At 60.8% G+C, this 57,671-nt stretch carries 51 protein-coding genes and 1 tRNA gene (1 of these 52 running past the window's edge); 31 read left to right on the plus strand and 21 right to left on the minus strand.

The genetic code is table 11. The annotated features are described in order from the left end of the window. Positions 1-296 precede the first annotated feature (296 nt). Positions 297-962, minus strand: a complete 666-nt coding sequence (gene phoU / locus ACTHXA_RS09195) for a phosphate signaling complex protein PhoU (protein ID WP_441671603.1) — start codon at positions 960-962, stop codon at positions 297-299. A 182-nt stretch (positions 963-1,144) separates the two neighbouring features. On the opposite strand from phoU, the gene ACTHXA_RS09200 reads away from it, so the two are divergent. Beyond that, on the plus strand, positions 1,145-2,347 hold the full coding sequence (locus tag ACTHXA_RS09200; RefSeq protein WP_441671605.1) for a sensor histidine kinase: 1,203 nt from the start codon (positions 1,145-1,147) through the stop codon (positions 2,345-2,347). A 50-nt stretch (positions 2,348-2,397) separates the two neighbouring features. Next, on the plus strand, positions 2,398-3,081 hold the full coding sequence (locus tag ACTHXA_RS09205; RefSeq protein ID WP_441671607.1) for a response regulator: 684 nt from the start codon (positions 2,398-2,400) through the stop codon (positions 3,079-3,081). 122 nt (positions 3,082-3,203) lie between these two features. On the opposite strand, the gene ACTHXA_RS09210 is transcribed toward ACTHXA_RS09205, so the two are convergent. Next, the gene (locus ACTHXA_RS09210; RefSeq protein WP_441671609.1) at positions 3,204-3,788 is read right to left on the minus strand and encodes a hypothetical protein; all 585 of its coding nucleotides are present in this window, start codon (positions 3,786-3,788) and stop codon (positions 3,204-3,206) included. Between the two features lie 194 nt (positions 3,789-3,982). Here ACTHXA_RS09210 and ACTHXA_RS09215 point away from each other — a divergent pair, with 194 nt between their 5' ends. The 4 genes from ACTHXA_RS09215 (at position 3,983) to rlmB (ending at position 8,324) form a co-directional block, all read left to right on the plus strand. Continuing rightward, the gene (locus tag ACTHXA_RS09215; RefSeq protein WP_441671611.1) at positions 3,983-4,465 is read left to right on the plus strand and encodes a CarD family transcriptional regulator; all 483 of its coding nucleotides are present in this window, start codon (positions 3,983-3,985) and stop codon (positions 4,463-4,465) included. 110 nt (positions 4,466-4,575) lie between these two features. Next, on the plus strand, positions 4,576-5,922 hold the full coding sequence (gene ispF, locus ACTHXA_RS09220) for a 2-C-methyl-D-erythritol 2,4-cyclodiphosphate synthase (protein WP_441671613.1): 1,347 nt from the start codon (positions 4,576-4,578) through the stop codon (positions 5,920-5,922). A 24-nt stretch (positions 5,923-5,946) separates the two neighbouring features. Then, the gene (cysS, locus tag ACTHXA_RS09225; protein ID WP_441671615.1) at positions 5,947-7,350 is read left to right on the plus strand and encodes a cysteine--tRNA ligase; all 1,404 of its coding nucleotides are present in this window, start codon (positions 5,947-5,949) and stop codon (positions 7,348-7,350) included. Beyond that, on the plus strand, positions 7,350-8,324 hold the full coding sequence (gene rlmB / locus ACTHXA_RS09230; protein WP_441671617.1) for a 23S rRNA (guanosine(2251)-2'-O)-methyltransferase RlmB: 975 nt from the start codon (positions 7,350-7,352) through the stop codon (positions 8,322-8,324). The genes cysS and rlmB overlap by 1 nt, the downstream gene beginning before the upstream one ends. On the opposite strand, the gene ACTHXA_RS09235 is transcribed toward rlmB, so the two are convergent. Beyond that, complete coding sequence (locus ACTHXA_RS09235) at positions 8,321-9,403, minus strand: ABC transporter ATP-binding protein (protein WP_441671619.1); 1,083 nt, start codon at positions 9,401-9,403, stop codon at positions 8,321-8,323. The two genes, rlmB and ACTHXA_RS09235, sit on opposite strands and share 4 nt — an antisense overlap. A gap of 223 nt (positions 9,404-9,626) precedes the next feature. Between ACTHXA_RS09235 and ACTHXA_RS09240 the strand changes: the two genes are divergently transcribed. Beyond that, positions 9,627-12,455, plus strand: a complete 2,829-nt coding sequence (locus tag ACTHXA_RS09240; protein WP_441671621.1) for a LuxR C-terminal-related transcriptional regulator — start codon at positions 9,627-9,629, stop codon at positions 12,453-12,455. A 10-nt stretch (positions 12,456-12,465) separates the two neighbouring features. Here ACTHXA_RS09240 and ACTHXA_RS09245 read toward each other — a convergent pair whose 3' ends face one another. Then, positions 12,466-14,394 (minus strand): LuxR C-terminal-related transcriptional regulator, encoded by a 1,929-nt coding sequence (locus tag ACTHXA_RS09245; protein ID WP_441671623.1) that lies wholly within the window; start codon positions 14,392-14,394, stop codon positions 12,466-12,468. Then, positions 14,391-15,545 carry an Hsp70 family protein gene (locus ACTHXA_RS09250; RefSeq protein ID WP_441671625.1) on the minus strand — a complete coding sequence of 385 codons (1,155 nt, stop codon included), beginning with the start codon at positions 15,543-15,545 and terminating at the stop codon, positions 14,391-14,393. The genes ACTHXA_RS09245 and ACTHXA_RS09250 overlap by 4 nt, the downstream gene beginning before the upstream one ends. Positions 15,546-15,929: 384 nt before the next feature. Here ACTHXA_RS09250 and ACTHXA_RS09255 point away from each other — a divergent pair, with 384 nt between their 5' ends. The 3 genes from ACTHXA_RS09255 (at position 15,930) to ACTHXA_RS09265 (ending at position 21,149) form a co-directional block, all read left to right on the plus strand. Then, on the plus strand, positions 15,930-17,633 hold the full coding sequence (locus ACTHXA_RS09255; protein WP_441671627.1) for an IniB N-terminal domain-containing protein: 1,704 nt from the start codon (positions 15,930-15,932) through the stop codon (positions 17,631-17,633). A 170-nt stretch (positions 17,634-17,803) separates the two neighbouring features. Beyond that, entirely contained in the window at positions 17,804-19,651 is a 1,848-nt protein-coding gene (locus ACTHXA_RS09260) for a dynamin family protein (RefSeq protein ID WP_441671629.1), read from the plus strand. Next, positions 19,644-21,149 (plus strand): dynamin family protein, encoded by a 1,506-nt coding sequence (locus ACTHXA_RS09265; protein WP_441671631.1) that lies wholly within the window; start codon positions 19,644-19,646, stop codon positions 21,147-21,149. Before ACTHXA_RS09260 ends, ACTHXA_RS09265 begins: the two co-directional genes overlap by 8 nt. Here the strand turns inward: ACTHXA_RS09265 and ACTHXA_RS09270 are convergent. Both ACTHXA_RS09270 and ACTHXA_RS09275 read right to left on the minus strand, forming a co-directional pair. Next, on the minus strand, positions 21,133-21,909 hold the full coding sequence (locus ACTHXA_RS09270; protein WP_441671633.1) for a hypothetical protein: 777 nt from the start codon (positions 21,907-21,909) through the stop codon (positions 21,133-21,135). The two genes, ACTHXA_RS09265 and ACTHXA_RS09270, sit on opposite strands and share 17 nt — an antisense overlap. Next, positions 21,902-22,678, minus strand: a complete 777-nt coding sequence (locus ACTHXA_RS09275; protein ID WP_441671635.1) for a DsbA family protein — start codon at positions 22,676-22,678, stop codon at positions 21,902-21,904. The genes ACTHXA_RS09270 and ACTHXA_RS09275 overlap by 8 nt, the downstream gene beginning before the upstream one ends. A 176-nt stretch (positions 22,679-22,854) precedes the next feature. Here ACTHXA_RS09275 and ACTHXA_RS09280 point away from each other — a divergent pair. Together ACTHXA_RS09280 and ACTHXA_RS09285 are read left to right on the plus strand one after the other, a co-directional pair. Further along, a tRNA-Thr gene (locus tag ACTHXA_RS09280) sits at positions 22,855-22,930 on the plus strand. A gap of 39 nt (positions 22,931-22,969) precedes the next feature. Next, positions 22,970-24,361: a threonine/serine ThrE exporter family protein gene (locus ACTHXA_RS09285; protein WP_441671637.1), complete on the plus strand. Its 1,392-nt coding sequence runs from the start codon at positions 22,970-22,972 to the stop codon at positions 24,359-24,361. Between the two features lie 19 nt (positions 24,362-24,380). Here ACTHXA_RS09285 and ACTHXA_RS09290 read toward each other — a convergent pair whose 3' ends face one another. Genes ACTHXA_RS09290 through ACTHXA_RS09300 form a run of 3 tightly spaced genes read right to left on the minus strand, consistent with a single transcriptional unit; the run spans position 24,381 to position 27,075 of the window. Then, the gene (locus tag ACTHXA_RS09290; RefSeq protein ID WP_441671639.1) at positions 24,381-25,949 is read right to left on the minus strand and encodes a PH domain-containing protein; all 1,569 of its coding nucleotides are present in this window, start codon (positions 25,947-25,949) and stop codon (positions 24,381-24,383) included. Next, positions 25,946-26,452: a PH domain-containing protein gene (locus ACTHXA_RS09295; protein WP_441671641.1), complete on the minus strand. Its 507-nt coding sequence runs from the start codon at positions 26,450-26,452 to the stop codon at positions 25,946-25,948. The genes ACTHXA_RS09290 and ACTHXA_RS09295 overlap by 4 nt, the downstream gene beginning before the upstream one ends. Continuing rightward, positions 26,449-27,075 carry a TetR/AcrR family transcriptional regulator gene (locus ACTHXA_RS09300; protein ID WP_441671643.1) on the minus strand — a complete coding sequence of 209 codons (627 nt, stop codon included), beginning with the start codon at positions 27,073-27,075 and terminating at the stop codon, positions 26,449-26,451. Before ACTHXA_RS09300 ends, ACTHXA_RS09295 begins: the two co-directional genes overlap by 4 nt. A gap of 195 nt (positions 27,076-27,270) precedes the next feature. Here ACTHXA_RS09300 and pabB point away from each other — a divergent pair, with 195 nt between their 5' ends. The 7 genes from pabB to ACTHXA_RS09335 all read left to right on the plus strand — a co-directional run bounded on the left by pabB (position 27,271) and on the right by ACTHXA_RS09335 (position 35,245). After that, entirely contained in the window at positions 27,271-29,337 is a 2,067-nt protein-coding gene (gene pabB, locus ACTHXA_RS09305) for an aminodeoxychorismate synthase component I (RefSeq protein WP_441671645.1), read from the plus strand. Further along, on the plus strand, positions 29,327-30,148 hold the full coding sequence (locus ACTHXA_RS09310) for an aminotransferase class IV (protein WP_441671647.1): 822 nt from the start codon (positions 29,327-29,329) through the stop codon (positions 30,146-30,148). Before pabB ends, ACTHXA_RS09310 begins: the two co-directional genes overlap by 11 nt. 52 nt (positions 30,149-30,200) lie before the next feature. After that, positions 30,201-31,115 carry an ABC transporter ATP-binding protein gene (locus ACTHXA_RS09315; protein WP_441671649.1) on the plus strand — a complete coding sequence of 305 codons (915 nt, stop codon included), beginning with the start codon at positions 30,201-30,203 and terminating at the stop codon, positions 31,113-31,115. Then, entirely contained in the window at positions 31,112-32,785 is a 1,674-nt protein-coding gene (locus tag ACTHXA_RS09320; protein WP_441671651.1) for an ABC transporter permease, read from the plus strand. The genes ACTHXA_RS09315 and ACTHXA_RS09320 overlap by 4 nt, the downstream gene beginning before the upstream one ends. A 90-nt stretch (positions 32,786-32,875) precedes the next feature. Then, a complete protein-coding gene (locus ACTHXA_RS09325) occupies positions 32,876-34,240 on the plus strand; it encodes an O-acetylhomoserine aminocarboxypropyltransferase/cysteine synthase family protein (RefSeq protein ID WP_441671653.1) in 1,365 nt (454 codons plus the stop codon). Between the two features lie 136 nt (positions 34,241-34,376). Further along, positions 34,377-34,718 carry a cupin gene (locus ACTHXA_RS09330; RefSeq protein ID WP_441671655.1) on the plus strand — a complete coding sequence of 114 codons (342 nt, stop codon included), beginning with the start codon at positions 34,377-34,379 and terminating at the stop codon, positions 34,716-34,718. 17 nt (positions 34,719-34,735) lie between these two features. Beyond that, positions 34,736-35,245: a hypothetical protein gene (locus ACTHXA_RS09335; RefSeq protein ID WP_441671657.1), complete on the plus strand. Its 510-nt coding sequence runs from the start codon at positions 34,736-34,738 to the stop codon at positions 35,243-35,245. Positions 35,246-35,260: 15 nt separating this feature from the next. Here ACTHXA_RS09335 and msrB read toward each other — a convergent pair whose 3' ends face one another. Beyond that, complete coding sequence (gene msrB, locus ACTHXA_RS09340) at positions 35,261-35,665, minus strand: peptide-methionine (R)-S-oxide reductase MsrB (protein WP_441671659.1); 405 nt, start codon at positions 35,663-35,665, stop codon at positions 35,261-35,263. Positions 35,666-35,833: 168 nt separating this feature from the next. Here msrB and ACTHXA_RS09345 point away from each other — a divergent pair, with 168 nt between their 5' ends. The 4 genes from ACTHXA_RS09345 to groL all read left to right on the plus strand — a co-directional run bounded on the left by ACTHXA_RS09345 (position 35,834) and on the right by groL (position 38,867). Further along, the gene (locus ACTHXA_RS09345; RefSeq protein WP_441671661.1) at positions 35,834-36,100 is read left to right on the plus strand and encodes a DUF3263 domain-containing protein; all 267 of its coding nucleotides are present in this window, start codon (positions 35,834-35,836) and stop codon (positions 36,098-36,100) included. A gap of 85 nt (positions 36,101-36,185) precedes the next feature. Then, complete coding sequence (locus ACTHXA_RS09350; RefSeq protein ID WP_441671663.1) at positions 36,186-36,761, plus strand: LytR C-terminal domain-containing protein; 576 nt, start codon at positions 36,186-36,188, stop codon at positions 36,759-36,761. 134 nt (positions 36,762-36,895) lie between these two features. Further along, on the plus strand, positions 36,896-37,114 hold the full coding sequence (locus ACTHXA_RS09355; protein ID WP_441671665.1) for a cold-shock protein: 219 nt from the start codon (positions 36,896-36,898) through the stop codon (positions 37,112-37,114). Positions 37,115-37,247: 133 nt separating this feature from the next. Next, entirely contained in the window at positions 37,248-38,867 is a 1,620-nt protein-coding gene (groL, locus tag ACTHXA_RS09360) for a chaperonin GroEL (protein ID WP_441671667.1), read from the plus strand. 99 nt (positions 38,868-38,966) lie between these two features. On the opposite strand, the gene ACTHXA_RS09365 is transcribed toward groL, so the two are convergent. Both ACTHXA_RS09365 and ACTHXA_RS09370 read right to left on the minus strand, forming a co-directional pair. Further along, positions 38,967-40,118 (minus strand): acyl-CoA dehydrogenase family protein, encoded by a 1,152-nt coding sequence (locus ACTHXA_RS09365; RefSeq protein WP_441671669.1) that lies wholly within the window; start codon positions 40,116-40,118, stop codon positions 38,967-38,969. A 59-nt stretch (positions 40,119-40,177) separates the two neighbouring features. Then, a complete protein-coding gene (locus tag ACTHXA_RS09370; protein ID WP_441671671.1) occupies positions 40,178-41,047 on the minus strand; it encodes an FAS1-like dehydratase domain-containing protein in 870 nt (289 codons plus the stop codon). A gap of 242 nt (positions 41,048-41,289) precedes the next feature. Between ACTHXA_RS09370 and ACTHXA_RS09375 the strand changes: the two genes are divergently transcribed. Genes ACTHXA_RS09375 through ACTHXA_RS09385 form a run of 3 tightly spaced genes read left to right on the plus strand, consistent with a single transcriptional unit; the run spans position 41,290 to position 45,016 of the window. Then, positions 41,290-42,066: an electron transfer flavoprotein subunit beta/FixA family protein gene (locus ACTHXA_RS09375; protein WP_441671673.1), complete on the plus strand. Its 777-nt coding sequence runs from the start codon at positions 41,290-41,292 to the stop codon at positions 42,064-42,066. A 14-nt stretch (positions 42,067-42,080) separates the two neighbouring features. Next, the gene (locus ACTHXA_RS09380; protein ID WP_441671675.1) at positions 42,081-43,049 is read left to right on the plus strand and encodes an electron transfer flavoprotein subunit alpha/FixB family protein; all 969 of its coding nucleotides are present in this window, start codon (positions 42,081-42,083) and stop codon (positions 43,047-43,049) included. 2 nt (positions 43,050-43,051) lie between these two features. Further along, on the plus strand, positions 43,052-45,016 hold the full coding sequence (locus tag ACTHXA_RS09385; protein WP_441671677.1) for a cytochrome b/b6 domain-containing protein: 1,965 nt from the start codon (positions 43,052-43,054) through the stop codon (positions 45,014-45,016). Between the two features lie 76 nt (positions 45,017-45,092). On the opposite strand, the gene ACTHXA_RS09390 is transcribed toward ACTHXA_RS09385, so the two are convergent. The 6 genes from ACTHXA_RS09390 to ACTHXA_RS09415 all read right to left on the minus strand — a co-directional run bounded on the left by ACTHXA_RS09390 (position 45,093) and on the right by ACTHXA_RS09415 (position 51,895). Continuing rightward, complete coding sequence (locus ACTHXA_RS09390; protein WP_441671678.1) at positions 45,093-45,383, minus strand: WXG100 family type VII secretion target; 291 nt, start codon at positions 45,381-45,383, stop codon at positions 45,093-45,095. A 94-nt stretch (positions 45,384-45,477) separates the two neighbouring features. Continuing rightward, positions 45,478-47,298 carry a sensor histidine kinase gene (locus ACTHXA_RS09395; RefSeq protein ID WP_441671680.1) on the minus strand — a complete coding sequence of 607 codons (1,821 nt, stop codon included), beginning with the start codon at positions 47,296-47,298 and terminating at the stop codon, positions 45,478-45,480. Positions 47,299-47,304: 6 nt separating this feature from the next. Continuing rightward, a complete protein-coding gene (locus tag ACTHXA_RS09400) occupies positions 47,305-48,003 on the minus strand; it encodes a response regulator transcription factor (RefSeq protein WP_441671682.1) in 699 nt (232 codons plus the stop codon). Positions 48,004-48,144: 141 nt separating this feature from the next. Continuing rightward, on the minus strand, positions 48,145-49,785 hold the full coding sequence (locus ACTHXA_RS09405; RefSeq protein WP_441671684.1) for a DNA repair helicase XPB: 1,641 nt from the start codon (positions 49,783-49,785) through the stop codon (positions 48,145-48,147). Between the two features lie 80 nt (positions 49,786-49,865). Next, on the minus strand, positions 49,866-51,587 hold the full coding sequence (locus ACTHXA_RS09410; RefSeq protein ID WP_441671686.1) for a helicase-associated domain-containing protein: 1,722 nt from the start codon (positions 51,585-51,587) through the stop codon (positions 49,866-49,868). Positions 51,588-51,625: 38 nt separating this feature from the next. Then, positions 51,626-51,895, minus strand: a complete 270-nt coding sequence (locus ACTHXA_RS09415; protein ID WP_441671688.1) for a hypothetical protein — start codon at positions 51,893-51,895, stop codon at positions 51,626-51,628. A 210-nt stretch (positions 51,896-52,105) separates the two neighbouring features. Between ACTHXA_RS09415 and ACTHXA_RS09420 the strand changes: the two genes are divergently transcribed. After that, positions 52,106-52,489, plus strand: a complete 384-nt coding sequence (locus tag ACTHXA_RS09420) for a cold-shock protein (RefSeq protein WP_441671690.1) — start codon at positions 52,106-52,108, stop codon at positions 52,487-52,489. Beyond that, positions 52,482-52,982: a DUF3027 domain-containing protein gene (locus ACTHXA_RS09425; protein ID WP_441671692.1), complete on the plus strand. Its 501-nt coding sequence runs from the start codon at positions 52,482-52,484 to the stop codon at positions 52,980-52,982. Before ACTHXA_RS09420 ends, ACTHXA_RS09425 begins: the two co-directional genes overlap by 8 nt. On the opposite strand, the gene serC is transcribed toward ACTHXA_RS09425, so the two are convergent. Next, positions 52,979-54,091, minus strand: a complete 1,113-nt coding sequence (serC, locus tag ACTHXA_RS09430) for a phosphoserine transaminase (RefSeq protein ID WP_441671694.1) — start codon at positions 54,089-54,091, stop codon at positions 52,979-52,981. The genes ACTHXA_RS09425 and serC overlap by 4 nt on opposite strands. 118 nt (positions 54,092-54,209) lie before the next feature. Between serC and ACTHXA_RS09435 the strand changes: the two genes are divergently transcribed. The 3 genes from ACTHXA_RS09435 to ACTHXA_RS09445 all read left to right on the plus strand — a co-directional run bounded on the left by ACTHXA_RS09435 (position 54,210) and on the right by ACTHXA_RS09445 (position 57,589). Then, entirely contained in the window at positions 54,210-54,893 is a 684-nt protein-coding gene (locus ACTHXA_RS09435) for a metal-dependent transcriptional regulator (protein ID WP_441671696.1), read from the plus strand. A gap of 580 nt (positions 54,894-55,473) precedes the next feature. After that, positions 55,474-56,592 carry a C40 family peptidase gene (locus ACTHXA_RS09440; protein WP_441671698.1) on the plus strand — a complete coding sequence of 373 codons (1,119 nt, stop codon included), beginning with the start codon at positions 55,474-55,476 and terminating at the stop codon, positions 56,590-56,592. A gap of 493 nt (positions 56,593-57,085) precedes the next feature. After that, positions 57,086-57,589, plus strand: a complete 504-nt coding sequence (locus ACTHXA_RS09445; RefSeq protein ID WP_441671700.1) for an HNH endonuclease — start codon at positions 57,086-57,088, stop codon at positions 57,587-57,589. 9 nt (positions 57,590-57,598) lie between these two features. Here the strand turns inward: ACTHXA_RS09445 and ACTHXA_RS09450 are convergent, their stop codons facing one another. Further along, on the minus strand, positions 57,599-57,671 hold the 3' portion of the coding sequence (locus ACTHXA_RS09450) for a DUF222 domain-containing protein (protein ID WP_441671702.1). The gene runs 1,652 nt beyond the window's last position; only the last 73 of its 1,725 coding nucleotides appear in the window; the start codon falls outside the window, past its right edge; it ends in the stop codon at positions 57,599-57,601.

Here is a 57,671-nt window from a genome sequence, read left to right on the forward strand (position 1 = left end):
AACGTGGCGTGGCCGATGAAGCTGTTCAGTGCGGAATTGTCGATGCTCATGGTGCTTGTCCTCCTGTCCTGGATGGATACTGCGCTTGTGGCCGGATGTGCCGACCGTATTCGATTCCTTCTCCGCCGGCGTTGTTTGCCCCGGCACCCCCCCGGGGGAAAACCCGCCGGCCGGGGGGAGATGGGGGTGGCGCCCCCCCCGGCCCCGCCTCCGACCCCCCTACCCCCCCACACATACTCGCCCCCCCCCCCCTCCGGGGGGGCCCCCGCTTCCTTATTGGCGGATGATGCTCGGGACTATTCAGCCTCGGCAGGAACCTCGGGGGCACCCTCTTGCATGTAGCGCATCTGGCGCGCGATGCTCACGGCGTGGTCGGAGAAACGCTCGAAGTAGCGGTTCGCGAGCGTTGCGTCGACGATCTGCGAAACGCTCACGTCGCCGGCGTTCTCGTGGCGAGTGAGGTACTCGAGTACGTGGCGGTGGGAGTTGTCCACGGCGTCGTCAGCGGCAATAATCTCGTCGATCAGAGCAGCGTCTTCCGTTTCGAAGAGGCGGACAACGCGCTCTGCCTGAGCGACATCGAGCTTGCCGACGTTTGCGAATTCTTCGAGGAGGTCGGTGGGTGCAGACTGTTCCGGGTAGCGCATGCGTGCGAGCTGCGCGACGTGTGCGGCGAGGTCTCCCATTCGTTCGAGAGCTGCGGTCATGCGCATGGTGGCGACGATGAATCGAAGGTCGCGCGCGACCGGTGACTGCATGAGCAGAATCTCAACACCGAGATCGTCGACGTGAAGGGTGGACTCGTCAATCTTGAGGTCGTCGCTGATCACCTGGTCAGCGAGCGAGACGTCGGAGGAAGAGAAAGCAGTGGTAGCCCGGGTGATCGCAGACAGGACGTCTTTCGAGATGGCTACGAGTCCGGACTGGACCTCGGCAAGTTCTTGCTGGAATACTTCGCGCATTGGCTTCCTTTAGTTTGGCTGGGTGGAACTTAACAGCTTCCAAGCACCATAGCGGTGAATAACCGAAATGTTTCAATGGCTGAACCTACGCTTTGGAGTTGTCCGCACGGTGTCTAGGCGGTAACCAGTCGTTAATCTTCGGAGCGTTCGGGCGCGCCTCGGCACTGCCCTAAAGTTGAACTATGAGCACCGCGACGGCGATTTATCTCAGCGTTTTACTCGGCGTCGTAGTCGGTATTGTGATCTCGACAGTGGTCGTGGTGATTCTGCGCGCGAGGTCGCGGGCGGCGGCGATCGCGCAACCGGTGATCTCTTCAGACGTCGAGGAAGTCTTGGCCGCACTGCCGCAAACGGCGATCGTCACCGACCCCTCACACAATGTGATTCGCGCAAGTTTTGGGGCGACGAGTGCGGGGCTTGTCACTCGTGACGGGAGACTCGCGCCACAGCTTGTGCCGATAGCGGCTCGTGCGTGGACGACGGGGCACGCGGTGGAGACCACAAAAACGGTGCCGCGGGGGCCGTTTGGCTCCGCCGGGCTGCAATATCGGGTCCGGTCATCGCTACTCGCACCGCGGTTCATCCTCACGCTGGCGCAGGATATGACCGAAGCGATTCGGGTCGAGGATGTTCGTCGAGATTTCGTGGCCAATGTGTCGCACGAGCTCAAAACCCCGATTGGTGCGGTGACGCTCCTCGCCGAAGCAGTGCAGGAAGCCGCCGATGACACCGAACAGGTGCGGTATTTCGCCGGTCGGATGCTGATTGAGAGTGACCGTCTCGCGCGACTCACTCGCGAACTCATTGACCTCAGTCGATTGCAAGCAATGGACACCCTCGAAAATGCGGAAGTGGTGGACATGGCGGAAATCGTGGAGCAGGCAGTGGACCTCACCCGCGTCCCCGCGAATGCGAAGCAGATCAGAGTTCGGATGAAGCCGGTCGAAGGCTCTGACGTGTGGGGCGATAGTTCCTTCCTGCTGATGTGCGTGCAGAACCTCATCACCAACGCGATCACCTATTCGCCGACCACCTCCAGCATCGGTATTGGGATGCGCCGAGTCGATGATGTGATCGAGATTTCAGTCGCAGACCAGGGGATTGGGATCAGCGAAGCGGATCAGAAACGGATCTTTGAACGCTTTTATCGCGTGGATGCGGCACGCTCACGAAATACCGGTGGGACCGGATTGGGCCTGAGCATCGTGCGTCACATCGTCGAGAACCACGGTGGTGAGATTCGAGTGTGGTCAAAACTTGGTGAAGGCTCGACCTTTACGCTGCGCATCCCCGCGGCGGATGCTCGCCGACCGCAGAATGAGCACACGGAGGCTCGGGTGACCTCAACCATCCGGCTACCAATACTTCCTGCTGATTCGGAGTGAAACGGGCGATCGTTTACCAATAGTTTGCCGTTCGTATGCACAATAGGTCCGTGACTCGAATTCTTATTGTTGAGGACGAATCCTCCCTTCACGAACCGTTGGCTTTTCTTCTCAACCGGGAGGGATACGAAACTGGAGTCGCCGAGAACGGCAATGACGCGGTCGAACTCTTCGAACGCGAGGGCGCTGACCTGGTGTTGCTCGATCTCATGCTCCCCGGAATGCCCGGTACGGAGGTGTGTAAGCGCATCCGTGCGGTCTCAGCAGTACCAATCATCATGCTGACCGCGAAGGACTCCGAGGTCGACATCATCGTGGGGCTCGAGCTCGGCGCAGATGACTACGTCACCAAGCCCTACTCGACACGAGAGTTGCTCGCTCGGGTGCGAGCAGTGCTCCGCCGTGCCGAGCAGGTTGAGGAAGACGAAGACGACGGCATCGTCGAAGTCAATGACATTCGGATGGATGTCGACCGCCACACCGTGGTGGTCCGCGGTCAGCTAACGCAGATGCCGCTCAAGGAATTTGAGCTGTTGGAGTTCCTCATGCGTAACTCGGGTCGAGTGCTCACCCGCGGTCAGCTGATTGATCGAGTGTGGGGCCCCGACTATTACGGGGATACGAAGACGCTGGATGTGCACATCAAGCGCATCCGCTCCCGCATTGAAGTGACGCCGTCGTCGCCGAAGCTGCTCGTGACCGTGCGCGGTCTCGGCTACCGATTCGAGGGGTAGATTCGGCTCGAGCCGCCGCGGCGCTGCTCGGTCTTGGATCGAACCGTGCCTTAGAAACGAAGTGGGGCCCATCCAAACGGATGGGCCCCACTAGTTGGTCTGCGAAGGTTGGCTGCGACTCGCTACGGCTGCAGTGTTTCCGTGGGCGTCGCGTCGGTCTCGGGTGCGTCGGTCTGCGTTCCGGCAGGCTGGTCAGCGGGTGCCTCGGGGAGGAGCGTTGCGTACTCCTGGAGCACACCCTCGGCCTCTTCGGAACCGAGGATCGGCACGAGTACCGTGTCTTCCGCGGTCTGCGCATTGCCTTCGAGGTCGGTGTAGGTCGAGGTGAAGGTCACTTCAATGGTCGTACCGGTCTCGAACTCACCAGTGACAAGTTCTGGGCCAGACTCGCCATAACCGACCTGCGTCAGGCTTTCGTTGATTCCGGCGCTCGCTTCGATCTCCACCGTGCTCGAGCCAACTTCGGCGGTCACGGTCGCGGGCTCGTCAGTGAGGTTGACGATGGCGAACACGAAGTTGGCTTCATCAGCGTTTTCCGTGGTGAGCAAGAGCGCGTTCTGTACGGAGACACCACTGAGGTCTGCACTGATGCCATCGCTGGGGTCGTACTGCATCTCCGTGCGTTGGGGGCTGATCATGTTGCAACCAGTCAGCCCAACGCCGATGGCGAGGGCGAGCGCGGCTGCGGCAACGGCGCGGATCTTCACTGCAGGGGCCTCCTGGTTACGGTGCGAATCAACTGTGCGCTAACTCGCGAATAACAAATCTTCCTCAAGCCTAGCCGATTGCGGCGGCTGCCTTGGCACCCGTGGAGGCAGAACATGTCCGCTGAGGGCGCGAAATCCTATCACTTGGCCGTGCTAAAATGGGCAAATCTGCGTAAGTGAGGGGAACTAATTTTATGAAGCTTGAGGTCGGAGAGACCGTCGTCTACCCACACCACGGTGCGGCAACGATCGAAGAGGTCAAGACTCGAGTCATCAAGGGTGAAGAGAAAACCTACCTGAAGCTGAACGTAGCTCAGGGTGATCTCACCATCGAAGTTCCGGCTGACAACGTCGAACTGGTTGGCGTCCGCGACGTTATTGATGATAAGGGACTCGAAGAGGTGTTCGACGTGTTGCGTGCACCGATTACCGAGGAACCAACAAACTGGTCTCGCCGGTACAAATCCAATATGGAAAAGCTCGCCTCTGGTGACGTGATTAAGGTCTCTGAAGTGGTTCGTGACCTGTGGCGTCGCGACCAGGACAAGGGGCTGTCGGCCGGCGAGAAGCGGATGCTCTCGAAGGCACGCCAGGTGCTCGTATCCGAGCTCGCGCTCGCGGAAGAAACCAGCGAGGACGACGCCAATGAGCACCTCGACAAGGTGCTTGCCTCCTAATCAGATTTAAACAGATCGCTGGCTAGTACTGCCGGGGTCGTTATTCCAGTTGCATCATTGCGAAAGGAATAATGGCCCCGGCATTCTCTGTGTGTGGGATGCTAGCCAGCATGAGTGAGCGCGCCCTGCCCTGCACCGGAGTTGTCATTGTTGCCGCCGGCATGGGAACCAGGCTCGGGCTCGGTATCCCGAAAGCGTTCGTACTGCTGGCCGGCGAACCGATGCTCGCGCACGCGCTGCGCGGTTTGCTGAGATTGCCCGGTCGTGTCGCGCTGGCAATCACCGTGCCCGCTTTGGTCGAGCATGCACCAGCCGAGCCTGCTTCATCCGTGCCCGCGTCGACCGATCCCGCATCAGCCCAGGATGCGCAGGCTACCGCCCAGCGGCTCGTCGCCGACGAGCTGGCCGGCTTGAAAGATCGGCTCGTGTCCACCCGAATTGTGCCCGGTGGGGAGAGCCGCCATGCTTCTGTTGCTGCCGGGCTCGCGGCTCTGCCGGAAGAATGCGATGTCATTCTGGTGCACGACGCTGCTCGGGCGCTCGCAACCCCGGAGTTCATCGCCGGAATCGCCGGTGCGGTGCGGGCAACCGGCGTGGGGATCGTTCCGGGGGTGCCGGTGATCGACACCATCAAACAGGTGGATGCCCAGCAGCGAGTCCTCGACACCGTGGATCGCACAGCGCTTCGTGCCGTGCAGACGCCGCAGGGGTTTCCCGCATCCGAACTGCGAAAGGCCTATGCCGACAGCTCGGACATCGCCACGGATGACGCCGCGACATTCTCGGCAGCGGGCGGCATCGTGGAGATTGTTGCGGGAGAGCCGGATGCGTTCAAGATCACCGGTCCCGCCGACCTCCTGCGCGCGGAGCAGTTGATTGCCGAGCGTTCGGGCGCGGACCTTCGCGGCGGCATGGATTCCTCGGTTGCCAGCGAGCTGCGCACCGGTATCGGCACCGACATCCATGCCTTTGATACCGCCGACCAGGACGCGCCAATCGGCACGCCGGTCCGACCGTGCTGGCTCGCGGGCATTCATTTTCCGGGGGAGCGTGGGTTGACGGGCCACAGCGACGGCGATGCGGCGAGCCACGCGATCGTGGATGCGGTACTCGGCGCGGCAGGGCTCGGCAGCATCGGTTCCGCATTCGGAACCTCGGATCCACGGTTTGCGGGCGCTCGCGGCACGGTGTTTTTGGAAGCGACACGAGAACTCCTCGCGGCACACGGCTGCGCAGTGCAAAACGTGAGCGTACAAATCGTGTGTCAGCGACCACGATTCGGCCAGCGCGCGAGCGAAGCAAGTGCGGTGCTGTCGCAAGCACTCGGCGCACCCGTCACCGTGAGCGCAACCACTTCCGACGGGCTCGGCTTCACCGGTCACGCCAATGAAGGGGTGTTTGCCGTGGCGAGTGCGCTCGTTCGTGTACCGACACTCGCAGACCAACAGCATGGCTGAGCTACGCGACTCTAAGATGGATGCGTGACTCAGCAGCGCCTTTACGACACCCGACAGCAGACGTATGTCGATTTCATTCCCCTGACGGAAGGGGAAGTGTCGATGTACGTGTGCGGACCCACGGTGCAATCCGCACCGCACGTCGGGCACTTGCGGTCCGCACTCGTGTACGACCAGATCCGACGCTGGTTCGTGCACGAGGGTTTCCGGGTCACTCTCGTTCGCAACGTCACCGATATTGACGACAAGACGCTCGCCAATGCGACGGAACACGAGCCCTGGTGGGCGCTCGCGTATCGCGTCGAGCGGGTGTTCAACGAGGCGTACGCGACCCTGCGCATCCAGGCACCGACCTACGAGCCGCGTGCGACCGGAGCAATTCCGGAAATGCAGGCAATTATCGCCCGACTTATTGACGCCGGACACGCGTATGAGGCGGAGGACGGGGTCTACTTCGACACCGCATCCTGGGCCGACTACGGAGAACTCACCCACCAGCAGCCCAAGGACATGGTTGCCGCGGAAGACGGCGCACCGCGCGCCAAACGCTCGGCGCAAGACTTCGCACTGTGGAAGGGGAAGAAGGCTGACGAGCCGGAATCTGCCGCCTGGGACTCGCCTTGGGGGCGCGGTCGACCGGGCTGGCATATCGAGTGCTCCGCGATGTCGACCAAGTATCTCGGCAGCGAGTTCGATATTCATGGCGGCGGCCGTGACCTCCGATTCCCGCACCACGAGAACGAACTCGCCCAGTCACGGGCTGCGGGGGATGCGTTCGCACGGCACTGGCTCCACAACGGTCTTGTATCCCTCGGTGGCACCAAAATGTCGAAGTCAGTGGGAAACGTCGTCTCCGCGAGTGAGCTGTTGAACGAACGTCGCCCGATTGTCGTGCGCTATCTCTTCGGCTCCGCCCACTACCGATCCACGATCGAACTCAGCGAGGAGGCGTATGCCGAGGCCGAAGCGAGCTTCGACCGTATTGCGCACTTCCTCGATCGGGTGACGCGACTGCTCGGTGAGCAGGCACCGCCCGCAAGTGAATTGCCCGAAGCTTTCGCTGCGGCGATGCGCGACGACTTTGGTGTCCCACAAGCGCTCGCGGTCGTCCACGAGACCGTGACGGCTGGAAATCAGGCGCTCGAAAACGGGGAAGTCGCGCGCGTCCAGGAACTAGGGGCTGCGGTGCGCGGAATGCTCGGTATCCTTGGAGTTGATCCGCAGGCTGACGAATGGGCAGATTCATCCGCGAGCGATTCGGTGCTCGAACCCGCCCTCGATTCCCTGATCCGCGGGCTCCTCGAACAACGGGCCACTGCCCGAGCCGAACGCGATTGGGGAGCCGCCGACCGCATCCGCGATGGGCTTGCTGCCGCGGGCATCACGATTGAAGATACCCCGCAGGGGTCGCACTGGAGTGTTAACTAATGAGTACTGGTGGAAAGCGCCCCTCGGGCAACCGCAATAAGAAGGGCCCGATCAAGGGCACCGGCGGCCACGGCCGCAAGGCTCTCGAGGGTAAGGGCCCGACCCCGAAAGCGAAGGATCGGCACTGGGCGAAGGACCGCCGTCGACAGGCCGCAGCGGGCAGTAAGCCGGAGCAGCGGCGCACTGCCCCGCGACAGCGCTCGTCGCAGCTGAACGATGTTGAGCTGGTCACCGGGCGCAACTCGGCGCTCGAGGCGCTGCGCGCGGAGATCCCCGCGACGACGGTGTACGTGGCCGCGCAGCTCGAAGTTGATGACCGCATCCGTGAAATCATTCAGATCGCGGCGAAGCGCAATATTCCAATGCTTGAGGTCACGCGGCAAGAACTTGACCGCATGGTTCCCTTTGACGCCGTGCACCAGGGGATCGCACTCAAGGTTCCGGCCTATGAGTACGCTGACCCGGTTGAGCTGTTGCAGACCACGATTTCGCAGGCGAAGACGCCACTGTTTGTCGCGCTCGATGGCATCACCGATCCGCGCAATCTCGGGGCAATTGTTCGGTCCGTGGCGGCGTTCGGCGGCCACGGCGTGATTGTGCCGCAGCGTCGGGCGGCGGGGATGACCGCATCCGCGTGGAAAACCTCGGCGGGTGCTGCTGCCCGTCTTCCCGTTGCACTTGCAGGAAACCTAACCAACACCGTGAAGGCGTTTAAGGATGCGGGTGTGTTTGTGGTGGGGCTGGATGGTGACGGTGATGTGTCGCTTCCCGATCTCACGCTCGCGACTTCGCCGCTGTTGATAGTGGTCGGGTCGGAAGGCAAGGGGCTCTCTCGGCTCGTGGCCGAGAATTGCGACGCGATTGTGTCTATTCCAATTGACTCGGCCACCGAATCGCTGAACGCTGGTATCGCCGCATCGGTGACGATGTACGAGGTTGCGAAACTTCGCGCGGCAGCCGCCAGCACCGACTAATTCAGCCGATCACCCGTGGCTGCATCAAATATGTGCAGCCGCGCGGTGTTCGCAAGCACGGTCACCGTGTCGCCAACCTGCGCGTGGTTTCGGCCGTCGACTCGAACGGTGAGCTGCAATTCGCGGTCATCGACCTGCGCTGACCCGTAGAGGTAGCCGTCGCTGCCGAGCTCTTCCACCAAGTCGACGCGCATGCGAAGTCCGGCTTCGCCATCCTGCGCGATCCGGAGGTCCTCAGCTCGCAGCCCGGCTCGAATGCTCCGGTTTCCGGCCGCGTTGGCGACCGAGTCGGGTACGGGAACCTGCGTCTCGCCGAACGGGAGCATCCCGTCGCGGATTGCGGTCGACCAGATCGTCATTGCCGGCGATCCGATGAACCCGGCGACAAACTCATTGACCGGACCGTCGTAGAGGTCTTGCGGAGCACCCACCTGCTGCAGTTTGCCGTGGTTGAGGACCGCGATGCGATCACCCATCGTCATTGCTTCGGTCTGGTCGTGCGTGACATACACGGTCGTGGTGCCGAGTCGCTGTTGTAGGGATGCGATTTGCGCGCGGGTTTGGACGCGCAGTTTTGCGTCGAGGTTCGAGAGCGGCTCATCCATGAGAAATACCTGCGGTTCGCGCACGATCGCCCGCCCCATCGCGACACGCTGACGCTGGCCACCGGAAAGTTCACCCGGTCGGCGGTGTAGTAGCTCACCGAGGTCGAGCAATTCCGCGGCTTCGCGGACGCGCCGCGCGCGCTCCGCTTTCGACACGTGACGCGTGCGCAGCCCGAATCCAACGTTTTGCTCCACTGTCATGTGCGGGTACAGCGCATAATTCTGGAAGACCATCGCGATGTCGCGATCCTTCGACGCGACATTGGTGACGTTACGATCGCCAATGTGAATGGTGCCCTCATCCACGGGCTCGAGCCCCGCGAGCATCCGCAGCGTCGTGGTCTTGCCACAGCCTGAGGGACCGACAAGGACGAGGAACTCGCCGTCACCGATTTCGAGGTCGAAGCGATCGACGGCGTTGCGTGAGGATCCGGGGAAGCGGCGCGTCACGCTTTGGAAGTTCACTGCGGCCATGAAGATCCATCGTAGTCGGCGCTCGGACTGGACCATCACGGAGGGCCCTCATGCCCACGACGGATCCTCTTGCAACGATGTGCAGTCTTTCTTCCAACAGCAGCAGGAATACGGTGCTTCGTGAGCCCCATCGGCTAGTTTGGGCAGAAAATTTGGCGGCACCCCTTCACCGGTTTAAGAGTGTGAATTGGGCAGCGAGATTGACGACAGAATCAGTAAGGGAATGAGTATGAACCCCTCACCGACGAACCCCGACAAACCGCGCTTTGTCTCGCCGACCCACGAGCGTCGTGAGTGGGCCGCGCAGATGCTCCGCCAAGCTCACGCACAGGGTGGTATGACGCTCCTGGTTGACGGTCTTCCGGGAATGGGGAAGACCTTTCTCCTCCACGACCTCCGTGCGGCGGCGCTCGCGGAAGGTCAGTGGCCGCTCATCGTGGTGCGTGCGGATGAGTTTGAAGTGGGGGAGCCGTATAGCTTTATTGAGCGCGTGGTGGCCGCCAGTGGGATGGACGATTGGTATTTCGAGCCGGGCTCCCTGACGGACCCGATCGACGTGGCGCGTGAGTGCATCCGAAGATTGCTCGGCGACGGTAAAGATGGCGGCTGGGTGTTTATCGTTGACGATGCTCAGTGGGTGGATGCCGAATCGCACCGGGTGTTACGGTATGTGATTCCGCGGATCACCAGGCGAAATATGCTGCTCGCAATCGGTTCCCGGTCGCCGCACGACTCCGGCTCATTTGGGGCGTTCTTGAAAGAGTTCGTGAGCAATAGTCACTTGGACCAGGGGCGCACATTGCAGCCTCTCGCCTCCCGCGAGGTCCGTGCGCTCATCGCAGAGCGATACGGGGTGGCCGTCTCGAAATCGATCGCGAAGCAGATCGTGGCGGAAACCGGCGGATCCTTTCTCGAAATCGACAGCGTCCTCAGTTCGATGACCGCCCAGGAAATTGCGCAGATTCACCTGGGCTGGAGTGCGCCAGCGCGGCTCACGGAGGGATCAAATGATCTGCTGCTGCGCACCTATCGCGACATCGACCGGGAAACGCAAGCCACCGTGGAGCTTGTCTCGTTAGCCGGGCACGCACTTAACGTCGATCAAATTCACGCTGCTGCGCGCATCCTGAACGAGCCGGTTCACCTCGATAGCGGCATCGCAATGGGGATGCTCTCGCAATCGGAAATTGACTCGAGCGTCATGTCCCGACACACGTTGCTGGCGACTGCCATCGCGAATTCGGTGCCGCAAGAGCGGGCCCGTGAGATCTACCATGCCCTCGCGGAGGTCACCGAGGGATACCGTTCGCTGCGACAGCGGCTCATGGGGGCGAGCAACTGGAGTGAAGGCCTCAAAAGGGAAGTCACGGAATATGTCGCCGCCGCGGTGTCGGAACGGAAATTTGGCAGCGCGGGAGAGGTGCTCCGCGCAGGGTTGGAGCTGGTGACAGAACCCGAAGCACGGATAGAGCTCATTGAGAGTCTGGTACTCGTCCATTTGCAGGCGAAGACCGGCTACCTCGTTGTTGATCTGCTGGATGAGATTACGCAATTCCCGCCGACCTTGCTGCGTCAACTTATGGTGCAGGTGCTCAGCGCGCACCGTGTCGGTGCGGAAGTCTCGCCCGCCGCGGTGCAAGCGATCCTCACCACAGTTCCCAAAACCACCGATGAGCGAGCGATTCTTGGATTCTACGCATTCTTGGTCGTGCTCTTGAGTATGCGCAGCGCCGACACCGAAGCGGTTCCCACACTCATTGAACACGCAAAGCGCCTCGTTGCGGCCGCACCTTCCTCGCCGGATGAACTCTCGGATCAGCGGCTCGCCTGGATGGTGGACCGTGACGCGCGACTGCTCGTGCTCGACTGCTATCAGGTGGTGCAGTATCAGCAGCGCTCGGAGTTGGATGAAGTCCGAGCTGCGCTCCCGGGCATTATGCAGCGCATCGAAGCAGTGGAGAATTCCTCACTCAAGGTGGATGCGATGGTCGCGATTGCAGGTGCCCAGATGGCAATCGGTCGGGCAGATCTGGCGCACGCTATGGCAGAGGAGGGCGTTGCCATGCTCAAGCACGTGGGAGAACCCTGGGCGGCAGGTACCGCACGCGTGATTCTGGGCCACTGCATGATTCTGCGGGGCGACCTCAGCGAAGCAAGCGAACTGATCGATCTTGCCGAAGCAGTGACCTTCAATTCGCTCGATGTGGAGACACGCTCCAGCTGGGCCGCACTGCAACTCACCATTGCTGCGATGACCGGCGACGAAAACGCCGAGCTCTATGTGGAGCAGTCTCGGCGGCATCGCGACGTTGATTGGGAGGCATACAGCCCGGATCTTGGAGTGATCGCGGAGTGTGAATTCGCTCGTGTCCGTGGCAATTTCGAAGAGATACTGCGGGTCACTTCGGGATCCTGGGTTGAACAGATTCGGAGTACCCAGCACGGTTTTCTCACGTATCGCGCGCAAGCCCTAATTGAAACCCAACGGCTCGAGGAAGCCGCCGAACTGATTGGCTCGCTGGCGCGGTGGCGTGGCGAACGTTGGCAAGAATATTGGGGAAGCCTTGACTGGTTGCAAGCGCGATTAGCGCGAGCGGAACACGACGAGGAGACCGCTCGCTGGCATTTCGAATCCGCGATAACGCATCGCGAGTTTCCGTTGCCCTGCGGTATCGCGCTGGCTGACTTCGGTGGCTTCCTCGCGGAAAGCGGGGATCGTGCGCAAAGCGAAAAACTGCTCCGTTCGGCGGTGAAGGTACTTACCGAGATCAACGCAGACGGGTACCTCGCGGCCGTTCGCGAAATTCTCGAAACGACGCTTGGCGTCCAGGAACAAGCCCCCGCGGTGGCGCGCCACCTCGCGATGCTCACGGCGCGAGAACAGCAAGTCGTTGAACTCGTTGCCGGCGGCGGTACCAACCCGCAGATCGCGAAAAGCTTGGATGTGTCAGTCACGACCGTGCGGTCGCATATCTCGAATATTTTACGGAAGCTCAACCTCAATTCGAGACAAGAAGTGATTCATCTCTTGAGCGAGGAAGGCCACCAGTAGGTAGCTGGTGCTAGTCCAGCTCCGAAATTATTTCCTGCAGCCGCTGAAGAAGCTCACTGCGGCTTTCGGCACCGAGCCGATTGCGCATCCGAGCGACGTGATGCTCAACAGTTTTTGGCGAAATGAACAGTTGCTCCCCGATCGCTCGGTAGCCCTGTCCATCGAGCACGAGCTGCGCGACTTCGAGTTCTCGCCGGGTGAGCGTTGCATTCTTGAGCGGTGCGTGGCTGCCATCTGCGGCATGCAGCTTGTTGATGTCGCGGGCCAGCTGCATCAGTGACAGTGCGCCTTCTCGCTGCGGTTGCTGTAACGCGGCTTGGCCAGCCAACCGGGCCGCATCCCACACCTGGCCGTGCGAGGCGAGCGCATTGGCACTCGCCTCGACCGAGGCAAAATCGGCCTTCCGTCGAAGCACTTCTAACCAGGTCTGACCGGCGCGCGCGAGCGTGGCCGCATAGCTGCTGGTCTGTTGCGCAGCACCAAGGGCGTTGGCATGGGGGATGAGTGCGGCGGGATCATTCGCCTGGAACGCTGCCTGCACGGCAGACCAGTGGAATGGCGCTGTCCAAGCAACTGGGTCGTGCAGTTTGGCGGCGATGGACTGTACCCGCGTGACGAGATCACGGGCCCGGGGAAGCTCCTGTAGCCGGGCAGCAACCACGAGTATTTCGCCGAGTGGCAGAAGGTCGAACAGGGTGAAGGACATCCCAAATGTGTGCCCGCGAATCTCTTGCAAGGCATCGCGCATCCCCTTGAGGTCGGTCCGGCGACGAGCGATGCCCGCGAGCAAACTCAGGTAGAAGAGGCGATCGCGATCACCGAGATGCTCATTTTTCGCGACTTTTGCAACGAACTCTTCTGCAGCATCCATCTTGCCTTGCAACATGGCAGCCCAGCCGCTGAGGAGCAGGTGCCTGACCTTGCTTGACTCACCACCGAGGTTGGCGCTAAGCGCACGTTCAAGGAGTGTTTCTGCGGTTGCTGGATCACCCTTGCCGATGGCCACAAATGCCGCCATTGCCGCGGGACTCTCGGGAAGGAGGATGTCCGCACCGAGCGGTGCGAGGGCGGAGGCTGAGCGGGCCAGTGCTTCCAGCGCCCCTTCACCATTGCCCGAGGCGCTTTTGAGGACACCATCTGCAAGATCCACGAGGCCGGCCTCGTAACTGGTGAGCGTCTCGTTTCCGAGGACTTCCCGCCAGTGACTGGCTAACTCGTGGTCACCGTTGCCGATGGCGGCGACGATTGCCCACGCGGCGTCAAAGCCGATTCGTTCGGGAGGTATCCTCCGGTAGATCGCGAGGGAACGTTCGAGCCGGTTACTTTGGATGAGTGCTGAGGCAGCAAGAATTCCGGCCTGAGCAAACACCTCGGGCGACTTGGAAATCAACAGTCCATCGGTGATGGAGAGCACCTGATTTGTATGTCCGCGTTTTGCCGCGTCGGTGGCCGAGAGAATCCGAAGCTCCTGTTCGCCACAGTCCCGAGCGCGCGCGACCGTGGTGAGCGCCCCGATGGCTGCCGCGTCATCCGGATGGTCACCCACGATCTGAATGAGTTCTCGGAGAAGGGCTGGATCAACACAGCCGGACTCCGCCAATGCGATAAGGGTGGCGGGCCGTGTGCCGACCCCGGACTCGATTTCCGCAAGAATCTGATCGTGCACTTCGCGCAATTGCTCCGGTCGTGCCGAAGCAATAATGCGTGAAGCGGCGGATGCTCTTAACGCAGCGTCGTGGAAATGCACGTCACCGTCAGCCATCATTGCGGTGAGATCTTCGTGAATCATGCTCTTCGGACGAGCAATTCGACGAGATAGTTCTTCCGCGTCATAGGGGCAAGAAACGGCAATGTGAAAAAGCAGCGTATCGAGTTCGTGCTGACGGTCTTCCGCGCGCTGCGACTGCTGACTCTGGGGGAGGGTCTTTTGCGGATTCATGGATGTTGAACCAAGCTCTCGCCCTTGGGCCTGCTGGGAATCCAGCTCATATCGACGCCGCTTTGGGGTTTGCTCGTACTGATCGGGTCCAACAGCGTTTCGATTTCGTGGCCGGGCGCTTCGGCAGCTGCACTCTTGGGCGCCGCGGATTGTGGCGGTGCCGACCACTGGCTCACGCGATTCTTGAGGACCTGCCAGAACGGGATATTGTCTTGATGTGCGACGACCCCCGCCGGGGTAGCTTCGGCCTCGAGGGCTGGCTGCACGTTAAGGATCCGCTCCGCACCGCGGACAACAACCATCCTGGGGTCTTCCGGAACATAGACTTCCACCCCGAGATCCGCTGAAATCCGTTGGCTGACGAGCGGCATGTGGGCCAGGCCGCCCGTAAGTAGCACACCATCAACTTCGAACGGACTCTGTTCAACCACAGAATTGACAATGCCAACCACTGCGTCAGCCCAGGGCGTCGCAATTTCTTCGAGTTCGCTGCGAACCAGTCTTAGGCGCTGAGTGACATCGGGCAACTCCGGCAGCAGCGATTCTGTTGCGGAAAGTGACAATTTTTCGCGTAGCGTTCGGCAACCATCCACGGCGGTTCGCGCCGAAGCAATGACTCCGGGATCAGCAGCATCGACGGTGTGACCCAGTTCTGTGAGGCCGTTGATGAGGTGCTGGAGAACCGCGAAGTCAAGTTCATCGCCACCTTCGTCATGGACGAGGATCGGGCTGGCTAAGGCAGTTGGCTGTGAATCGCAGGTGCTTACGATCACCGCGCTCACCTCATTGGCGCGGAGGCTCACGACAGCAACATTTTGGGGGAGCGGATGCGTGGAATGTTGGTATTCGACGACCGCGGCCTCGGCGTCATTCACCAGCAAAACATTCACATTCCTAGCCGCAAGTGCCTGCGCGACGCGTTCGACTGCCCGAGGGGTCCACCACCCGGGAACGGCAAGCGCGGTGCGAAAGTTTTCGTGACTAGATGTGCGCGCACCAGAAGCGCCGACGCCGAGTGCATCGGCGACGAGCGAAGCATAAATCTCATGAGCCGCTCGAAGCTCGCAAGTGTCACCTGTGACATCGACGTAGGGCAAATCATCCGCGATCCGACGGAGGAGATCTCGGGGGACGTCTTGATTAAGTGACACAACTTCACCGTTGCTGAAGGTGACTCGCGACACCCTGACATCAATTCCGACCACGTCGTCTCCCACATACGAAGGCAACCGCGGAAACGAACTACCGCGATTTTGAAGCAAATACTTCGCCGGTTCCAATTCAGTAATTTCTCGAAGCGTATCCCGAGGCCGTCCCCTAAAGATTGCGGATCCCGCAAAGATTCTTCAAATGGGAAGGGGGCAATCCCCTAGTCAATCCCCTAGTCCCCCTCGTTGATGATGCCGTTGACTCGTCGTCCTTTAGGGCGCAATCCAGGGGGAACTGCCCCGTGGTGGGGGATGCATTGTGGTTCCTAGTCTCGATATTGCCGGCGTCGAATGGTCGAGGTCGGAATTCTTGGGAAAGGAAATCTCATGTCTACTACTACTGCTGACCTTCTGAACTTCATCCTCAGCCTGCTGGGCAACCCAGCACAGTCTGAAGAATTCTCGTCCAACCCGGACGCAACTCTCGCGGCTGCTGGCCTCGAGGACGTTACTGTTGCTGACGTCGACGCAATTGCGCCGATCATTGCCAACGCTTCTCCCGGCTTCTTCTCGGTAAACCAGGGCGGCGGCAACAGCGCCGGCTTCGGTGGCGGCAACGGTGGCCACGGCGGTAGCGGCGGCAACGGTGGCGGCCATGGCGGCGGTCACGGTGGTGGCAGCGGTCACGGTCACGGTGGTGGCGGCGGCCATGGTGGCGGCCATGGTGGCGGTAACGGTCACGGTGGCGGCAATGGCCACGGTGGTGGTAACGGCGGTAACGGTGGAAATGGTGGCCACGGCGGCAACAGTGAGCCAGCCGAAATGATCCAGCAGCTCGTACAGAACGTCTCGGTCGTGAACTGGGACAACAGCGGCATCATCCAGAACATCTGGGGTGCCGACGAGATCACCCAGGCATTCGCAACTGACGGCAGCTTCGCAGTCAACGGCAACGTCTTCGCGAACGACTCAATTGTTGTTGGCGACGGCAACGTCATCGGCGACGCAAACGTTGTTGCCTCGGGCGCTGGCGCAGTCTCGGCTGGTCGCGACGTTATCCAGAACAACGGCGACGGCAACCTGGCACTCGGCAGCGAGCAGACCAACGTCCAGGACGGCGGCCTCATCGTTGGCGGCGACTACACCTCGAACCGCAACTCGAACAACACCACGGACTCGGGCAACACCGTCACACTCACCAACGACGAATCAATCACCGTTGGCGACGTGGGCATCGACCTCTCCGATAACTCGAACAACTCCGATAACTCGAACAACTCAACCAACGTCGGTGGTAACCAGAACAACGGTGACAACACGGGTAACGCGACCCTCACACTCAACAACGACTCGTTCAACGTCGAAGATTCGTACAACGACAGCTCGGACAACTCCGACAACTCGACGGTCGACAACTCAAATAACTCCGACAACTCGACGAACGTCGCTGTCGCGATCGATGACTCGTTCAACACCGATGACTCGTTCAACGTTGAAGACTCGCTCAACGACAACTCGGACAACTCGGTCGACAACTCGGACAACTCAGAGAACACCACTGTCCTGATCAACGACTCGTTCCAGTCGGACAGCTCGACCAACGTTGACGTTGACGTGGATGACTCGTTCAACGACAACTCCGACAACAGCAACAACTCGGACAACTCGAACAACTCGATCAACACCGAGGTCGACGTTGAGATCGATGACTCGTTCAACGACAACTCGGACAACTCGACCAACACCGATGTCGAGGTTGAGTTCGAAGACTCGTTCAACGACAACTCCGACAACTCGTTCAACGCCGATGACTCGTTCAACGTTGAAGACTCGCTGAACGACAACTCGGACAACTCCGACAACTCGTTCACCGACAACTCGGACAACTCCACGAACACCGATGTTGAGGTTGACATTGAGGACTCGTTCTACGTTGAAGACTCGCTGAACGACAACTCGGACAACAACTACGAGTGGGAGTACGAGAACGAGACGAACTACGACTACAACGACTACAGCGACTACAACAGCAACAACACCTCGGTCGTTGACGGCAACGGTAACAACAACGAAGTTGAGTTCGACGGCTAGTCTCGCGAATCGCGAGAACTACCCAGTAGTGTGAGGGCACGTTCGATACCGAGTCTTCACACAAAGATCGAATGCTGTGTCGAGACGATGACCACTATCGTTTCGACACAGCATTCTTCTTGGTGGATCGCGCAAACCCCGTTCGAGGATTCTGCCGAGGAGTATTCATAATGTTGTCACAGGTCCTGGCCACAGCTGATGAACTGCAATCAATTGCCGCAACGCTGCGACAGATTGCTCAACACAGCGGCCGAGTCGATCTCTCCGATCGATTTGACGAGATTGATCGCGAACTTGCCGACACCGATGTCGAAATCCTGATCGTTGGTCAAATCAAGCAGGGAAAGAGCGCGCTGGTCAACGCACTCGTGTCCGCTCCGGTGTGCCCGGTTGATGATGTCCTTGCTACATCCGTGCCGACGTTAGTTCGCTGGGGGGAGAAGCCCACCGCAACACTCGTCACCGAGATGCCGGATGGCAAACCGCCAATCCACACCAAGATTAATCCGGCGAAGCTGCGCGAGCATGTGACCGAGCTTGCTGGCGAATCCGGGCTGCTGGGAAAGGTACGGGCGGAAATTACGCTGCCGCGTCCGATCCTCTCCGAAGGCCTCATCTTCATCGACACTCCCGGAGTGGACGGCATCCGAGTGCACGCCGCCCAGAACGTCACGCTCCTCCCACAATCTGACGCAGCCATCATGGTGACCGACGCAACACAAGAGCTCACCGAACCCGAGCTGTCTTTCTTGAGACAAGCGGTGTCACTGTGTCCGCACGTGGTCGGGGTCGTCAGCAAAACCGACTTGCAGCATCAGTGGCGCGAGATTGTCGAAGCAAATACCGAGCATCTCGAGACCGCTGGCATCGACGTTCCGCTGCTGCCCACCTCCTCGCTATTGCACGGACTCGCGGAGCGGGATTCGGATGCCGAACTGCGCAAAGTAGCCCGTATCGACGAACTTTCAGCGTACTTGCGTTCGACGGTGCGGTACAACGTGCTTGCCGACCGGCACCGTTCGATCGCCGACGACATCGGGACCGTCGGTGAGCACCTTGCCATGGTGATTGAAGCGGAAATCCTGGCACTGAACGATCCCGGTGATGGCCAAGCAATAGTGCACAATCTGCAGAATGCCGAGGCCAGTGCCCAGAGTCTGGTGGACCGATCGGCACGGTGGCAGCAAACTCTTTCCGACGGTTCTACGGACCTTCTCTCGGACATCGAATATGACCTTCGCGATCGGCTTCGTTCGGTTGGCCGCGAGGCCGAACAGCTGATCGACGCGACCGATCCGGGTAAGTCATGGGATGAAATTGGTTCTTGGCTCGCTGAGTCTGTGACCGTGGCGGTGTCGGACAACTTCGTCTGGGCCCACCAACGAAGTGTCCACCTCGCAGAGGTCGTATCGCAGCACTTCTCCGATGATGGTCACGCCGCGATACCGGATATTGCCGTTACGGACACGAGTCAACTCATTAGCTCCGTTGGCGGGCTGGACTCGGTATCCAGCGGCAAACTCACGATCGGGCAGAAGCTCATGATCGGGATGAAGGGCTCCTACGGTGGTGTGCTGATGTTTGGTCTAATGACGACCCTGGCGGGGATGGCGCTGGTCAACCCAATTTCGATCGCCGCGGGTCTTATTATGGGTGGGTTCGCTTATCGGCAGGAAGCAAATACTCGACTTGAGCAGCGCCGAAATGAAGCGAAAACAGCCGTACGGAAACTTGTTGATGAATCAATTTTCCAAGTGAGCAAGGAAGCTCGCGATCGAATTAATCGCATCCGTCGGGTGCTGCGCGATCATTTTTCATCAGCCGCCGAGGATCTAAAGAATTCACTCAATGAGTCTGTAAAAATGGCTCAAAAGCGTGCAGCAATGCCCAAATCTGAGCGTGGTAAGCGAATGGAACAAGCTGCTGTTGAGCTCAAAGAAATACGGTCTCTTTGCCAGCAGGCAAAAGATGTTGCAAATCAGTCAGTCGCGGCAGAAGTGTGGAATGGTAATGAGTGACGCATTGGAATCGGCGCGGGAACTAATTGCCGCTGCACGTGAACGATACCGCCAGGACGAGGCCGCGCTGGCGGAACTCGACGAACTCAACGCCCGGCTGCAGCAACCACTTCGCGTTGCGCTCGTGGGGTCGGTCAAGGCAGGTAAATCCACACTGCTTAACGGCCTGCTCGGTGAGCGGCTTGCCCCTACCGATTCCCGCGAATCCACGCGAGTAGTGACTTGGTATCACTACGGTAAAACTCCCACCGTGCGGGCCCGACTGACCGACGGTAGGACGGTTTCGATCCCTGCGAAACGGCAGCCGGATCGCCACGAGTTGGATCTGCAGGGCCTTGCGCCGGAAGACTGTGACCGGCTTGACGTGACTTGGCCGGCCCCGGGTATCCAGGGAATTACGCTCATCGATACTCCCGGCATCTCTTCGATTTCGCAGGAGATCTCGGACGAAACGAATCGATTCCTGCTCCCGCAACAGGGCGCCGCTGGGGCGGATGCGGTGGTGTACTTGCTGCGAGCGCTGCACGAATCCGATATTCGATACCTGCAGGCACTGGATGCACGCACGCGTCACGGCAGCGCGTCAATCGGTTCAATCGGGGTGCTGTCACGAGCTGACGAGCTTGGTTCTGGCCGGTTGACCGCGATGCTGTCCATCAACCAGGCAGTCGAGCGACTGCGTAACCATCCTGATCTGCAGGGCGTGTGTGAGACGATCGTGCCGCTTGCCGGTCTCATGGGAATGGGCGCGATGACGCTACGCCAATCTGACTTTGCGGTGCTACGAGATCTTGCGTCGCTGACCCCGGCGGATACTGATCGACTCATGGTGAGCGCTGAGCTGTTCATCACGGCCAAGGGCGATGCGCTGCCAGCGGAACGAACTCGAGTCGAGTTGGTGGACCGGTTCGGGATGTACGGCATCCGTATTGCCATCGCCGTGATCCGCGGTGGCATCAATGACGCGAGCGACCTCGCGGCCGAGATGCTGCGGCGCAGCGGTTTGGATGAGCTTCGTCGAGTCATCGACGTGCATTTCCGACAGCGGCAGGACGAGTTGAAGGCGCATTCGATTGTCCACGCGCTCCATCGCTTGCTGCGACAGAAGCCGGTTCCGGGGGCAGAAGAACTGCTGGTCATGGCAGATGAGCACATGTCGCAGACGCATACCTTTATCGAAATGCAATTGCTGGGACACATCGCGGGCGGGCAGATCCAATTGGGTTCGGCACTCGTCGCCGAATTGGAAAGGCTCGTGGGCGGACACGGCGCAAGTGTTCAGACGAGACTCGGGTTTGATGCCGATTTTCTCGACCAAGAGATTATCTTGGCGAGCGCAGTCGAACACCTCACGCGATGGCGAGGGCTACTCGAGAATCCCCTTTTGGACCGGGTAACGCGCCAGGCCTGCCGGGTTGCAGTGCGCAGCTGCGAGAACATCATTGTTTCGCTCAAGACTGGAAAAGTGAGCTTGGCGCCGGTTAAGTCTCCCGCGTAGTGCTGTCTGGCTGGCCCTCATCCGGCTGGGCTTCTCTGAACTGAATGTCTTCCAGCCGAATATCGTCCGATACCGCCGCCTCTGATTCGAGGTGATCGTCCTCGGTGCCCGTTGCGCTGACCTTGGCGAGATCCAAGACCGGATTCCCCGCCGCATCCCTAAAGGAGGTCAGTGGCGCCGCCGGACGCTTGTCACTCTGTCGCAGCCACACTGAAGCACTGCGCTGCCAATAGAGTACGGCGGCGGCAATAAACGCGACCACGGCAATTCCGGTGAGCAGCAATTCGAACCAATTGTTCTCGCGCAGCGTGGCGACAAGAAACGCGAATGGAATAAAGAGCAGGGTCAGTACGATCAAGATAACTCGGCCAGCGCTATTCTTGCTCCCTTTAATCGAGTTCGAAGCAATCAATAGTCCGAAGGTAATCATGAGCGCGATGGCCCCGAATATTCCGAGCAGAAAGTAGACTGCCCGCTCTTTGTCTTCAAGCGAGTAGTCCTCTTCAAGGTTGTCGTTGAGGACGGCAATAAAGCTATCGCGAATTTCGTCGAGGTGAATGATGCCGCTGAGGACGACTCCAAGGAAGGCTGCCACTCCAAAAAAGACAAGGTAGTGGGCGATGAGGATGGATCGCGGACGTTCAATTTGCTCTTCTTCGATGAGTCCAGTCGGGATGGAGGGACGCTCTGGAGCAGTGCTGCGCTGCGCATCCCAGATCGGTCCCTTGCTGGTTTCTGTCACGGGGTCTGAATCAGTCATGGCTTCCTTCATTAAGGACGAATTCCAACTCGGCTGGGCCCGGAATCGATTTCTTCCCGTCATCCTCGCGAACCACATTCGCTCCGTTCACACGCACTGTCGGAGTGCCTGTGACATCCATGCGTTTGGCTTCCACGATCGCTTCTTGAAGCCACGGGTCGAAAGTGCGGTCATGGACACACTCACTGATATCGCCGGCACCCGCTTGCGCACCAAAATCGATCAATTGCTCATCGGTGAGCCCAGCGCCATTCTGCGCCGGCTGGTTCTCCATCAGCAGCGAGTGCATTTGGAAATAACTCACGATCCCGGCCCGGTCGGCGACACACACGGCGGCGTTGGACGCCCGTTCGCTGTACTCATCGGTTGATTCAGCCACGAGGTGGGCGATGGGGTGGAAGGTGAGTGTGACGTTGCCGGCGGACAACTGTTCATAGAGGAACGTGCCCGACTCTTCGTGAAAGTCCTTACACAGTGCGCAAAGGAAGTCTTCGTAGATTTTGATTTCGACCGGATTCTCGACCGACCCCTGTGCGTCTGTGATGTGCTCGGAGGTGAGGGTGAAGCCGTAGTCTGCGGTCGCATTATGGGGAGTGACGGTTTCACCCGAACTGGGGCGCAATTGGAGCCACACGAGCGCTCCGGCACTGAGGAGAACGCCAATGGTGACGATAATTGCCAAGACCATCCGTTGGCGCTGCATATCTTTGCGATGCCGGTGCCGAATCTTATCGGCGAGTTCCTGACGCGGTCCTGCTCCAACTCCCACGAAAACGCTCCCTTGCGTCGGGCACTATGGCGCGAAACGTAGCGCCTCAAATCCTAATTGAACCCGGGGTGCAAAAAGGCGCGCGCTTATGCCAAACAATGCCGGTTCCCTCGCATCGGAAGTCAGCAAAGCTTGATTGGTGCTCGCGGGCCCTTTGCCCGTAAGATGGACGCCGCGCCGCCTTAGCTCAGCTGGTAGAGCATCTGTCTTGTAAACAGAAGGTCATCGGTTCGAACCCGATAGGCGGCTCCACTTAATCACCGGGGTCGTACGCATGCGATGATTACCCCGATGAATTCTCGGAAGGACTGGCGATCGCGGCTCGCAAACGCGATCCATACTGATCCAGCGTCGCGCCCGCAGACCGAAGTGCTGCTCTCCCTCGATGACGTCTATGCCCGCAAAGTACTTGACCTTGCGATGCGCATTGCGGAGTCGCTCATGGCTGTCGGCTCGCCCGCAAACGAGGTGATGCTCTCGACCATCCGAGTTGCGGCCGCGTTGGGCATTAAGCCGGTGCACGTTGATATCACCTATAACTCCATCGGGGTCTCCTACCACCGTGATGACTCGGACTATCCCTTCACTCTCATCCGAGTGGTGCGCGCACCCGTGCCGGACCACGCGAAGCTGCAGCAGCTACAGGCGCTGGTCGTAGAGATTGAAGAGGGGCTCGGGCTCGATGCGGCGCGCACTCGCTTCCACGCCATTCGACGCACACCATTCATTTACCGACCGACAATCATTGTGTTGGCGCAGGGAGTGCTTACGCTCGGTGTGGCCCTCCTGTTTGGCGCGTCCTGGCTGATTGGGCTGATCGCCTTCCTCGCTGCAGTCAGTGCTGCTCTTGTCATTCGGCTGCTCAACAAAGTGCACCTGCCCTATTTCTTTTTGCAGGTGGTCGGTGCACTCGTCGTCACGGCATTCGCGGCCGCCACAAATTGGCTCGGGATGCTCGGCGTTCCGTTCTTTGAGAGCGCCAGGCCGTCGATTATCGTGGCCGCCGGAATCGTCCTCATGCTCTCCGGGATGCAGGTGGTCGGTGCCGCGCAGGATGCGATTGACGGTTTCGCGCTTACGGCACTCGGCCGGATTCTCGACCTGGCGATGCTCACACTCGGCGTCGTGATCGGCATTATCGGTGGCGTCTCGCTGGCACAGGCACTCGGTATAGGTTTCTCGCTCAGTTCGGATGCGCCCCCGCTCGGGTCGATACCGATGCAGTTCGCGGGCGTCGCGGTGATCTCAATTTCTGTGGCCGTGTGGAACGGGGCACGGATGCGCACGATTGTGTTTTCGATCGTCGTCGGTCTCATCGCTTGGATCGGCTATACCGCAGCCATCCTTTCGGGGTCGAGTATTGCGCTGGCCAGTGGCGTCGGCGCGCTGTTCGCAAGTTTTGTAGGCATGATCATCGGCCAGCGGCTCCACATCCCCTCAATCGCCGTGACTACCGCGGCCATCGTGCCGATGGTGCCGGGCTCGATGGTGTTCCGCGGCATCCTGGAAGTTGCGGAATCTGAGGGTGACTCGCAGAACCTCATCCTGGGTGTCACCGAGCTCGTCGGCGCGGGTGCGGTCGGCATCGCGCTCGCGGCCGGAGCTTCCCTCGGACTTTACCTCGGTGCTCCGGTTCGCGACACACTCCAGAGCGTCGTGCGCCGTCGGAATCGAGTGCGATAGCGGGCGCAAGTAACGCGGTTCACGACTCGTCAGGGTCAAAGACCAAGAACGGTTCGAGGATGCCGGGAGCGGCTGCGGCCGCGAAGGTCACCGCCGTGTTTGCATCAAGATCGGGAGTGTCGTAGCCACCGTAACCGGCGGCAGTCATGGCACCGACCGACTGCAATCGGAGCCGACGTTGCAAGAGTGATTCACGAATGACGATGGTGCTCACGGCATCGCGTTGCAGGACGCTGGTGGATCGATTGAGGACGCCCGACCGGGTCACGAGATATTTGCCCAGAATCGTGTGCCCGAGGGCTCGATAGTGGATGAACGCCCCGACAAGTCCGATGATCCAACAACCGGCAGCGACCCACAGCCACTCGGCACCAATCAGATTCGTGACGATGAATGTGAGCAGCACTGCTGCGACGATGACGGAGAACGTGGTTGCCCAGCACGCGCGATGGAGGAAAGCGCGACGAGGATGGCGGTTGAGCGGCGCAGAAAGTGGCTCCTCGTTGCTGCCGAGCACTTCGGAAGCAATCCTCTTCGTGTGCGGCAGCGGGCCGCGCGGCAGGATCGCCGCGGGCTGTGACATCGCGTTCATATCCAACCCGGTGGTGATGACGCTCGTGTCGCTTACCCGGAGCCAACGCCATAACAGCGGCTCGTTGATATCGATCCCGCGGATGCGATTTTCATCCCGATTGACTTCGCGCGTGGTGAAGAGGCCCTGCCTGGTGCGAAGCATCGTGCCCTCCGGGCCGTGGTGACGGGACAACTCGAAATTCCAGTACTCAGCGAAATAGACGAATCCCAGGGCGAGGACACCGAAGACAGTGGCAGCCGCGAGCACGATGAGCGAGCTGCCAAACCAACCGAAAGAATCCCAATCAAGTAGCGTGAACGCGATCTCAAGCAGGTCGATACCGAATGTGGTGAGGAGCCAATACGCACCCCAAGCGAGACCGAGCACGAGCACATACGCCCAGAAATTGAAGACGTTATAGATGACCCAGCTCGGTTTGAAGTGCGCAAAAGAGCGGATGGGTTCGCTGGCGGTGGCATCGTCCTCGAGTTCACTGGCAATCCGCTCTTGCGTATCCGGATTAAGTAGCAATCCCTGCAGCTGCTTCGCGTCGGCGGACCTCAATGCGTCCATAGACAACGCTGACTCGCCGGCCGCAGCTTGCTGGCCCGCACCGATCTTGACGACTCGAAGTCCGGTGATGCGATGCCGCAGTTTCGCTTCTATGTCGACACTGCGAATCCGGTCGCGACGGATTGAACGCGTCACGCGGGTGAAGAGGCCGGTGCGTCCTTCGACATGCGTGTCCGTCACCCGATAGCTCGTCACGAGCCACCGAACCGCATCCGCGACCGCCGCAAATACACCGAAGATTGCGATGCCGACCAGCGGCCAGAGCTGGTTTGCGCCGAACTCCAAGCGGAATACGAGGAGCGCGATCACAATTGGAGCGATGGACAGCACCGTTTGGGCGAGATCCACCCAGATAATTCTGCTGCTGAGGCGCTGCCACTCGACTGAACTGGTCCCCTCAGCGTTGTCGGGATTGGGCGTTTCGGATGCGAGCGCGTTCATGTTGCGTCTCCGGGGGTGAGCTGCGCGATTTGCGTGAGCTGTTCGGCTTCGCGCTCTGCCGTAGCTTTGGTAAGCCCGACGATGTCGATTGCGCCACTCGAGGATGCGGTCGTTACCCGGAGTGTTGCGAGCCCCATGACTTGCTCGAGGGGGCCTTGTATCGCATCCACGGTCTGCACTCGCGAGAGCGGGGCGGCCCGCCATTCGCGCACGAGCCAGCCACTTCGGGCATAGACGGCATCGGGTGTGGTCTCCCAGCGGTGTACCCGATACCGCCAGAACGGTTCAACGGTGATTGCAATGACGAGGAATACCGCGACAGCGGCGATAACGAACGCGACCCAGAAACGCGCGTTCGGCCAGAAAAGGTAGGCCGCGATAGCCGCCGCCAGAATTGGGCCAATGTAGACGACCGATTGCAGCATCCACCAGCCGATCGCACGCCGTTCAACGCCGTGTTTTGGTGGACGAAGTCTGCGGTGGCTTGCGGAGGGTTCATTCATAACGGCTCCTTGGCGATGGCGTGATCGATGAAGTCGAGCAAGACGACGAGCTCGGCATCGAGATCGATAGTCGGGTCAAATGCCCAGGTTTCGAGGATGCTGCTTGCGGATTTGAGGATGATGCCGGCGACGCTCGGTGCGTTCAAAGCACGAATCTCGCCCAGTTGTTGGCCGGCCTCGAGCAGCTCGATCATGGCGGAGAGCTCCTCGTCGAATTCGTGGGCGTAGGCGAGCGAACCATCGAGGGAGCGATGGTTCGTGACGATCTCACTCATCGCGAGAAACTCGGTGCGATGCTGTTCGAAGAATTCCCACTCGGCCGCGATCCACTCCTTGATCTGTTGGGTCGGGGACGGTGCGGCCAAGACCCGAGGTTCCATGTGTGCCCAACCCCGGTCGAAAAAGCGCGTCACCACGAGGCGAAGGAGTTCGTCTTTAGTGCCGAAGTAGTAGGTAACGACCCCTTTGGAGACGCCGACCCGATCCGCGATTTTGGCAATTGAAGTGCGGGCATACCCCAGTTCCGCGACGACTTCGGCTGCGGCGGTCACGATCTGGGAGCGTCGTGCCTCCTCGATAAAGGTGCGCGGTTTTGAGGACACCGCATCCGATTTTGTCGACATGTCCAAATTTTAGTACGACCGAACTAAAACTCACTGAGTGTTTAGCAGGTGCGATTGTCGGCGAAGTTCGGCGAAAGGTGTGTCCCAGTGCCGTCTCGGTTGCGCTAGCGTGGATTCGGCAATGGAGTCTTTGGGACCGCGGGAGGTCTCTCGCTAGCAACGGCAGTCGGCTCCGCGAAGGGAGTGGCCGACAGCGTGATCGTGATCATTGATAACCGCGACTCCTATACCTTCAACCTCGCTCAGCTCATTGCTGCGGTAACGGGCGAGCTACCGCTCGTGGTTTCGGCCGATGATGTATTCGCACAGCGGATTCCGGAACGCTTGGGGGCTGGCGAATTCAGTCACCTCGTGATTTCTCCGGGCCCCGGTACCCCCGCCGTACATGCGGATTTCAGCGGTTCACAAGCGGCGCTCGTCGCGGCAACCGAAATGCCAGTTCTCGGGGTGTGTCTTGGCCATCAGGGCCTTGGGATGCTCGCAGGTGCCACGGTCGATCGGGCACCGCAAGCGCGTCACGGTTTTGTGAGCCAGATTGCGCATTCAGGGGAGGGAATCTTCCGGGACATCCCACAAGACTTTGACGCGGTTCGCTACCACTCACTCCACGTACGCGACGTGGATGAGGCGACTGTGCGCATCCATGCCCGGGCGGAAGACGGGGTGATTATGGGGCTTGAAGTGATCGACCGGCCGCACTGGGGCGTGCAATTTCACCCAGAATCGATTCTCACCGAGCACGGTGCGCAGCTGATCGGGAACTTTCTCGAGTTGCAGCCGCGGGCGGAACCGCAACTCCTGCGGGAGAGCCTCGACTTGGACCTCGACTGCGAAGCCACATTCGAGCAACTGCAGCGGGGTGCGACCGCGGCTTTCTGGTTGGACTCGGCACTCCGCACGAAGGATTCCGGTAGGTACAGCGTGCTCGGCACTAACCTCGGCAGTCTCGCTCGCACCATCCGATATCGCGTCGGTGGAAAGACGGAAGTGCGTACCGGTGACCACTCGGCAGAACACGATGTCGACATTCTGACCTACCTCGAGCAGGAACTGGCAGCGCATCCCGTCGCTGAGAGTGACATCCCGTATTCGAGCGGATTCTTCGGATACCTCGGATACGAAATGAAGTCGCTCACCGTGCCGGATGCGCGGCACATCGTCACGCACCGGTCCGAGCAGCCCGATGCCTATTGGGTGCTGCCACAGGCGCATATCGTTGTGGACCATCAACTCTCGCGCGTGCACTTGTTGGTGCGCACGGGCGATGATGCCCACGATCGGAAGGAAGCACAGTACCTCTTGGCGCGGCTGCGGGATGCGCTCCGGGTTGCCCCTGCTCGGGTGGAATCGGCGCAACACCGCAGTACCGAACCGGCACGTGCCGAATCCGAGCGATTGCGCCGTGACGCCGGCAACTGGCGCCTCAGCGACCGTGAATACGAGTCGCGCATCACCGATATCAAGGCGGCGCTGCTGCGCGGGGACACCTACGAGGTGTGCCTCACCGACACCTTCGAGACCGAGGGTTCAGTGGATGGTCTTGCCGTATATCAGGATCTACGGCGCCACAGTCCGGCGCAGTATGCCGCGTATTTCCGGTTCAGCACCTTTGGCGATGACGTTGAAGTGCTGTCCGCCTCACCCGAACTTTTCCTGCGCGTTGACCGAGACCGGACGGTCGAATCGAAACCAATAAAAGGAACCGCCCCGCGCGCCATAGATCCCGATGCGGATGCCGCGCTCGCGCTCGAACTGCAAATGGACTCGAAAACCCGCGCAGAAAACCTCATGATCGTCGATCTGCTGCGCAACGACCTCGGGAAGGTGTGCGAAATCGGCTCGGTGACCGTCCCATCCCTCATGCAGATTGAGAGCTACGCGCAGGTACACCAACTCGTCTCGAGCATCCGTGGCACCCTGCGTGAGGACCACACGCTGGTGGATCTCTTACGGGCCACATTCCCCGGTGGCTCCATGACCGGGGCGCCCAAAGCGCGCACGCTCGAGATCATTGACCAGCTGGAGGCGGGACCGCGCGGCATCTATTCCGGCACGGTCGGATACCTCGGTGTCGACGGGCAGGCCGAACTCAATATCGTGATTCGCACCATCGTGAAAAGTGGCACGAAGCTCCAAATCGGTGCCGGTGGCGCGATCGTGCTCGATTCCGATGCCAACGCCGAAATCGTTGAAAAGAACCTCAAAGCGGCCGCACTTCGCGGCGTAATTTCGCGAGCGTTGGGAGCGACCCGTGGCAACTGAATTCCTCTGGCAGGCAGGCCGCTTCGTTCATCTTGATCGCACAGCGCCGGGGGAGTTGCTCGTCGCGGATTCCTGGCGCAGTGAGTCGGGCCGGGTGGCTGCGTTTGGTTACCATCTCGCCAGATTTGAGGATGCGGTTGGTCGCGTTTCGCAGGCGGAATTCGACTGGCCGGCGGTCTGGCAGGGCATGGTCGACGTACTCGCCAGCGAAACCGAAGCATCGCTCTTTCCCCGGATCAGCCTGGAAGCCGCAAGCCTCATCCTTGCGGTGCGACCCTGCATGCCCGCGCGTGAGCGCACGACGCTCGCGCTTTACCGTGGCGAAGACCCGCGGCACAGTCCGCTAATTAAGGGACCTGATATCCCGCGTCTCGCGGCCGCAAAAGCCACCGCGCCGGCCGATGACGTGATTTTGCTGGCTGAAGACGGGGCACTGCTCGAAACCACAACCGGCGCGCTCTTGCACTGGCGCGACGGCGGCATAGTCATTTCAAATCGCTTCGAGCAGCAGCTGGCGAGCGTCACCCTGCGGCAAGCATACGATCGCGCGATGGCGCTCGATATCCCCGTAACATTCCGCGCTATTTATCCCTCCGAACTCGGCGACGGACCGCTGTGGTTCCTCAACTCTGTGCACGGCGTCAGCCCGGTGCCCGAGGTGCGTGTTGGGGATGACGCGATCACCGTTCCCGCGCATCCGGATGCTGCCGACTGGCAGAACTGGTGGTGGGACACGCTGGCACCGATCGGAGACTCGGACTTCGACGCCGGGAACCGGCGAACGCATCCGTCGCTGCGTGAGCTTTCCTGAACAACTCGACCCTCCTGGACGCCTACCTCGCGGCAACAGATCGGAGTTCCCCATGACCAATAACGCAATAGAGGCGCGCGGCCTCGTCAAGACTTTCGGGTCAACCCGCGCGCTCGACGACTTCAACCTGATCGTTCCCACCGGCAAAATTACCGGCTTCCTCGGCCCGAACGGTGCCGGTAAGTCCACCGCAATCCGAGTCATTCTTGGCATGCTTCGCGCCAACTCCGGCTCCTGCCAAGTGCTCGGGCAGGATGCGTGGCGCGATTCGGTGGCCATTCACCGTCGCGTCGCGTACGTGCCCGGCGACACCAGCCTGTGGCCAAACCTCACCGGTGGGGAAGCCATCGACCTGATGCTGCGCTTGCGCGGCAATCAACACAGCAAGAAGCGATTGGCGGAGCTCATCGACCGATTCGAGCTCGATCCTAAGAAGAAGGCGCGCACCTACTCCAAAGGCAATCGACAAAAGGTCGCTCTTGTCGCGGCCCTCGCATCCGATGCCGAGCTGTTCGTCTTTGACGAACCCACTTCGGGCCTCGACCCGCTCATGGAAGCGATTTTCACCGACGAGACACGCAAACTTCGTGACGCGGGTGGCGCAGTGCTGCTGTCCAGCCACATCCTCGCCGAAGTGGAGAAACTCTGCGACATGGTCACGATCATCCGGGCCGGAAAAGCCGTGGAATCGGGCACCCTTGCCGAGCTCCGACACCTCACGCGCTCGAGCGTTGTGCTCCTCACCGACCGACCCGCCGAAGAATTTGCCCAGCTCGAAGGGGTGCACGACCTCAGGACCCACGACCGTACCGTGGAATTCGATATTGACGGCACGCACCTCGAGAAGCTGCTGCAAGCGCTCGCCACCGGCGGTATCGAGAACGTCACCATTACCCCGCCCTCACTCGAGGACCTCTTTTTGCGCCATTACGGTGATGAGATAGCGGCCGAGGTGGTGGCAGGATGAACGCCTCACTGCAGACACCCGTACCGCAAGCCGCCGAAGCAACCGGCCGTGCCACGCCTCCACCCAAGGCGGCCGGCCCACTCACCGGCACCGCAGCGCTCATCCGCTTCAACCTCCGACTCGATCGCCTCCGGATCCCGATCTGGGTACTCGCAATGGGCCTCGGCGTGTGGTCATCCGTGCTCGCACTGGACGAAGCGTTTCCCACCGCCGAATCGCTCGAGTCCCGTGCGACGCTGCTGACGAACCCGGCCACCATCATCATGACCGGGCCCGCCCTGGCGCTCGACAACTACACCTTCGGTGCCATGGTCGCGAATGAGCTCTACCTCTATGTACTCCTCGCGGCAGCGATCATGTCGCTGCTCCTCGCTGTCCGACACACCCGCGGGGAAGAAGAATCGGGCCGACTCGAACTGCTGCGCTCGCTCCCGGTGGGCCGCTTTGCGCATCCCACCGCAGCGGTGGTCACGGTCAGCCTCGCGAATCTGCTGGTCGGCCTTGCCACATCCCTCGGCCTTGTTGCCGGTGAAATGGATGCCACAGAATCGATCGCGTTCGGGCTCGGCACCGCGCTCACCGGGATGGTCTTCGCGGGCATCGCGATCGTGATCGCCCAACTTACGGAGAACGCTCGCGCGGTGACCGGCCTGACTGCCGGCACACTCGCGGCCGCATTTTTAGTGCGGGGGATGGGCGACGTGATTGAACCCGAGGGTTCGTGGCTCTCGTGGTTCTCACCGCTCGCCTGGGCACAGCAGACCCGCGTATTCGTGGACCTTCGCTGGTGGCCTCTGGCTGTCTCGTTCGGCGTCGTGATCCTGCTGTTCGTGCTCGCCGTCACCTTCGCGCGCCGACGCGACCTCGGTGCCGGGCTTCGTGCGCCGCAACCCGGCCGTGCGAGGGCCTCCCGAGCGCTTTTGATGCCGTGGGGACTGGCCGATCGACTCACCCGCGGCACGGTGATTGTGACCACTCTGGGCACGGTATTCTTCGGTGTGGCCATGGGGTCACTTGCGTCCTACCTCGACGACATGCTGCAAGAGAATCCGGCGCTCGCGGACTGGATTGCAATCGAAGGGACCGACCTCACCGGCGAATTCGCCGCGATCATTCTTTCCTTCGTCCTGCTGGCACCGATCATTCTCGCGGTCTCCGGCATTTTGCGCTTGAAAACCGAAGAAGAATCGGGCCGCACTGAGCAACTCATCGTCTCGGGTCGCTCGCGGAACGGCTACCTCGGCGGCTGGCTCAGCACCGTGGCGGTCCACACGCTGATCGTGACCGTGACCCTCGGGCTCAGCGTCGGCATCGGTGTTGCGCTCGGCACCGAGGAAGCCGAACGGATCGGAGACATCCTGCTCGCTTCGCTGCTGTACTTACCCGCGATCCTCCTCATTGCCTCCCTCGCGGTTGCGCTGTACGGAGCCTTGCCGAGGCTCACAGTGATCGCCTGGGTCCTGGTGATTTGGGTCGCCATCGTGCTATTCCTTGGGGGACTCCTGGGGCTTCCCGATTGGGCGATGGACCTCTCGCCGCTGCGGCATACGCCGCTGTATCCCATCGAAGACGTTGCGGCCGCACCGCTGCTGATTATGGGCGGTTTGGCTGCGCTGCTGACGGCCATCGGGATGGTGGGTTTTCGCCAGCGCGACCTGAGTTCGAAGTAGCGAACGTAATGTAACGACACCGGACTCGCATCCGCGCCCGCCTCGTGACAGATTAGGGCAGTTCGCACTAAGCACCACGTGGAGGGGATCGTGACGGAATCCGCCGACGCAATCGTTGACAACACCTCGACGGTTGTCGAGCCCAACTATGACTGGGACGGGTTCGGTTTCGAAACGCGCCAAGTGCACGCGGGGGAGCGACCGCAATTGGATCACGGCGACCGCGTGGTGCCGATCCACATTAGTAACGCCTTTCGGTTCGACTCTTTCCAACAGACTTGGGACCGCTTCAGTCTCGAAGACGAGGGCCAGCTCTACTCACGCCACCTCAATCCGACCGCGGAGGTTGCGGAGGGAAAGATCGCTTCGCTCGAAGGCGGTACCGGTGCCGTGGCTGTCGCCTCGGGCACGGCCGCAATCAGCTCGGTGCTCTTCGGTCTCCTCGAAGCCGGGGATCATTTCATCTCCACTGCGAGCATCTATAGCGGTACGCAGATCATCTTTAATCGCGCGATGAAGCGGCTCGGGATCAGCGTTGACTACGTCTGGGACTGGCGAGACGAGGATGAATGGGAATCACTCATCCGCCCTGAGACGAAGCTGATCTTCACCGAAACCATCCCGAACCCGAAAAATGACATCACCGACATCGAAGCGATCGCCAAGATCGCGCACCGGCACAACATCCCATTGGTGGTCGACAACACCGTCGCGACCCCGTACTTGATTCGACCAATCGAACACGGCGCCGACATTGTGGTGCACTCGGCAACGAAATTTCTCGCCGGCCAGGGCGCCGGGCTCGCGGGACTGATCGTGGACGGCGGACGCTTTGACTGGACCGCAACAAACGGCCGCTACGCATTGCTCACCGATCGGCAGTCGTCGACGAGCCCGTCCTTCCTCGAGCGCAGCGGCAATGAGCGCGCCTTTGCCGAGTACATCCGGCAGACCGCCGTCAACGACATCGGGCCGGCAATCTCCGCCTTCAATGCCTTCCTGCTGCAGCAAGGGATGGAGACGCTTTCGCTGCGGATGGAACGGCACGTGGACAACTCGGTTGCGATTGCACAGTGGCTCGTCGATCAAGCCGGGGTGGAATCGGTGGACTTTGCGGGACTGCCCGGCGGACGCGATAGTGACCTCGCCCAACGACTCTACGGCGGTCGTACCGGGTCGGTCTTCGGTGTCACGGTCACGGGCGGACTCGAGGGCGCCCGAACCTTCATCGATCACCTCCGCGTGTTTTCGCGAATGACGAATATTGGTGATGTGCGCTCCCTGGCGATCAACCCCCGCACGTCCACGCACAATGGCTTCAGCCCGGAGCACCGAGCACGACTCGGCATCCACGACGGGCTGATTCGACTATCCATAGGCATTGAATCCGTCGCCGATTTGATTGCGGATCTCGACCAAGCGCTCGCGGCCGTGGTGCGCATCCACGGTGCTTGAACCTGACGAGTTCGTCTTTAGGCCAGGTGAATAGTGCGCTGCCATTGTTGAGAGTGCACAGACTTTCGATGGGTGGCGGCATCGAAGCTATGGTTTAAGCAGCGGGATCTCGCGGCGACGCCAAGGGAGGCGAGCAATGGTAGATCTCAATGTAATGGCCTACGAGCACCTGCAGGCCGCGCGCGAAAGCGAGCGCGGAAGGGATGCGGGGCTCGTGGTCCATGACGGTGAACTCCGGCAAACAATCATCGCGCTTTGCGAGGGCACCATCCTTCCCGAACACAACTCCCCACCGGCAGGAAGCATTCAAGTGCTCGTCGGGCGAATCCGCGTGGAGCTCGATGGAGACACGCAAAGTGAGATTCGCGAAGGTGAATTGTGGCCACTCACGCACGAGCGGCATGCCGTTCTCGCGCTAGAAGATGCTGCTTTTCTGCTCACCACCGTGACCGGGGTAGGCCGGGACTCCTATTCTTAGTCAGATATGAGGCCCTAATGTCTGCTGAACCGTCACCTCAATTACCACCGACACGATGGGGTGTGACCCGCCCGCTGCACCCGAGGCAACGGCGAATCCTCGACTCGCTGCGAACCCTCTGGAGTCAGTCACCGCGATATCGCCCGCAAATCCAGCGAGCCGTGTCCGTCGCGGTGCTGGACGCACAGGTGCCCCTGCAGGTGATTGCGGACGTGCTCGAACTCCCTTATTTTCGCGCCGTTCGCTTAGTGAAGCGGGCCACCGGCCTGGTGCCGACCGCACTGGCCACCACCGTCGCTCGAGCTGAGAATCGGCTTACCCAAGCGGAAATGATCGCCCTACTGTCGAACCGTGAATATGACCCACCACTCGGCACAAACACCGGCATCGTCGACGTTGAGGCCCACCCCAACAGCGTCTCAGTCTTGCAGCAGGCCTATCTGCGCGGACTCGTGACTCAGGGAGAGCTGTGGGAAATCGCGGATACGATCACCGTGCGCGCCGCTAGCGAGGACAGTGGGAAATAGCGCCTCGCAACGCTGCTACGCGGCGTTCGGCGTGAACTGCATGCTGACAGAGTTCATGCAGTAGCGGTCGCCAGTGGGCGTCCCAAAACCGTCGGGGAAGACGTGTCCAAGGTGCGAACCGCACTTCGCGCACAGCACCTCGACGCGTCGCATTCCAAGCGAATTGTCTTCCCGGTGCTTGACCGCCTCGGATCGGAGCGGTTCCCAAAAACTGGGCCAGCCGCAGCCAGCATCAAACTTTGTTTCGGCCTGGAACAGCTCGTTGCCACATGCACGGCAGGAGTACACGCCCGGTCGGGCTTCATCAAGCAGCGGGCCGGTCCAGGGCCGTTCGGTGCCCGCCTGACGAAGGATCTGGAACTCTTCCGGGTTCAAGATCTCGCGCCATTGCTCATCGGTGCGTTCAATTTCAAACGTCATATCGGAGTACCTTTCCACGCGTCGCAGTGTGCGGCACCGGTTTCATTCGGCAGATTGCCAGTACCGCTCAGCTGCGCAATGCGGCTCAGTCTACGCGCGTCACGTGGGAACGCAGGTCAGCTCGAACTAAGCTTGATCGAAGTCCACTTTTGTTTGAGGGGAGTAGGGATGAGCGAATCGGCCCGGTCGATCCACGGCGCCTCATTGAGTGAGTTGGAACGTGAGATGCTGAATTTTGAGGAAGCGCATCCTCGCCATTCGCGGGCGAAGGAGGATGCCATCCGGGCAGATTTTGGGTATTCACCTACTCGCTACTATCAAATTCTCGGTACGCTCATTGAATCACCCGTAGCGCTTGTGGAGGACCCTCTACTCGTACGGCGATTGCAGCGACTGCGCGATAGTAAGCGTGCGCGCCGTTATCGTGCGTCCTAGTATTTGAAGCTCCGCCTGAAGTACGGTTGTGCGATCTGAACGGCACGTTCAGTCGAGACCATTGCAGCAAGAAAGAATCATCCACGTGAAGTACCCCAAGGATCGTTTCGACGATTTCCCCGCCAGCCTGAAGCGGCGCGGGGCGCACCGTGCGCCACGTGGGCGAGGCTCCAAATTCGCGTCGTGGCTCATCGCTGCGGCCTCGTTTGTGCTGCTCGTCGGTATTGGCATTGGCGTCATGATGCTGATCGACCGACAGGTCCAATTCAGCTCCAATATTGCCGAGGAAACCGCGCCTGAAACCACGGCACCGGCAACTGCGGATCCCGAGAGCACACCGACACCGACCGCCCCGGAAGCAACACAAGACCCCGATATCTCGGTGACCGTGCTCAACGGTGCGGGGATCGGCGGTCTTGCCGGAGCTACGTCCGACGTCCTCGTGGCTGATTCCTGGAACGTCGGAACGGTCACCGACGCGGACTCCTCCGATTACGCGACTACGATCGTCGCGGTCGGCAGCGAAGAGGATATGGGCGCCGCACTTGGCGTTGTCGAGTCGCTCGGTTTCGGTGAGGCGCAGGTGGATGCAGAAATTGCCGAGCCCGGGGAAATCGTCGTGATCGCGGGTGCCGACGCTGAGGAATTGCTCGGCGGCTAGCCGTTGCAGTTTGCCGGTCGTTCAGCGGCAGTTTGAGCGAAGGCCGGGATGCGTCTCCCACCCGTTTCCTCCGTTCGATAGCTTCGCCGTGTTGAGACACGATTGCGCTATCGCGCTGCAGGGAGACAAACATCATGACCACCGGAATCGTGAAGTGGTTTAACGCTGAAAAGGGCTTCGGCTTCATCACCTTGAACGGCGAAAACGACCAGAGCGGCGATGTATTTGTGCACTACCGGTCGATTGAAATGCCCGGATTTCGCACGCTCGAAGAGGGCCAAGCTGTGGAGTTCGACGTAGTTCCCGGCGACAAGGGACCGCAGGCCGAACACGTGCGCCCCTACGAGGGATAGTTCGCCGCCAGCGGAGCGGATCGGCTCTGCTTGCACTCTCAGGGTGAGAGTGCCAACATGGTTCTAGCACTCGAATTAGCTGAGTGCTAATTTCTTGAACCGCCAATTGACGTCCTGAAAGGACGAAGAATTTATGTCGAAGATGATCGCCTTTGATGAAGAGGCCCGTCGCGGACTCGAGCGTGGACTCAACACGCTTGCGGACACCGTGAAGGTAACGCTCGGCCCACGCGGCCGTAACGTCGTACTCGAGAAGAAGTGGGGCGCCCCCACCATCACGAACGATGGTGTCTCGATTGCGAAGGAGATTGAGCTCGAGGATGCGTACGAGAAGATCGGCGCAGAGCTCGTCAAGGAAGTTGCGAAGAAGACTGACGACGTTGCCGGTGACGGAACCACCACCGCTACCGTTCTCGCTCAGGCGCTCGTCAAGGAAGGCCTGCGCAACGTTGCTGCTGGCGCCGACCCGATCTCGGTCCGCCGCGGTATCGACAAGGCTGTAGAGGCTGTTGTTGAGCACCTGTTCTCGAGCTCGCAGGAAGTGCTCACCAAGGAGCACATCGCTGCAACCGCATCGATCTCGGCTGCAGACCCGCAGATCGGTGAGATCATCGCCGAAGCGATCGACAAGGTCGGTCGCGAAGGTGTCGTCACCGTTGAGGAGTCGAACACCTTCGGCACCACGCTCGAACTCACTGAAGGTATGCGCTTCGACAAGGGCTACCTCTCGCAGTACTTCGTGACGGACACCGACCGCCAGGAAGCAGTCTTCGAAGAGCCTTACATCCTCATTGCTAACAGCAAGATCTCGAACGTGAAGGACCTCCTTCCCGTAGTCGATAAGGTCATGCAGTCGGGCAAGCAGCTGCTCATCATCGCCGAAGACGTTGATGGCGAAGCACTCGCAACCCTCGTTGTGAACAAGATCCGTGGCATCTTCAAGTCGGTTGCTGTCAAGGCTCCGGGCTTCGGTGACCGCCGCAAGGCCATGCTGCAGGACATCGCGATCCTCACCGGTGGTCAGGTTATCTCGGAAGAAGTTGGCCTCAAGCTTGAGACCACCGACCTCGAGATGCTCGGCCGCGCACGCAAGGTCGTTATCACCAAGGACGAGACCACCATCATCGAAGGTGCTGGCGAAGCAGACCAGATCGAAGGCCGCGTGGCTCAGATCAAGGGCGAGATCGCGAACACCGACTCGGACTACGACCGTGAGAAGCTCCAGGAGCGTCTCGCAAAGCTCGCCGGTGGCGTGGCTGTCATCAAGGCAGGTGCAGCGACCGAGGTTGAGCTCAAGGAGCGCAAGCACCGCATCGAAGACGCCGTGCGTAACGCAAAGGCTGCTGTTGAAGAAGGCATCGTCGCCGGTGGTGGCGTTGCTCTCGCACAGGCAGTTGGCGCAGTGGACGGCCTCGAGCTCGTCGGTGACGAAGCAACAGGCGCGAAGATCGTGAAGTGGGCACTCGATGCACCGCTCAAGCAGATCGCACTCAACGCCGGTCTCGAAGCTGGCGTCGTTGCTGAGCGTGTCCGCAACCTCGAAACCGGTCACGGCCTTAACGCCGCAACGGGCGAGTACGTCGACATGGTTGCTACCGGAATCCTCGACCCGGTCAAGGTAACCCGCTCGGCACTGCAGAACGCAGCATCCATTGCCGGCCTGTTCCTCACCACTGAGGCTGTTGTTGCAGACAAGCCAGCTCCTGCCGGTGCTGCTCCTGCTGGCGACCCCACCGGCGGCATGGACTTCTAAGTTCAACCTCACGGTTCACAAAATGGGCGGTACCCTCTCGGGTACCGCCCATTTTCTCGATCCGGATGACTCGCGCGTCAGTCGCCGGAATGTCGGTGTTTAGATACCACCGCGCTGAATGAGCTGCGAGGCGATCACATTACGCTGGATCTCGTTGGTGCCCTCACCGACGATCATCAGCGGTGCATCGCGGAAGTAGCGTTCCACATCGAACTCGGTCGAGTAGCCGTAGCCGCCGTGGATGCGCATCGCATTGAGGGCAATTTCCATTCCCACCTCGGACGCGAATAGCTTTGCCATCCCCGCCTCCAGGTCTGCGCGGGCTCCACTGTCGTATTTTTCTGCGGCATGACGCGTGAGCTGTTGTGCCGCAACGAGTTTCGTCGCCATATCGGCGAGGTAGTGCCCAATCGCCTGATGCTTCCAAATCGGCACGCCGAAGCTTTCCCGTTCCTGGGAGTACTTCAATGCATCCTCGAGTGCGGCGGCACCGACTCCGAGGGCACGAGCAGCGACGTTGATGCGACCGGCCTCGAGCCCGCGCATCATCTGGCCGAAGCCCTTACCGGCAACACCGCCGAGGATCTGCGTGGCGGGCGTGCGGTAATCGGTGAAGATCAACTCGCAGCTTTCCACGCCTTTATAACCGAGTTTCGGCAGGTCCTGCGAGACTTCGAATCCGGGACCCTTTTCGGCGAGCACAATCGAGATGCCGCGGTGCCGGGGCTCCGCATTCGGGTCGGTCTTTACCAGCAGCGCGACCAGATCTGACTTTCGGGCGTTAGAAATCCAAGTTTTTGAGCCGTTGATAACGAGGTCATCGCCATCCGTTCGAGCGATGGTCTTCATGGCCTGCAGGTCGGAACCACCACCGGGCTCGGTGAGCGCCATTGTCGCGCGAAGCTCACCGGTTGCCATCCGAGGCAAGTACTGCTGCTTCTGCTCTTCGGTGCCGTATTCACTGAGGAGCTTGGCGACCACGGTGTGACCGCCCATCGCACCGGTGAGCGACATCCAACCGCGCGCGAGCTCTTCACACACCTTCGCATAGGCGGGCATCGAGACCGGCAGGCCGCCGTACTCTTCGGGAACCGCGAGACCGTAGATGCCGAGTTCCTTCATTTGCTCGATCCACTGCTCAGGGTATTCATTGGCGTGCTCGACTTCGCGAACCTTCGGCTTGACATCGCGATTAATGAAATCGCGCACGGTCTCGACGAGGAGTGTCTCTTCTTCGTTCAGGTATTCCATTATGTTCTCGTTTCTGTTCAGTAATGTTCTGGGCGGAGCGCTGGGGGCGCGCTGTCGGACTAGCTGTATTGGATGCTCGCGGAGATTGAGGTTTTCCCGTCGGGTCCGATGATGGCGAGCGATTCGCGACCCGGACCCTCAGCGCGCCCAACCACGTGCACCTGTTCATTCGCGAAGATTGGTGCTCGAGCGGAAAACTCGAACGTGTTGAGCTGCACATTTGGGTGTGTCCGTAGGAAGCCATCGACAAGATAAGTTGCGGAAAGTGGGCCGTGGACCACCAGGCCCGGATACCCCTCAACGCTCGTGACGTAGTCGAGGTCATAGTGGATTCGGTGCGAGTTAAAGGTCAGCGCTGAATAGCGAAAGAGCGTGATTTCCGGCGAGATTCGGGGCTGGACCCAGTCCCATCCCTCGGGTGCCGCGCCAGCTGGTCGGGGAGGGCGCTTCGCTGAAGGGGCATCGGCGGGTACCTCGACTGCTTCGCGATAGACAATGGTCTGTCGCTCGGTCATTGCGTGGGCACCGTCGGCTGAGATGTCGTGTCGCAAGACGACGAAGCACAGGCGACCGCTCACCCCCGTCTTCGGGGTGATCGATTCAATCGTGGTGGTGCGCTCGAGCTGTTGCCCCACTCGAAGTGGTTCGTGAAACTCGAGGGCGCTGCCAGCCCACATGCGTCGGGGAAGATCGAGCGGCGGCATGAATTCGCCAAGTTTGGGGTGGCCGTCGACACCCAGCTCGGAGGTCGGTGCAGTCGGGGTGAAGTGCAGCCAGTGGCCGAGGGGAAACAGCGTGGAGTCTTCGGTGACGGTGTCGGGGTGATCCAGAGTGGCTGCAAGAGCGGCGGCGGTGCGCCTGTCGGCGATGTCGACGACGGACTCCGTCCTGCCGATCCAGGCGTCTAGATCATCCGGTGCGTTACTCACGGGCTGCCTCCTTCATTGGCGGTGCGTTGAGCCTCATCTTGGGAAGGCTCATGGGTCAATATATTACACATACCGCGCAATTGTGGCTAGAACTGAGGTTTAAGGTTTGCTAATATATTGGCAATGTAGAGCGTATCGGTCTCGGTAAACACCGAAATCCACTGCGTTCGACTTGGACTTGCTTACGTTCGCCTGTAAGTGGACGAATTACGCAGCGGACGAAATAACGAGAGGATGGATCAATGCGGATCGTGGTGTTAGTGAAGGAAGTCCCCGATACCTACGGGGACCGCAAGCTCAACCTTGAGACCGGGCTTGCTGATCGAGACGCGTCAGAGTCGGTCGTTGATGAGATTGGCGAGCGCGCGCTTGAGGCGGCGTTGACGTACGCGGATGCGAACGAAGGTGCGGAAGTGTCGCTCCTTTCAATGTCTCCGGAAGGCGCGACCTCGAGCATCCGCAAGGCCCTTGCGATGGGCGCGGGCTCCGCCGTGCACATTGTTGATGAGGCGCTCGCCGGTGCTGATCTGGGTCTGACCGCGGAAACGCTTGCCGCTGCGATCAAGCGAGGCGGCTTTGACCTCGTGATCGCCGGGAACACATCCACCGATGGTGCCGGGGGTGTGCTGCCGGCCATGCTCGCGGAACTGCTCGATGTGCCCCATGTGACGGGTTTGTCGGCCCTCAACCTCACCGCGACTGAGGTGTCGGGTGCGCGTGCCGTCGATGGTGGTGTGCAGCAGGTGTCAGCGGAGCTGCCAGCGGTGGTATCGATTACGGAGGCGCTGCCCGAGGCACGCTTCCCGAACTTCAAGGGCATTATGGCGGCGAAGAAGAAGCCGCTTGAAGTGGTGTCCGCTGCCGATCTGGGCATTGACCCCGAAGACCTCACCGTCGCGCGATCGATCATGCTGAGCGTGGCAGAGAAGCCGCCCAAAGAAGCGGGCACCAAAATCACCGACGAGGGTGATGCGGGTTCGCAACTGGCCGAGTTCCTCATCACCAATCGTCTCGCATAGCAAAGGACTACCTCATGACTGACTTCCCAAGCGACGCCATTCTTGTCGTGCTCGAGACGCTCCCAACCGGTGGGCTCGAGAAATCTGCTGCCGGACTCATTGGCGCGGCGGCCACCGTCGGTACGCCAATCGCGCTTGTCTCGAGTGACACCGCCGCCGAAGCTGCCGCAGAACTCGGTGCGAGCCGAAGCCTCATTGCGACACATCCCGATGAAGACACACTTGGCATTCACCACGTGGACGCGCTCGAGCAGGCCGCGGCACTCGTTCGCCCCGATGCCATCTTGATCTCACACTCAACGAACGGCCGCGACCTCGCGGGACGGTATGCAGCCCGGTCCCGCTCGGCGCTTGCCGTTGACGCGACCGGTGTGTTGCGTGATGACGAGGGCATTGTTGCGCAGCACTCCGTGTATGGCGGCGAATTCAACGTGACTTCCGCAGCCACGTTTGGCGCGCCTATCATCACCGTGCGTGAGGGTGCGATCGATGCGCGTGCCGAGGCGCAACCGGTGGCGGTTGAAGCACTGGCCGTGCCCGCATCCGAAAAGCGTGGTGCGAAGATTGTCTCCTTTGACGCCGTGACCGAAAATTCCTCTCGTCCGGAGCTTCGTGGGGCGGCGAAGGTAGTTTCGGGTGGTCGCGGTCTTGGTTCGGCGGAGAAGTTTGAGCTTGTCGAACAGCTGGCGGATGCGCTTGGCGCGGCCGTCGGTGCGTCGAGGGCCGCGGTGGATTCCGGCTATGTTGCCGCACCCGCTCAGGTGGGGCAGACCGGAGTTTCGGTGTCACCTCAGCTGTACATCGCGCTTGGGATCTCGGGCGCGATTCAGCACAAGGCCGGTATGCAGACGGCGAAGACTATCGTCGCGATCAACAAGGATGCGGACGCCCCAATCTTTGAAGTCGCCGATTTCGGCGTGGTCGGTGACCTCTTTACTGTCGTGCCACAGCTCATCTCCGAGCTTGAGTCTCGAAAGGGCTGACCTTGGCCACGTACTCGACCGAATTGCGTAGGGGCTTGCCGCGCCAAGCCGGCGGCGAGGCCTGGCCACCGGCTGGGAGCATCCCAGAGACGACGAGATTGCTCGTATCTGATGTGCCTTCCCCTGAACATCTCGAAGCTGAAGTCGCGGCGCCAATTCCCGCTGATGATTCGAGCGCTGGCCCGGCACCGGCGGCTGCCACTACTGCAGCTGCGGTGCTCGTGAATAGCGCCGAGACTATTTCAGCGACGGCTCCAGTGAATAGCGCCGAGACCGTGACGGTACACCTTCGCCGAGGCCTGCCACGAGTCGTTGGCGGCGAAGCTTGGCCGCCCGAGGGCACTGTGGAAGCTGCGCAGCCACCACGGTCTGCTTCCTCTGCGACATCCGTTGCCGAAACGGCAGCCTCACCCGTTGCTGCCGGAGGCGCAGCGCAGGGTGCCCACGCAGCGTCCGAAGATGCGTCGGCGAGTAGCGGGGCAGCTGCCTCGGCCGCGGACGCGGTCGATGCGTCGAGTGAAGGCGCTGCACCGTCATCCCAACGGGCTTCGGCAGCGAGTGACGTGCCGCTTCGTCGAGGGCTGCCGCGCACTGTGGGCGGTGATCCGTGGCCGCCAGCAGGCTTTGCGCCGGTTCTCGACGTGCCTACCCCGGCCTCTGCACCAGTCTCGCCTGCATCCGCACCAAAATCGCCTGCATCCGCGCCGACCAGCGACAAGAGTGCTGCAGGGCACACGAAACCAGCGTCCGTGGTCGCAGCTCCCCAAGAAACCACAGGGCAGAAGACGATTCGAAAGGGTCTGGGGAGCGCGGCGCCTGCTGCGCCGAAACCAGCTCTCCCGCAGTCGACAGAACCGAAGTCGGCCCCTGCGAAGGTCACGGAACCAAAGTCGGCTCCTGCCGAGACCGAAGCAACTGCACTCGCGGCAGTAAAGCCGGCAAAGTCTGACGCTGCAATGCCGGCAAAGTCTGACGCTGCAATGCCGGCAAAGTCTGACGCTGCCACGCCAAAGGGTGACGCCGCAGCGCCCAAGCGTGACAGCGCAATGCCCAAGCGTGAACCAATCACCATCGGTTCGAGGACGTTGGGGCAGTGGGCGCGCCTGGTCGTCCTCGGTGTACTCGCAACGGTGGCCGCAGCCGCGATCATTGTGCTCGCGGCACGGGGCGTCACCACACTGCCGGGAGTGCCGGAGTTCCTGGAGCGATACCCGGGCGAGTACGCGCTGCCTGCTTTCGTTGAGGAAGGTTTCCCCGCATGGGCACGCTGGACACACTTCCTTAACTTCTTCTTCCTCGTGCTCATTGTGCGCACCGGCATTCAGGTGCGAAGGCAGCAGAAACCGGATGCGTTTTATACTCCGAAACGCGGCGGCAAAAAGGTCAGCATCTATCTCTGGCTGCACACGAGCCTCGATGTGCTGTGGCTCCTGAACGGCATTGTGTTTGTGGTGCTGCTGTTCGTCACCGGCCACTGGGCACGAATCGTCCCGACCTCATGGGAGGTGTTCCCGAATGCTGCGTCAGCAATGCTGCAGTATCTGACGCTCGAGTGGCCGGTGGAAGACGGCTGGGTGAACTACAACAGCCTGCAGCAGCTCATGTACTTCCTGGTGGTGTTTGTCGCCGCGCCCCTTTCTGTGATCACCGGTGTGCGCATGAGCGAGTGGTGGCCCAAGAACGCGAAGACGCTCAACAAGATTTACCCTGCTCCGGTCGCACGTGCGCTGCACTACCCGACGATGCTGTTCTTTGTCTTGTTCGTCATCGCGCACGTGTTCCTGGTGTTTGCCACCGGCGCGCTGAAAAATCTCAACCACATGTTTGCCGGTACGCCGGAAGTGAGCTGGGTTGGATTCTGGTGGTTCGTAGGCGCATTGCTCGCAGCCGTTGCGGCAGTATTCGCCGCAAAACCACTCGTGCTGGCGCCGATTGCGAACCTCTTCGGGCGAGTGAGCAGCCGCTAGCGTCTGCCGACACGCTCTCGCACCGGAAGCGGGCGGTCGCCGAAAGGCACCGCCCGCTTAGGGATGCGCGGCTTAACTACACTGCAAAGAGACGAATGACATCGCCCTCCGTATTACCGTAGTGATCGGCCGCTGCTCCGAGCGCCTGATTCACGTTGGCGATAGCTTCCTCGACTTGCGTTTGCGTGCCGCGCCACTGTTCCACGACCTGCTGGAACGCAACCGATGCCTGGCCCTGCCAACTCGATTCCAGCGTGATGAGTGTGTTCGTCAGCTGCGTGGTGTGTGTCTGTACCGCATCAATTTCGGTGTATGCGGTGGCCATGGTCGTGGCCATCTGGTCTGAATCAACGGTGAACTTGGCCATTGGCTGCTCCTTGTCATTGGTGAGTCTCCGCAGCGATTGTTCGCGGGCGACGGCACCAATCTAGGTATGGCTCCAGGCGTTCCGCTTGCGCGGGCTATGCGCCTGTGGAGGACTGCTCATCCACAGGCGGTGCGGTAAGCAGCGGGAACTTCAATCGGAAGGTTGCGCCACCGCCCGGGGTATCAACAACATCCACGGAACCCTCGTGCGCCTGCATAATTGCGGACACAATCGCAAGGCCAAGTCCCGTGCCGCCGGTATCGCGAGCGCGCGAACTGTCGGCACGCCAGAAGCGCTGGAAGATCTTCTGCTGCTCTTCCTGACTGACACCTTCACCGTGATCGATGATCTCAATGGTCGCAAGCTTTCGCGGCACATCCACGACGACACCGAGCTCAAGCGGGCTACCTTCCGGGGTGTACCGCAGGGCGTTACCAACGATGTTCTGCACGGCCTGGCGCACTTTGTCGCTATTGCCGTAAATCATCGCTGGAATATCGCCATCGGCGTCGTCGTAATGCTCCGGTTCGACGGCCACGGGCTCCACAATCTCCGGTTGCGGTTCCACGGCATCCTCTTTCGACGCCTGCTGACCGTTGCGGCGACGCTTGGGCATCCGTGGCGTCAACGCACGCACGAGCCGGAAGCGACGCGAGGAAGGAGCGGCCTCACCGGTGTCCTCGACCTCCGTGGGCGTATCGGGAGCCTCTGCTGGGCCCTCTTGGCCGCCGGAAAACAAACTCGGCGAGAGCTTTGGCTGAGGATCGCCCGGACGTCCGAACGCGCTCATCGCCGGGTCGTACTCATCGCTCTCCGACTCAATCACTCGAACGGGCATGACGCTCACTCGCCGTTCGGGCGCCTGGGCCATCGTGTCCATCGCGGCATCTTCGGCGAGCGGTTCAAGGTCGATGACGTCCTTAGGTACCTCTCGGTCCTCATCGAGGCGCGCAAGCTGCAGGAGGTCTTCGACGAGCCCACCCATGCGTTTCGCTTCACCCTCAATGCGGTCCATGGCGCCTTCGACCTTTTCATCGTTGTCGAGCGCACCCATCCGGTACAGCTCCGCATACCCGCGCACCGTGACCAGCGGCGTACGAAGCTCGTGCGAAGCATCCCCGACAAACCGGCGCATCTGCGAGATGGTTCGGTCACGTTCAATCAGCGCCGAATCGATCCTGCCAAGCATCGAGTTCAACGCGCGTGAGAGCCGGCCCACTTCGGTATTCGGCGTGGATTCGGGCAACCGCTGATCGTAGTCACCGGCGGCAAAGGCCATGGCGGTCGACTCCACCTTGCGCAGGGGCTGCAGGGTTGCCGAGACGAGGAGCCGCGTCAGAGCGGCAGCAAAAATCAGCACCGAGAGGCCGAAACCAAAGAAGATGGCGAGGAAGCTCGCCATCGTGGAGTTCACGCTCGACAGCGGCATCGCCACCACGAGGGTGCCGTAGACCTGATCCGCTTGGTACTGGTCTTCCCGTACCGTCACCACGCGCCACGGTGCTCCGAGTCCGTCGTGAATCTCGGAGATCAGGTATGCGGGTGCATCCGGGTCTCCGGGAGTGCCGATCGCGACTTCGGTTGTGTCTGGAGCGATCGAACGGGGCCGGCCGGTCCAGTTATCGACGAGCAGGCGCCCGGATTCGTCCACGATGGCGACATAGTACGGCTGCGGGGCGGTGCGGATGTGCTCAAAGGTGAACTGGCCCGTGTTCGCCTCGCTGCCGACCACGAGCGAAGGGTCGGCCGCGATCGAGCGTAGGTTCGCGTCGAGTTGCCCGACGAGCGTTGGGCGCAACAACAACGTGGTGCCGGTGCCAGCCACGATGAGTGAGAAGGCAAGCAGCACCACGTTGACGATGGTGAGCTGATTGCGGAGGGAAAATTGGTCCCAGCGCGGGAAGCGCTTGGCCACGTGCGGTTATGCCTTAGAGCCCGGAACCTTAAGCATGTAGCCGAAGCCACGCTTGGTTTGAATCAGCGACTCGCTCGTGTAGGTGTCGAGTTTGCGGCGGAGGTATGAAATATAGGACTCAACGATGCCGGCGTCACCGTTAAAGTCATACTCCCACACGTGGTCGAGAATCTGCGCTTTCGACAGCACCCGGTTTGGGTTCAGCATGAGGTAGCGCAGCAGCTTGAACTCGGTGGGGCTGAGGTCGATCGGCTCGTCGTTGATGAACACCTCGTGTGTGTCCTGGTCCATCGTGAGTTCGCCCGCGCGGATCACCGCTTCTTCTTCGGTCTGCATCGTACGGCGCAGAATCGCCTTAATGCGAGCGACGATTTCGTCGAGGCTAAAGGGCTTGGTGACGTAGTCGTCACCACCCGAGTTGAGCCCCTCGATCTTGTCGTCGGTGGCATCTTTCGCGGTGAGGAAGAGGATGGGGGAGACGTAGCCGGATGCGCGCAGTCGCTTCGTGACGCCGAAGCCCGACATGTCGGGCAGCATTACGTCGAGGACGATGAGGTCGGGTTCTTCGTCGATTACGGCGGCGATCGCGCCGGCGCCGTTTCCTACGGTGCGGACCATGAAGCCCGCGAATCGCAAGCTGGTCGAAAGCAGTTCGCGGATGTTCGGCTCGTCGTCAACAACAAGAATCTTTGGTCCGTCAGTCATAGAGACAAGTATGGCGGTCAACGCCTGAAGAATGACCCGCTTCGTTCCCAGGTTGCCTGATCAGCGCAAGATTCTTGGATGCGTCGGGGTGCGTTGATTGCGCGCGTTTGGCGTGCAATTTTCGCGCATTGGCCGTCGTGACTAGTAGGCGGTCGCGAGGGTGTCGGCGTCAAGGATGGAGTAGGCATAGCCCTGTTCCGAGAGGAATCGCTGGCGGTTCTGGGCGAAGTCTTGGTCCACCGTGTCGCGCGCGACAATGGTGTAGAAGGACGCCGAGATACCGGTAGATGACGGCCGCAAGAGGCGCCCGAGGCGCTGGGCCTCTTCTTGCCGCGAGCCATAGGAACCGGAAATCTGAATCGCGACCGATGCATCCGGCAAATCGACCGAGAAATTCGCGACCTTGGAGACGATCAGGATGGGTGCCTCACCATTGCGGAAGGCCTCATAGAGCTCTTCCCGTTCGGCGACGGGCGTCTGACCGGTGAGTTTCGGGACACCCAGTTCTTCCGCGATCTCATCGATTTGGTCGAGGTACTGGCCGATGATCAGGATGCGTTCGTCACGATGCTTGTCGACCAGTTGGCGGACGACTTCGAGCTTTGCCTCAGCGGTGGCAGCAATGCGATAGCGGTCTTCGTCGGCGGCGGAGGCGTATTCCATTCGCGCTTCATAGGGCAACTCCACGCGGATCTCGAAGCACTCGGCGGGCGAGATGAAGCCCTGCGCTTCGATTTCCTTCCACGGTGCGTCGAAGCGCTTGGGGCCGATCAGCGAGAACACGTCGCTCTCGCGACCGTCCTCTCGAACCAGTGTTGCGGTCAGCCCGAGGCGACGACGAGCTTGCAGGTCGGCGGTGAGCTTGAACACCGGGGCTGGCAGCAGGTGCACCTCGTCGTAGACGATCAGACCCCAATCCAGTGCATTGAGGAGCGAGAGGTGGGCGTATTCGCCTTTTCGACGGGCCGTGAGGATCTGATAGGTCGCGATCGTAACCGGCTTGACCTCTTTCGTTTCCCCGGAGTACTCACCGATTTCATCCTCGGTGAGCGAGGTGCGGCGAAGGAGCTCGCTGCGCCACTGCCGGGCGGACACCGTGTTGGTGACGAGAATCAGCGTGTTCGTATCGGCGGCAGCCATGGCACCCGCACCGACGATGGTCTTTCCGGCGCCGCAGGGGAGCACGACCACACCCGAACCACCCGAAAAGAAGTTGTCCACCGCATCCCGCTGATAGTCGCGCAGCGACCAACCGTCTTCCGTGAGGTCAATGTCATGCGGAGTACCCGGGGTGTACCCGGCGAAATCTTCCGCGGGCCAACCGAGTTTGACGAGCTGCTGCTTCAGTGAGCCGCGAGCCCAATCCTGGATGCGAAAGCCACCTTCGATGGGAGCCTCAAGCATCGGCGAAATCTTCTTATTAAGCGAGACCTGGCGGATCACCGCGTCATCGTGTGACCGCAAGATCAGGCCCTCATCGTCACGCTCAATGACGAGCTTGCCGTAGCGTTCAACGGTGTCGCGGAGGTCAAAGGCCACCGAATCGGGAACCGGAAACTTTGCGTACTGGTTCAAGGTATCGAGCATCTCGTCGGCAGTGTGGCCGGCCGCGCGTGCATTCCACAGGCCGAGTCGCGTGATGCGATAGGTGTGGACGTGCTCGGGCGCGCGCTCGAGTTCGGCGAAAACCGCGAGTGCGTGTCGGGCATCACTGGCGTCAGGATGCGCGACCTCTAGTAGCACTGTCCGGTCGCTCTGCACGATGAGGGGTCCTAAAGCCATAACGCACCAGTGTACCGGGACTCGGTGCCGCAGCCCCCACGCGGTTACGGAATGCGCACGCACCCCAATGGACGCTAGGACTAGGCCTCTTCGATTCCGATGATGGATCGCAGCGGCAGCGTCCGCTCGACGTCGGCGTCGAGATCGCGGGCACGGAGGCGCTGTGCGCCTACGGAAAGGGGAATCAGCGCGAGCACGGCCGGGGGCTTTCCCGGAATATCGATGGCGACTCGAACCTCATGCTTATTGCGCCGGGCCAGCTCCAAACGGCGCTGAATCCAGGTGCTCTGATCATCCGCGTGATCGCCCGCTGCCGCCTGTTCGGCGAGATCCGCAGCGGCTTTGGCGGCCGTGGCGTTTGGTTCGGGCACGTACGGTGCGGCAGGCTCGCGCCGATGGCGCACTTGCGTGCTGCCGTCCGCAGTTTCGAGCACGGCCGGATAGCGCGCATCCAGGAGGGCCGCGAGCGCGACCTGCGGTGACACGCGGCTTGCGAGCTCATCCTCAATGCGCCGCAACCCGAGCGTGCCCAGCGCGGTATCCACCTGCAAGGCGTCAAGGAGTTTCTTATCCGTGGCGCGGATTCTTGTGGACTGACCAACTGAGCGGTCATATTCGCGCACCCGCACGCGGCCGTGCTGCTGGGCAGTGTTGTTCACGAGATAGTCCACCGGTTGCGGGATGCCGGTGAGGGAGACTCCGGCGAGGAACTCACGAATGCTCTCCGCGCTCATCCCGTCACTGAGCGCTCGCCCGATCGAGGCCGGTGTGAGCCGATATTCGCTCGCAAGGGCGCGACGCTCGAGATCTGCAATGCGCCGTAGCTCGTGATCAAGTGCGCCGGAGAGGGGGCCCGGGGCGAGGATGGTTTGGTCCGGCTGGACATAAACCTGGGCGACTTCCTGGGGGAGGTGATCCCCAAGCATCCTCACCGCGTCGGTGACATCGGTATCGAGCACGAGCCCACCGAGGCGGGTGAGTGAACCGCGGTCGAGGACGCCGAGGGCCTCGGCATTGCTGCGCTGCACGGTGGCGTTGTCAGAGAGCACGATCGCGTCGGTGTCGTCTTCCGCGATCTGGTCGAATGGGGAGACGTCCGTGGGGAGTGCAGCATCCAGTTCGATGGACTCCGAGAGTGCACGCAAATTGTCAATGTGGAGCTCATCCAGCCAGGCTGCAATGAGGATGCGCCAGCGCTCCGTCACCGGTTTAGTGCAGTACTGCTCGCCAGCTTCGGTGAGATGCCACACCTCACCGACCGGCGTGATGAGATTCGCAGCGAAGAGCCAGCGGTAGAGGGAGCCGACCACGCCGGAATCGCTCACGAGCTCTGTCGCGAGCCGGCGAACGTCCACACCGCTGAGGCGGACCTGCTCGCGTGAGCGGCGAACGATGCGCGGTTCGGCTGCGATGAGCCACAGCGCGTCATTTGCCAGCTGCGCCGTGGCGTGCGCGGCCGTGGTGCCAGCCGATTCAGCTGACACTGTTGTCAACTCCGAGAAGTCGGTGACTTCGGGAAGAATTTCGCGCAGCGCACGGCTTGCCTCGGGGAGCAGCTCCGTGTTCGGTGCCTCACCAACAGCGAGTGCCAGCGCAGTCGCCTTGACCAGTGCATCCTGCTCACCGAGACGCAGACCGCGAAGCGTGGGCCAGTCCAAGCGGCGCAGGGCTGCTGCAATATTTACCGGCGCATCCAGCCATTCGGCGAGATCAAGCAAATCCTCAATCCCGCGCGCATTCACCCGCCGCGCGTGCAGCAGCCCGGCGAAGCCACGCTCGTCGAGTTTGCGGAGCGACGCCAATATCCGGAGCGAATCGGGGACGGGGGACACGGTGTTTGCTAGCGGTTCTTTTGCGCCCTGCGGTTAGCGATAACACGCCAGAGAACGAAAGCGACGAGGAGGATGAGCGCGAGTGGGAAACCCCAATAGGCGATGAACATGCTGACCGGCCAGATCCACAAGTCACTGCTTGCGAAGTCGACACCGAAGAGGGGCGCGAGCAAAATAGTGAACAGCGCAATAAATGACAGGGCAGCAACGCCCACGGTGAGGTAGGCGAGGAGGCGCTCGGCCATCGAGCTTTCTGGGTTGTCCGTCGAAATGGTCACCAAATCAGCCTAGTCGACTCGGTTGAGGGAATGCGCGGCAGGATAGACTGGTTGTATTGCGCCAGGTAGCGCACACGCACGTTCGGGTTGACCGACCGGCAGAAACCGGGCTCGCGGTTGATTCCGTGCTCACTGGTGCCACTGCGCCACGATTTTCCATATTAAGTAACGACGCGCTTGCCGATCCGGGAGCGCACAAGGAGAAGTGCCATGCCAACGGGCAAGGTGAAATTTTATGACGCCGACAAGGGATTTGGGTTCATCCAGGGTGATGACGGTCAGGAAGTGTTCCTGCACGTCACCGCGCTGCCGCCCGAGGTGACGGCACTCAAGGCCGGTACCCGGCTCGAGTACGGGATTGCTGACGGAAGAAAGGGTGCACAGGCACTTTCCGTTCGGGTGATCGATGCACCTGCATCGGTCGTGAAGATGAAGCGTAAGTCGGCTGATGACATGGCCGTGATCGTCGAAGACCTGGTCAAGGTGCTCGATAAGGTGGGCGGCCAGCTGCGCCGCGGTCAGTACCCGCAGTCGGGGAGTGGGACGAAGATTGCGGCGATGCTGCGCCGCGTTGCGGATGAACTCGATGCGTGATTCTGAGGAGTCCATCGCGCTCGCGGAAGCCGCACTGCGGGAAATTACCGAGCGGAAGTTCGTCGGCAATTTTCACGATGTCGTTGACGAGGGCGAAGGGGTGTATTCGCTTCGATTCGTGTCGAACTCTCCCGGGTTTCGTGACTGGTGGTGGACCGTCACGCTCACCCAGGTAGACGGGGCCGAGGCGCCGACCGTTCTTGAATGCGGGCTCTTGCCCGATGCGGATGCGTTGCTCGCGCCCGAGTGGGTGCCCTGGGCGAAGCGTCTGGCCCGTTTCCGGGCGACGCACGACTCGCAGGGCAACCCCTTGCCAGAAGGTGAAGAGGCTGCCAGCGAGGAGACCGCCGAGCGTGCGCCGCGCATCCGGACGCGCAAACGCACGCGAACCCGCACGCGTCGCCGCACGGACTCGGCAAAGTCGGAGGGCTCAGCCGAGTCCGGGGCCACTACCGAGCCGGAGGGTTCGGTAGCGGAGGCCTCGGCGGATTAGTCCAGGCGCGCAACGACGTAGGTGATGCAGTCAGCAAGGCTGCCGACGTCGAGCGGGTCCACAGACGCGAACGTGCCGACGCGCAACTGGTTGCGTCCCAGTTTGCGATACGGGTCGATATCCACAATCCCGTTCGCGCGCAGTACCGAGGTGACGCGTGATGCGTTGACCGACTCATCAAGATCAACGGTCACGACCACCTGCGACCGGTATTGCTCATCCTGAACGAATGCGGTGGCCCACTCATTGTGAGTAATCCACTCATAGAGGGTGTCGGAGGATTCCCGCGTCCGGGAATCAACGAATTCAAGTCCGCCGTGGTCATTCATCCACCGCACTTGTGACTCAAGCAGCGAAAGTGACGCGACCGCGGGCGTGTTCAGAGTTTGGTTCTTGCGCGAGTTATCCACCGCATTCTTGAGGCTCAGGAACTCGGGGATGTATCGCTCGGATGCGGCGATGCGCTCAATGCGGTCTATCGCAGCGGGCGAGACAATTGCGAGCCAGAGCCCACCATCCGAGCCGAAGTTCTTCTGCGGTGAGAAGTAGTAGATGTCGGATTCGGTGACGTCCAGGTCGATGCCGCCTGCCGCGCTGGTGGCATCAATCATCGTGAGTGCGCCGTCGGCAGCGACTCGCCGTACCGGAGCCATCGCACCGGTAGACGTCTCATTGTGCGGTGTTGCGTATAGGTCAATGCCCTCGGCAGCCTCGAGCAACGCGACCGACCCTGCGGGGGCTTCGCGCACATCCGGCGCGTCGAGCCAGGGTGCCGCAGCAGCTTTCGCGAACTTCCCGCCAAACTCTCCAAACACTGCGGTTTGTGCGCGTCGCTCGATGAGGCCAAATGCCGCGGAGTCCCAAAACGCGCTGGCACCACCATTGGCAAGAATTACCTCGTAGCCGTCTGGCAGTCGGTACAGCGCGGAGATTCCCTCGCGAATATCTCCCACAAGTTGTTTCACCGGTTGCTGTCGATGCGAAGTGCCTACCACCGTTTTGGCACGGTTCATGAGATCGTCGAACTGCTGAGGGCGTACGCGTGAAGGTCCAGATCCGAATCTCCCATCGTGGGGAAGAAGGTCGGCCGGAATACGAATATCGGTCATGATTACTAGCCTAGAGCGATTGTGACGGTTGCTGTCGGTAGGCTTGCTCCGTGCGAGTGGCGTCATACTTGAACATAACCATGCATCACAGAGACGGGGATGAGGGGAGGGAATGACTGTGACAGATCTAATTGATACGACCGAGATGTATCTCCGCACCATTCTCGACCTTGAGGAAGAGGGCATAGTTCCGCTGCGTGCGCGCATTTCGGAACGGCTTGGGCACTCTGGGCCGACGGTCTCGCAAACCATCGCGAGGATGGAACGGGATGGCTTGGTCGAGGTCGCTGCCGACCGTCGACTGGTGTTGAGCGAACTCGGTCGCGAGAAAGCCATTCGCGTGATGCGCAAACACCGCATCGCCGAATCGCTACTTGCGAATGTGATTGGGCTTGACCTGTCCCAGGTGCACGAAGAAGCGTGCCGCTGGGAACACGTGATGAGTGATGAGGCGGAAGATCGAATCTTCGACCTCCTGGGTCAGCCCACGCACTCGCCCTATGGCACTCCCATTCCCGGCGCGAATGACGATGGCAGGTCGGCCAGCGACTATTTTCTCGAAGGCGTCCGGCCACTGAGCGAAGTGACTCCGGATGCTCAGGTACTGGAGGTGCGTCGGCTTGGCGAACCGGTTCAGGCGGATCTCGACACGCTCGCAATGCTGCACGGTGGCGGTATCTTTCCCGGTGCTCGCATCACGATTGAGCGAGCTGGCGAACGATTGATTGTGTCGCTGGACGGTCACACCTCGGGCGTGATTATTCCGCAGGACACCGCGCGGCATATCTACGTGGCGAAGTAAGTTCACGAGCGTCGTGAGTCAGCATGCGCTGGCAGCGTCGTCATGCGCTGGGCCGTTGTCATGCGCTGGGCCGTTGCCGTGAGTTACCGTGCACCGGCGGCGTTGCGTACTCGTGACCTGCCACTGCGGCAGCATGCCCCGTTCGTGATGACACCTGCCACGCCGTAGCGAAAAAGTTATTTCCGGATATCTCACCGTTATCAACCCCGAGTTCGTGCTGAGTACTTACGGGTGTGCGGCGCGGTCGTCCAAGTCGGTCGATCTGGTGTAAGGTTGACGAGGTCGCTCTCCGCGGCCCGCTCTACCCCCGCAATTCTGCGGGAAGGAGCAGATTCGGTTCCCGAGTCAGCGGTCCTCCGCACTGCAATTCCATACGAAATCCGGCTCCGTTATAAATTCGTGAGAAATTTGTCACCAAGACGTGACATTTCCGAGATCTTTCGTTACTGTTGTATTTATCGACGAACACAACCGTGTTCAGGTCATGTTGAGGCGTCGCAATCCCGCTCCTCGACAATGCACATCCACAGCACTTTGTGGGGCGGGCGGCTATATGCCGAGCGACGTGGAGGGTCGAACTTTGAACGAAACCATGCAGACCGGCACCGCGCCGCTCACTCGTCGTCAGGCTCGTGAGATGGAGCGCCGCACTGGCGTTCGTCCGATCGCGGGCGCAGCGCCCGTTGCGCAGCCGAAAGACACTGGCGAGATTGAGCGCAACGAGATGGATGCACTGGTATCAGTACTTCCTACGGAACTCGTCGAGCGCATCTCGGCTCCTATCGCCGAGGACGCAGTAGCGGTTCCCGAAGCGTTTGATGCTCGCGGACTCACCGTACGTGCGGCTCGCCCCGCACCGCTGATCGCTCAGCGTCGTCGTCGCGCAGTGGGTGGCTTCGCCGCAGCTGCGTCGATCACCGCACTTGCAGCAGCGGGTCTGACCACCGTTGGTGGACAGGGCGCGAACGTTGCAGCAGATGAGCACCAGGCAAACTTGCTTTCGGCAGCGACCGAAGACAGCACCGAGGCTGAAGAAGCCCTCGACGAAGCGGCAGCTGTTGAAACCGTCGCGGCACCGATTGAGGTAGACGCAGAGTCGACCTCGACTTCCGTGGCCACCTTTGACTCGACCGCAGTGCAGACCGCGGCTACCGAGATCGTCATCGAGGCACCGGTTGAAGAGAGCGAAGACGAGGCTGCCTCGAACGAAGGTGCTTCGAACTCGGGTGCCAGCTCGGATGACTCGAGCTCAGAGTCCACCTCAAGCTCTTCATCCAGCTCCAGCTCCAGCTCTTCGTCGAGCTCGAGTTCCTCATCGAGCTCGAACAGCAGCTCGTCGAGCAATAGTGCACCGACCCAGTCGGGCACCGGCATTGTCAGCACCGCACAGAGCTGGGTTGGCAAGGGCATCTACGGTAACGGCAACACGCCTTCCGGTTGGGACTGCTCCGGCTTCGTGCAGTACGTCTTCGCGCAGAACGGCATCGACCTGCCGCGCAGCGTGAACCAGCAGGCAGCAGCGGGCACGCGTGTCTCGGACCCGCAGCCCGGTGACCTCGTGATCTGGCCCGGCCAGCACGTGGGTATCTACGTGGGTAACGGCTACATGATCGACTCGCCAACTTGGGGCCGCTCGATCGAGCTTGACCTCGTCAAGTGGGGACCGTCGACCAGCGGTTACTACTACGTTCGCATCTAAGTTTTAGCGTGAATCAGCATGAACGCCTCGTGAAAGCGGGGCGTTCTGCTGTTTCCGGGACCATTCCGGCGCTGCTTCCGATACGGCGGCGAACCGCGTGTCGCGCGACTCGCCGACCAGTAACCCGAAGTAAACGGCAAAGTGAATCTTTCGTGACGTGGGTGGGGAAATTCTCTGCCAGCCCGCAAAGTGCGGGTACTATCGCTCACAGCACGCCAGACCTGATTACCGGAGGCATCATGCGAGTGGTCGAGACCAACCCCACCAGGGTTGTTCACGCCTGCTCGGGCGCCTGCAGTGGGTTTGAGCGTCATTTTTTCCACGCGATATCCATCGCGATGCCCGTGAGAGAGCACATAGTTGGCTTTCCGCGCGCAACTCAACGGCACCGTCATGTGACGGTGCCGTTTCTTGTTTCCAACCGGGTATCCCACCTCGATACCAACGCATCCCAAGACAGCCTCGAGCCACGGGGCCGCATGGAAGGATCTGTATGCGCACGCTCGTTTTGAACGCCGGCTATGAGCCAATCACCATCGTGTCTGATCGACGAGCGCTGGTGCTCGTCCTCGGCGGCAAGGCTTCAGTTCTTGAAGCGGATGAAACGCAGCCGTTGCGTTCGATGAGCGATGAACATGCGCGCCCGCAGGTCATCCTGCTGACAAAATATGTGCGTATCCCAATGACTCGACGGGCACCAGTGTCACGCAAGGGTGTCTTGCGGCGAGACAGTCATCGCTGCGCGTACTGCGATAAATTCGCCAACACGGTTGACCATGTGCAGCCGCGTTCGCGCGGTGGCCGTGACTCGTGGGAGAACCTGGTGGCATGCTGCCTGCGCTGCAATAACGTGAAGGGCGATAAGACTCCCGAAGAGATGGGCTGGAGCCTTCGGCGTCGCCCGAGCGCTCCGATTTCGCACCACTGGCACGTTCGTGGCGCTGACCGGGCAGACTCGGCCCAGTGGGCGGCGTACCTCGCACCGAGCGCGGCATAGCGCGCACCGCTATTCGGGCGGATCCTCGTCCGCGTTACGGCGTTGCCGATTACCGGCTCGCTTGTGCCCGCCCCATCGGAGT

Source organism: Gulosibacter sp., from assembly GCF_052090685.1.
GTDB lineage: Bacteria > Actinomycetota > Actinomycetes > Actinomycetales > Microbacteriaceae > Gulosibacter.

Excerpts from the sequence above, each read along its gene's own strand:
- groL (WP_441671667.1), top strand. The coding sequence starts at position 37,248 with ATGTCGAAGATGATCGCCTTTGATGAAGAGGCCCGTCGCGGACTCGAG.
- ACTHXA_RS09405 (WP_441671684.1), bottom strand. The coding sequence starts at position 49,785 with ATGGCTTTAGGACCCCTCATCGTGCAGAGCGACCGGACAGTGCTACTA.
- ACTHXA_RS09200 (WP_441671605.1), top strand. The coding sequence starts at position 1,145 with ATGAGCACCGCGACGGCGATTTATCTCAGCGTTTTACTCGGCGTCGTA.
- ACTHXA_RS09425 (WP_441671692.1), top strand. The coding sequence starts at position 52,482 with ATGCGTGATTCTGAGGAGTCCATCGCGCTCGCGGAAGCCGCACTGCGG.
- ACTHXA_RS09355 (WP_441671665.1), top strand. The coding sequence starts at position 36,896 with ATGACCACCGGAATCGTGAAGTGGTTTAACGCTGAAAAGGGCTTCGGC.
- ACTHXA_RS09265 (WP_441671631.1), top strand. The coding sequence starts at position 19,644 with ATGAGTGACGCATTGGAATCGGCGCGGGAACTAATTGCCGCTGCACGT.
- ACTHXA_RS09255 (WP_441671627.1), top strand. The coding sequence starts at position 15,930 with ATGTCTACTACTACTGCTGACCTTCTGAACTTCATCCTCAGCCTGCTG.
- ACTHXA_RS09295 (WP_441671641.1), bottom strand. The coding sequence starts at position 26,452 with ATGAATGAACCCTCCGCAAGCCACCGCAGACTTCGTCCACCAAAACAC.
- ACTHXA_RS09375 (WP_441671673.1), top strand. The coding sequence starts at position 41,290 with ATGCGGATCGTGGTGTTAGTGAAGGAAGTCCCCGATACCTACGGGGAC.
- ACTHXA_RS09215 (WP_441671611.1), top strand. The coding sequence starts at position 3,983 with ATGAAGCTTGAGGTCGGAGAGACCGTCGTCTACCCACACCACGGTGCG.
- ACTHXA_RS09285 (WP_441671637.1), top strand. The coding sequence starts at position 22,970 with ATGAATTCTCGGAAGGACTGGCGATCGCGGCTCGCAAACGCGATCCAT.
- ACTHXA_RS09335 (WP_441671657.1), top strand. The coding sequence starts at position 34,736 with ATGTCTGCTGAACCGTCACCTCAATTACCACCGACACGATGGGGTGTG.
- ACTHXA_RS09245 (WP_441671623.1), bottom strand. The coding sequence starts at position 14,394 with ATGAATCCGCAAAAGACCCTCCCCCAGAGTCAGCAGTCGCAGCGCGCG.
- rlmB (WP_441671617.1), top strand. The coding sequence starts at position 7,350 with ATGAGTACTGGTGGAAAGCGCCCCTCGGGCAACCGCAATAAGAAGGGC.
- ACTHXA_RS09240 (WP_441671621.1), top strand. The coding sequence starts at position 9,627 with ATGAGTATGAACCCCTCACCGACGAACCCCGACAAACCGCGCTTTGTC.
- phoU (WP_441671603.1), bottom strand. The coding sequence starts at position 962 with ATGCGCGAAGTATTCCAGCAAGAACTTGCCGAGGTCCAGTCCGGACTC.
- ACTHXA_RS09420 (WP_441671690.1), top strand. The coding sequence starts at position 52,106 with ATGCCAACGGGCAAGGTGAAATTTTATGACGCCGACAAGGGATTTGGG.
- ACTHXA_RS09365 (WP_441671669.1), bottom strand. The coding sequence starts at position 40,118 with ATGGAATACCTGAACGAAGAAGAGACACTCCTCGTCGAGACCGTGCGC.
- ACTHXA_RS09290 (WP_441671639.1), bottom strand. The coding sequence starts at position 25,949 with ATGAACGCGCTCGCATCCGAAACGCCCAATCCCGACAACGCTGAGGGG.
- ACTHXA_RS09235 (WP_441671619.1), bottom strand. The coding sequence starts at position 9,403 with ATGGCCGCAGTGAACTTCCAAAGCGTGACGCGCCGCTTCCCCGGATCC.
- ACTHXA_RS09300 (WP_441671643.1), bottom strand. The coding sequence starts at position 27,075 with ATGTCGACAAAATCGGATGCGGTGTCCTCAAAACCGCGCACCTTTATC.
- ACTHXA_RS09320 (WP_441671651.1), top strand. The coding sequence starts at position 31,112 with ATGAACGCCTCACTGCAGACACCCGTACCGCAAGCCGCCGAAGCAACC.
- ACTHXA_RS09380 (WP_441671675.1), top strand. The coding sequence starts at position 42,081 with ATGACTGACTTCCCAAGCGACGCCATTCTTGTCGTGCTCGAGACGCTC.
- ACTHXA_RS09330 (WP_441671655.1), top strand. The coding sequence starts at position 34,377 with ATGGTAGATCTCAATGTAATGGCCTACGAGCACCTGCAGGCCGCGCGC.
- msrB (WP_441671659.1), bottom strand. The coding sequence starts at position 35,665 with ATGACGTTTGAAATTGAACGCACCGATGAGCAATGGCGCGAGATCTTG.
- ACTHXA_RS09315 (WP_441671649.1), top strand. The coding sequence starts at position 30,201 with ATGACCAATAACGCAATAGAGGCGCGCGGCCTCGTCAAGACTTTCGGG.
- ACTHXA_RS09390 (WP_441671678.1), bottom strand. The coding sequence starts at position 45,383 with ATGGCCAAGTTCACCGTTGATTCAGACCAGATGGCCACGACCATGGCC.
- ACTHXA_RS09260 (WP_441671629.1), top strand. The coding sequence starts at position 17,804 with ATGTTGTCACAGGTCCTGGCCACAGCTGATGAACTGCAATCAATTGCC.
- ACTHXA_RS09400 (WP_441671682.1), bottom strand. The coding sequence starts at position 48,003 with ATGACTGACGGACCAAAGATTCTTGTTGTTGACGACGAGCCGAACATC.
- ACTHXA_RS09345 (WP_441671661.1), top strand. The coding sequence starts at position 35,834 with ATGAGCGAATCGGCCCGGTCGATCCACGGCGCCTCATTGAGTGAGTTG.
- serC (WP_441671694.1), bottom strand. The coding sequence starts at position 54,091 with ATGACCGATATTCGTATTCCGGCCGACCTTCTTCCCCACGATGGGAGA.
- ACTHXA_RS09270 (WP_441671633.1), bottom strand. The coding sequence starts at position 21,909 with ATGACTGATTCAGACCCCGTGACAGAAACCAGCAAGGGACCGATCTGG.
- ACTHXA_RS09445 (WP_441671700.1), top strand. The coding sequence starts at position 57,086 with ATGCGCACGCTCGTTTTGAACGCCGGCTATGAGCCAATCACCATCGTG.
- ispF (WP_441671613.1), top strand. The coding sequence starts at position 4,576 with ATGAGTGAGCGCGCCCTGCCCTGCACCGGAGTTGTCATTGTTGCCGCC.